Origin of the sequence: Rhodococcus sp. BH5 (assembly GCF_027583855.1) — a bacterium.
GTDB lineage: Bacteria > Actinomycetota > Actinomycetes > Mycobacteriales > Mycobacteriaceae > Rhodococcus_F > Rhodococcus_F qingshengii.
Genome location: NZ_JAJHVW010000002.1, coordinates 1 through 57282 on the forward strand (window position 1 = coordinate 1; position 57282 = coordinate 57282).

The 57282-nt window shown below is 63.6% G+C and carries 53 protein-coding genes (1 of these 53 only partly in view); 23 read left to right on the plus strand and 30 right to left on the minus strand.

Annotation, left to right across the window (positions count from 1 at the left end; all coding sequences use genetic code 11):
- Positions 1-102: 102 nt before the first annotated feature.
- Both ychF and RhoBH5_RS06285 read right to left on the minus strand, forming a co-directional pair.
- Entirely contained in the window at positions 103-1182 is a 1080-nt protein-coding gene (ychF, locus tag RhoBH5_RS06280; RefSeq protein WP_058037238.1) for a redox-regulated ATPase YchF, read from the minus strand.
- A 70-nt stretch (positions 1183-1252) separates the two neighbouring features.
- A complete protein-coding gene (locus RhoBH5_RS06285) occupies positions 1253-1756 on the minus strand; it encodes a CD225/dispanin family protein (protein WP_030536246.1) in 504 nt (167 codons plus the stop codon).
- Between the two features lie 89 nt (positions 1757-1845).
- Here RhoBH5_RS06285 and RhoBH5_RS06290 point away from each other — a divergent pair, with 89 nt between their 5' ends.
- The 3 genes from RhoBH5_RS06290 (at position 1846) to RhoBH5_RS06300 (ending at position 6030) form a co-directional block, all read left to right on the plus strand.
- Positions 1846-3423 (plus strand): FMN-binding glutamate synthase family protein, encoded by a 1578-nt coding sequence (locus RhoBH5_RS06290; protein WP_037132028.1) that lies wholly within the window; start codon positions 1846-1848, stop codon positions 3421-3423.
- Between the two features lie 112 nt (positions 3424-3535).
- On the plus strand, positions 3536-5818 hold the full coding sequence (locus tag RhoBH5_RS06295) for a carbon starvation CstA family protein (protein WP_007726338.1): 2283 nt from the start codon (positions 3536-3538) through the stop codon (positions 5816-5818).
- 2 nt (positions 5819-5820) lie between these two features.
- Complete coding sequence (locus RhoBH5_RS06300; RefSeq protein WP_003945213.1) at positions 5821-6030, plus strand: YbdD/YjiX family protein; 210 nt, start codon at positions 5821-5823, stop codon at positions 6028-6030.
- Between the two features lie 6 nt (positions 6031-6036).
- Here RhoBH5_RS06300 and RhoBH5_RS06305 read toward each other — a convergent pair whose 3' ends face one another.
- Positions 6037-6441 carry a hypothetical protein gene (locus RhoBH5_RS06305; RefSeq protein WP_003945253.1) on the minus strand — a complete coding sequence of 135 codons (405 nt, stop codon included), beginning with the start codon at positions 6439-6441 and terminating at the stop codon, positions 6037-6039.
- A gap of 152 nt (positions 6442-6593) precedes the next feature.
- Between RhoBH5_RS06305 and RhoBH5_RS06310 the strand changes: the two genes are divergently transcribed.
- Positions 6594-7787 (plus strand): AI-2E family transporter, encoded by a 1194-nt coding sequence (locus tag RhoBH5_RS06310; protein WP_003945249.1) that lies wholly within the window; start codon positions 6594-6596, stop codon positions 7785-7787.
- On the opposite strand, the gene RhoBH5_RS06315 is transcribed toward RhoBH5_RS06310, so the two are convergent.
- Both RhoBH5_RS06315 and RhoBH5_RS06320 read right to left on the minus strand, forming a co-directional pair.
- Positions 7788-10766 carry an AAA family ATPase gene (locus tag RhoBH5_RS06315; RefSeq protein WP_270008073.1) on the minus strand — a complete coding sequence of 993 codons (2979 nt, stop codon included), beginning with the start codon at positions 10764-10766 and terminating at the stop codon, positions 7788-7790.
- Positions 10763-11938, minus strand: a complete 1176-nt coding sequence (locus tag RhoBH5_RS06320; RefSeq protein WP_270008074.1) for an exonuclease SbcCD subunit D — start codon at positions 11936-11938, stop codon at positions 10763-10765. The genes RhoBH5_RS06315 and RhoBH5_RS06320 overlap by 4 nt, the downstream gene beginning before the upstream one ends.
- Positions 11939-12155: 217 nt before the next feature.
- Between RhoBH5_RS06320 and RhoBH5_RS06325 the strand changes: the two genes are divergently transcribed.
- Positions 12156-13112, plus strand: a complete 957-nt coding sequence (locus RhoBH5_RS06325; RefSeq protein ID WP_042448843.1) for a DUF6542 domain-containing protein — start codon at positions 12156-12158, stop codon at positions 13110-13112.
- A 69-nt stretch (positions 13113-13181) separates the two neighbouring features.
- Here the strand turns inward: RhoBH5_RS06325 and RhoBH5_RS06330 are convergent, their stop codons facing one another.
- Complete coding sequence (locus RhoBH5_RS06330) at positions 13182-14195, minus strand: 4-hydroxy-3-methylbut-2-enyl diphosphate reductase (RefSeq protein ID WP_003945273.1); 1014 nt, start codon at positions 14193-14195, stop codon at positions 13182-13184.
- Between the two features lie 153 nt (positions 14196-14348).
- On the opposite strand from RhoBH5_RS06330, the gene RhoBH5_RS06335 reads away from it, so the two are divergent.
- From RhoBH5_RS06335 to RhoBH5_RS06345, 3 genes are read left to right on the plus strand one after another with little or no spacing between them, the layout of a single operon-like run.
- Positions 14349-14948 carry a lipid droplet-associated protein gene (locus tag RhoBH5_RS06335; protein WP_030536251.1) on the plus strand — a complete coding sequence of 200 codons (600 nt, stop codon included), beginning with the start codon at positions 14349-14351 and terminating at the stop codon, positions 14946-14948.
- Positions 14945-16210 carry an exodeoxyribonuclease VII large subunit gene (gene xseA / locus RhoBH5_RS06340; protein WP_075833940.1) on the plus strand — a complete coding sequence of 422 codons (1266 nt, stop codon included), beginning with the start codon at positions 14945-14947 and terminating at the stop codon, positions 16208-16210. The genes RhoBH5_RS06335 and xseA overlap by 4 nt, the downstream gene beginning before the upstream one ends.
- Positions 16207-16425 (plus strand): exodeoxyribonuclease VII small subunit, encoded by a 219-nt coding sequence (locus tag RhoBH5_RS06345; RefSeq protein WP_003945276.1) that lies wholly within the window; start codon positions 16207-16209, stop codon positions 16423-16425. Before xseA ends, RhoBH5_RS06345 begins: the two co-directional genes overlap by 4 nt.
- Positions 16426-16446: 21 nt before the next feature.
- On the opposite strand, the gene RhoBH5_RS06350 is transcribed toward RhoBH5_RS06345, so the two are convergent.
- Positions 16447-17016: a DUF4245 domain-containing protein gene (locus RhoBH5_RS06350; protein ID WP_003945206.1), complete on the minus strand. Its 570-nt coding sequence runs from the start codon at positions 17014-17016 to the stop codon at positions 16447-16449.
- Positions 17017-17196: 180 nt separating this feature from the next.
- Between RhoBH5_RS06350 and glpX the strand changes: the two genes are divergently transcribed.
- Complete coding sequence (gene glpX, locus RhoBH5_RS06355; RefSeq protein WP_003945202.1) at positions 17197-18231, plus strand: class II fructose-bisphosphatase; 1035 nt, start codon at positions 17197-17199, stop codon at positions 18229-18231.
- A gap of 102 nt (positions 18232-18333) precedes the next feature.
- A complete protein-coding gene (locus RhoBH5_RS06360; protein WP_003945220.1) occupies positions 18334-19737 on the plus strand; it encodes a class II fumarate hydratase in 1404 nt (467 codons plus the stop codon).
- Positions 19738-19786: 49 nt separating this feature from the next.
- Here the strand turns inward: RhoBH5_RS06360 and RhoBH5_RS06365 are convergent, their stop codons facing one another.
- Both RhoBH5_RS06365 and RhoBH5_RS06370 read right to left on the minus strand, forming a co-directional pair.
- Entirely contained in the window at positions 19787-20506 is a 720-nt protein-coding gene (locus RhoBH5_RS06365) for an NADPH-dependent F420 reductase (RefSeq protein ID WP_080909223.1), read from the minus strand.
- A 59-nt stretch (positions 20507-20565) separates the two neighbouring features.
- The gene (locus RhoBH5_RS06370) at positions 20566-21021 is read right to left on the minus strand and encodes a nitroreductase family deazaflavin-dependent oxidoreductase (protein ID WP_042920867.1); all 456 of its coding nucleotides are present in this window, start codon (positions 21019-21021) and stop codon (positions 20566-20568) included.
- Positions 21022-21361: 340 nt separating this feature from the next.
- Between RhoBH5_RS06370 and RhoBH5_RS06375 the strand changes: the two genes are divergently transcribed.
- The 5 genes from RhoBH5_RS06375 to RhoBH5_RS06395 all read left to right on the plus strand — a co-directional run bounded on the left by RhoBH5_RS06375 (position 21362) and on the right by RhoBH5_RS06395 (position 26186).
- A complete protein-coding gene (locus RhoBH5_RS06375; RefSeq protein WP_003945239.1) occupies positions 21362-21928 on the plus strand; it encodes a TetR/AcrR family transcriptional regulator in 567 nt (188 codons plus the stop codon).
- Between the two features lie 97 nt (positions 21929-22025).
- The gene (locus RhoBH5_RS06380; RefSeq protein ID WP_047270321.1) at positions 22026-23597 is read left to right on the plus strand and encodes an MFS transporter; all 1572 of its coding nucleotides are present in this window, start codon (positions 22026-22028) and stop codon (positions 23595-23597) included.
- 97 nt (positions 23598-23694) lie between these two features.
- The gene (locus RhoBH5_RS06385; protein ID WP_270008075.1) at positions 23695-25308 is read left to right on the plus strand and encodes a serine hydrolase; all 1614 of its coding nucleotides are present in this window, start codon (positions 23695-23697) and stop codon (positions 25306-25308) included.
- A gap of 17 nt (positions 25309-25325) precedes the next feature.
- Positions 25326-25751, plus strand: a complete 426-nt coding sequence (locus tag RhoBH5_RS06390) for a limonene-1,2-epoxide hydrolase family protein (protein WP_007726363.1) — start codon at positions 25326-25328, stop codon at positions 25749-25751.
- Positions 25752-25781: 30 nt separating this feature from the next.
- Positions 25782-26186: a carboxymuconolactone decarboxylase family protein gene (locus RhoBH5_RS06395; protein WP_003945227.1), complete on the plus strand. Its 405-nt coding sequence runs from the start codon at positions 25782-25784 to the stop codon at positions 26184-26186.
- A 60-nt stretch (positions 26187-26246) separates the two neighbouring features.
- Here the strand turns inward: RhoBH5_RS06395 and RhoBH5_RS06400 are convergent, their stop codons facing one another.
- The 5 genes from RhoBH5_RS06400 to RhoBH5_RS06420 all read right to left on the minus strand — a co-directional run bounded on the left by RhoBH5_RS06400 (position 26247) and on the right by RhoBH5_RS06420 (position 32798).
- The gene (locus RhoBH5_RS06400) at positions 26247-27614 is read right to left on the minus strand and encodes a PhoH family protein (protein ID WP_007726365.1); all 1368 of its coding nucleotides are present in this window, start codon (positions 27612-27614) and stop codon (positions 26247-26249) included.
- Between the two features lie 275 nt (positions 27615-27889).
- Positions 27890-28606 carry a helix-turn-helix transcriptional regulator gene (locus tag RhoBH5_RS06405; RefSeq protein ID WP_063316812.1) on the minus strand — a complete coding sequence of 239 codons (717 nt, stop codon included), beginning with the start codon at positions 28604-28606 and terminating at the stop codon, positions 27890-27892.
- Between the two features lie 26 nt (positions 28607-28632).
- Entirely contained in the window at positions 28633-30066 is a 1434-nt protein-coding gene (locus tag RhoBH5_RS06410) for an amidase (RefSeq protein ID WP_270008076.1), read from the minus strand.
- 151 nt (positions 30067-30217) lie between these two features.
- Positions 30218-31525 carry a serine hydroxymethyltransferase gene (gene glyA, locus RhoBH5_RS06415; RefSeq protein ID WP_193595097.1) on the minus strand — a complete coding sequence of 436 codons (1308 nt, stop codon included), beginning with the start codon at positions 31523-31525 and terminating at the stop codon, positions 30218-30220.
- Between the two features lie 76 nt (positions 31526-31601).
- Positions 31602-32798, minus strand: coding sequence for a DUF885 domain-containing protein (locus RhoBH5_RS06420; protein ID WP_193595096.1), 1197 nt, complete (start codon positions 32796-32798; stop codon positions 31602-31604).
- 172 nt (positions 32799-32970) lie between these two features.
- Here RhoBH5_RS06420 and coaA point away from each other — a divergent pair, with 172 nt between their 5' ends.
- Positions 32971-33903 (plus strand): type I pantothenate kinase, encoded by a 933-nt coding sequence (gene coaA / locus RhoBH5_RS06425; RefSeq protein WP_003945270.1) that lies wholly within the window; start codon positions 32971-32973, stop codon positions 33901-33903.
- Positions 33904-33909: 6 nt separating this feature from the next.
- On the opposite strand, the gene RhoBH5_RS06430 is transcribed toward coaA, so the two are convergent.
- On the minus strand, positions 33910-34677 hold the full coding sequence (locus RhoBH5_RS06430; RefSeq protein ID WP_003945211.1) for an isoprenyl transferase: 768 nt from the start codon (positions 34675-34677) through the stop codon (positions 33910-33912).
- 172 nt (positions 34678-34849) lie between these two features.
- On the opposite strand from RhoBH5_RS06430, the gene trhA reads away from it, so the two are divergent.
- A complete protein-coding gene (gene trhA, locus RhoBH5_RS06435; protein WP_003945269.1) occupies positions 34850-35518 on the plus strand; it encodes a PAQR family membrane homeostasis protein TrhA in 669 nt (222 codons plus the stop codon).
- Here trhA and RhoBH5_RS06440 read toward each other — a convergent pair.
- Genes RhoBH5_RS06440 through mca form a run of 3 tightly spaced genes read right to left on the minus strand, consistent with a single transcriptional unit; the run spans position 35485 to position 38721 of the window.
- A complete protein-coding gene (locus tag RhoBH5_RS06440; RefSeq protein ID WP_039972674.1) occupies positions 35485-37512 on the minus strand; it encodes a thioredoxin domain-containing protein in 2028 nt (675 codons plus the stop codon). The genes trhA and RhoBH5_RS06440 overlap by 34 nt on opposite strands.
- A 19-nt stretch (positions 37513-37531) precedes the next feature.
- Positions 37532-37846, minus strand: coding sequence for a hypothetical protein (locus tag RhoBH5_RS06445; RefSeq protein WP_007726381.1), 315 nt, complete (start codon positions 37844-37846; stop codon positions 37532-37534).
- Positions 37843-38721, minus strand: a complete 879-nt coding sequence (mca, locus tag RhoBH5_RS06450; protein ID WP_007726383.1) for a mycothiol conjugate amidase Mca — start codon at positions 38719-38721, stop codon at positions 37843-37845. Before mca ends, RhoBH5_RS06445 begins: the two co-directional genes overlap by 4 nt.
- Positions 38722-39024: 303 nt before the next feature.
- On the opposite strand from mca, the gene RhoBH5_RS06455 reads away from it, so the two are divergent.
- Together RhoBH5_RS06455 and greA are read left to right on the plus strand one after the other, a co-directional pair.
- Positions 39025-39450: a DUF4307 domain-containing protein gene (locus tag RhoBH5_RS06455; RefSeq protein ID WP_007726384.1), complete on the plus strand. Its 426-nt coding sequence runs from the start codon at positions 39025-39027 to the stop codon at positions 39448-39450.
- Positions 39451-39677: 227 nt separating this feature from the next.
- Positions 39678-40172: a transcription elongation factor GreA gene (gene greA / locus RhoBH5_RS06460; RefSeq protein ID WP_007726385.1), complete on the plus strand. Its 495-nt coding sequence runs from the start codon at positions 39678-39680 to the stop codon at positions 40170-40172.
- Positions 40173-40260: 88 nt separating this feature from the next.
- On the opposite strand, the gene RhoBH5_RS06465 is transcribed toward greA, so the two are convergent.
- On the minus strand, positions 40261-41361 hold the full coding sequence (locus RhoBH5_RS06465; RefSeq protein WP_270008077.1) for a C40 family peptidase: 1101 nt from the start codon (positions 41359-41361) through the stop codon (positions 40261-40263).
- Between the two features lie 205 nt (positions 41362-41566).
- Here RhoBH5_RS06465 and RhoBH5_RS06470 point away from each other — a divergent pair, with 205 nt between their 5' ends.
- Positions 41567-41812, plus strand: a complete 246-nt coding sequence (locus RhoBH5_RS06470; RefSeq protein WP_153211881.1) for a hypothetical protein — start codon at positions 41567-41569, stop codon at positions 41810-41812.
- On the plus strand, positions 41809-42603 hold the full coding sequence (locus RhoBH5_RS06475; protein WP_003943281.1) for an FAD:protein FMN transferase: 795 nt from the start codon (positions 41809-41811) through the stop codon (positions 42601-42603). The genes RhoBH5_RS06470 and RhoBH5_RS06475 overlap by 4 nt, the downstream gene beginning before the upstream one ends.
- Positions 42604-42609: 6 nt before the next feature.
- Here the strand turns inward: RhoBH5_RS06475 and ilvA are convergent, their stop codons facing one another.
- The 3 genes from ilvA to RhoBH5_RS06490 all read right to left on the minus strand — a co-directional run bounded on the left by ilvA (position 42610) and on the right by RhoBH5_RS06490 (position 46511).
- Positions 42610-43773 carry a threonine ammonia-lyase gene (gene ilvA, locus RhoBH5_RS06480; RefSeq protein WP_228402296.1) on the minus strand — a complete coding sequence of 388 codons (1164 nt, stop codon included), beginning with the start codon at positions 43771-43773 and terminating at the stop codon, positions 42610-42612.
- A gap of 135 nt (positions 43774-43908) precedes the next feature.
- A complete protein-coding gene (locus RhoBH5_RS06485; protein WP_003943272.1) occupies positions 43909-45081 on the minus strand; it encodes a cystathionine gamma-synthase in 1173 nt (390 codons plus the stop codon).
- A 44-nt stretch (positions 45082-45125) separates the two neighbouring features.
- Positions 45126-46511 (minus strand): cystathionine beta-synthase, encoded by a 1386-nt coding sequence (locus tag RhoBH5_RS06490; RefSeq protein WP_003943292.1) that lies wholly within the window; start codon positions 46509-46511, stop codon positions 45126-45128.
- A 71-nt stretch (positions 46512-46582) separates the two neighbouring features.
- Between RhoBH5_RS06490 and RhoBH5_RS06495 the strand changes: the two genes are divergently transcribed.
- The gene (locus tag RhoBH5_RS06495; RefSeq protein ID WP_042448870.1) at positions 46583-47554 is read left to right on the plus strand and encodes an SGNH/GDSL hydrolase family protein; all 972 of its coding nucleotides are present in this window, start codon (positions 46583-46585) and stop codon (positions 47552-47554) included.
- Positions 47555-47676: 122 nt separating this feature from the next.
- Positions 47677-48894: an acetyl-CoA C-acetyltransferase gene (locus RhoBH5_RS06500; protein WP_019744600.1), complete on the plus strand. Its 1218-nt coding sequence runs from the start codon at positions 47677-47679 to the stop codon at positions 48892-48894.
- A 66-nt stretch (positions 48895-48960) separates the two neighbouring features.
- On the opposite strand, the gene RhoBH5_RS06505 is transcribed toward RhoBH5_RS06500, so the two are convergent.
- From RhoBH5_RS06505 to RhoBH5_RS06540, 8 genes are all read right to left on the minus strand, one after another.
- Positions 48961-49716: an enoyl-CoA hydratase/isomerase family protein gene (locus tag RhoBH5_RS06505; protein ID WP_007728809.1), complete on the minus strand. Its 756-nt coding sequence runs from the start codon at positions 49714-49716 to the stop codon at positions 48961-48963.
- A 120-nt stretch (positions 49717-49836) separates the two neighbouring features.
- Positions 49837-50688: a Bax inhibitor-1/YccA family protein gene (locus RhoBH5_RS06510; RefSeq protein WP_007728810.1), complete on the minus strand. Its 852-nt coding sequence runs from the start codon at positions 50686-50688 to the stop codon at positions 49837-49839.
- 194 nt (positions 50689-50882) lie between these two features.
- Positions 50883-52019 carry a class I SAM-dependent methyltransferase gene (locus RhoBH5_RS06515; protein ID WP_193595095.1) on the minus strand — a complete coding sequence of 379 codons (1137 nt, stop codon included), beginning with the start codon at positions 52017-52019 and terminating at the stop codon, positions 50883-50885.
- 73 nt (positions 52020-52092) lie between these two features.
- Positions 52093-52779: a nitroreductase gene (locus tag RhoBH5_RS06520; protein ID WP_003943290.1), complete on the minus strand. Its 687-nt coding sequence runs from the start codon at positions 52777-52779 to the stop codon at positions 52093-52095.
- A gap of 68 nt (positions 52780-52847) precedes the next feature.
- Positions 52848-53753 carry a TIGR03619 family F420-dependent LLM class oxidoreductase gene (locus tag RhoBH5_RS06525; protein WP_003943284.1) on the minus strand — a complete coding sequence of 302 codons (906 nt, stop codon included), beginning with the start codon at positions 53751-53753 and terminating at the stop codon, positions 52848-52850.
- Between the two features lie 3 nt (positions 53754-53756).
- Positions 53757-54608 (minus strand): SDR family NAD(P)-dependent oxidoreductase, encoded by an 852-nt coding sequence (locus tag RhoBH5_RS06530; protein ID WP_270008078.1) that lies wholly within the window; start codon positions 54606-54608, stop codon positions 53757-53759.
- A gap of 46 nt (positions 54609-54654) precedes the next feature.
- On the minus strand, positions 54655-57045 hold the full coding sequence (locus RhoBH5_RS06535) for a putative bifunctional diguanylate cyclase/phosphodiesterase (RefSeq protein ID WP_193595094.1): 2391 nt from the start codon (positions 57043-57045) through the stop codon (positions 54655-54657).
- Positions 57038-57282: the 3' end of a putative bifunctional diguanylate cyclase/phosphodiesterase gene (locus tag RhoBH5_RS06540; RefSeq protein WP_225320105.1), read on the minus strand. 2059 nt of this gene lie beyond the right edge of the window; the window shows 245 of its 2304 coding nt (coding positions 2060-2304); the start codon falls outside the window, past its right edge; the stop codon is at positions 57038-57040. The genes RhoBH5_RS06535 and RhoBH5_RS06540 overlap by 8 nt, the downstream gene beginning before the upstream one ends.

The window sequence follows — 57282 nt, forward strand, 5'->3', positions numbered from 1 at the left end:
CATCGAACCATCGTCTTCCTCTCCAAGCCTGCGCTCGCAGGCGAATTCTCCTGCGTACCGGCTGCGTACTTTAGGATAAGAAACCAGTGCTGACCTGCACTATTACACGTTGAAGCGGAACTCCACCACATCGCCGTCGGCCATGACGTATTCCTTGCCCTCCATGCGGACCTTGCCGGCAGCCTTGGCCGCGGCCATGGAACCGGCCTCGACGAGGTCGTCGAAGGACACGATTTCAGCCTTGATGAAGCCGCGCTCGAAGTCGGTGTGAATGACGCCGGCAGCCTGGGGCGCGGTGTCACCCTTGTGGATCGTCCAGGCGCGAGCTTCCTTCGGACCAGCCGTCAGGTAGGTCTGCAGTCCGAGGGTGTGGAAGCCGGTGCGCGCGAGAGCGTGCAGGCCCGGCTCGGTCTGACCGATCGAGTCGAGCATTTCCTGGCGGTCTTCCTCGTCCAGCTCGAGGAGTTCCTGCTCGACCTTCGCGTCGAGGAACACGGCGTCGGCCGGAGCGACGGAAGCGCGCAGGTCCGCGATCTTCGCCTCGTCGGTGAGCACCGACTCGTCGGCGTTGAAGACGTACAGGAAGGGCTTGGTGGTGAGCAGGCTCAGTTCACGCAGCAGCGAGAAGTCGAGCTTGTCCTTGACGCTGAAGAGCGTCGTGCCCTCGTTGAGGAATGCCTGAGCCTTGAGTGCCTCGTCGTGGGCCGGCTTGAGCTCCTTGTTCTTGCGAGCTTCCTTGTCCAGACGCGGGAGAGCCTTCTCCAAGGTCTGCATGTCGGCGATCACGAGCTCGGTCTCGATGACCTCGATGTCCGAGGCCGGGTCGACCTTGCCGTCGACGTGGATGACGTCGTCGTCGGCGAAGACGCGAACTACCTGGCAGATGGCGTCCGCTTCACGGATGTTGGCCAGGAACTTGTTACCCAGGCCTGCGCCCTCGGACGCTCCCTTGACGATGCCGGCGATGTCGACGAACGACACGGTCGCGGGGAGGATGCGCTCGGAGCCGAAGATCTCGGCGAGCTTCTGCAGCCGCGGATCGGGCAGCTCGACCAGACCGACGTTGGGTTCGATGGTCGCGAACGGGTAGTTCGCTGCCAACACGTCGTTGTTGGTCAGTGCATTGAAAAGGGTGGACTTGCCGACGTTGGGCAGTCCGACGATTCCGAGGGTAAGGCTCACGGTCTGTGGATTCTACGGCCTCGCGGCGACGTGACGGGTACTCGCCCCACCGTCACGTCGCGGCAGGTGATCAGTTGTAGGTATACGAATCGACGGACGACACGATCGCAACCAGGAAGATCACGTAGAACGCGATGAACAGCACCCAGCAGATGACGGCTATCAGGAGCGAAATCTGCCCGAGCTTCTTCACCCGCTCGGACGCGTACTGCGCGCCCTGGTGATCGCCCATCGCCCACTTCGGGTAGATGTCGTGGAGATGGTTGAACGCGGCGAACGCGATAGGCCAGAAGAAGATGATCGACGCGACGGCCCATCCCGCGTTGGACTTCGGCGGACCGTACTGAGGCGCCGCGTACGTGGGAGCAGCGCTGTACTGCTGGGCTGCGCTGTACTGCTGACCGGTCGGATACTGCTGTCCGGCTGAGTACTGCGGGTCGGTTGGGTACTGCTGGCCCGTCGGATATTCCTGGCCTGCTGAATACTGCTGACCGGCTGAATACTGCTGGCCTGCCGGATACTGTTGCTCCTTCGGATCCTGCGGGTCGGTCGGATATTGCGGTTCGGTCATCATTCCCCCAAAGAGTCGGATTCGGTTCTCTATCGCAGAACCTAGTGGAGACTTGCCGCTGCCGTGTCACAGTGAGCGCCTACGCTCTCGAGGTGACTCGGATGCTGATCGTGCTCTTGATATGGATAGTGGGTCTCGGCACCGCCGCGCTCGCAATTGTCGCCTCGCCCGGATGGTGGGTGATCGCTGTCGTCACACTCGCGCTGGCGGCCATGGGCACCTACGACCTCACTCAGAAGTCCCACAGCATCCTCCGTAACTATCCGGTCCTGGGGCACGCGCGATTCCTCCTCGAGAAGATTCGACCGGAGATCCAGCAGTACTTCGTCGAATCATCCACCGATGGAATGCCATTCGATCGCGAAACGCGAGATCTGGTTTACGAGCGGGCAAAGGGAACACTGGCGGAAGAGCCCTTCGGGACCGAGCGCGACGTCAATGCGATCGGCTACGAGTTCATGACGCATTCGATTCGCGCACGGACCGCCCCCGACACCGTTCCGCGAGTTCGCCTCGGCGGACGCGATTGCACGAAGCCGTACGACATCGCTCTCCTGAACGTCTCCGCGATGAGCTTTGGGTCGTTGTCCGCCAACGCAATCGAGGCCCTCAACGCCGGCGCCGCCAAAGGCGGTTTCGCTCACGACACCGGTGAAGGCGCGATCAGTCCGTATCACCGCAAACACGGCGGCGATCTGATCTGGGAAATCGCCTCGGGATACTTCGGATGCCGGACCGAGGACGGCCGATTCGATCCTGACCGTTTTGCCGAGCGCGCAGGCTCCGACCAGGTGAAGGCCATTTCGATCAAGCTCTCGCAAGGTGCGAAACCCGGGTTGGGTGGCGTGCTTCCCGGAGTCAAGGTCTCCCCCGAAATCGCCGAAACCCGCGGGGTACCCGTCGGCCAGACTGTGATTTCGCCACCCGCGCACACCGCGTTCAGCACCCCGGTCGAACTGGTCGATTTCATCGCGACCCTGCGAAAACTGTCGGGAGGCAAGCCGGTCGGGATGAAACTGTGTGTCGGCTCGCGTCGTGAATTCCTCGGAATCTGCAAGGCGATGATCGAACGCGGCATCACGCCCGACTTCATCATCGTGGACGGTTCCGAAGGCGGCACCGGCGCAGGTCCGGTGGAGTTCGAGGACCACATGGGCATGCCGTTGACCGAGGGCCTGATGCTGGTGCACAACGCTCTGGTGGGAACTGGTTTGCGCCCTCTCGTGAAAGTCGGCGCTTCCGGAAAGGTGGCGAGCGGTTCCGACATCGTCAAACGCATCATCCAGGGCGCAGACTTCACGATGGCGGCCCGCGCAATGATGTTCGCAGTGGGCTGTATTCAGGCCCAGATGTGCCACACCAACCGCTGCCCGGTCGGCGTTGCCACTCAGGATCCGGCACGCACCCGCGCACTCGACATCCCCGACAAGAGCGAGCGCGTCTACCGATTCCAGAAGGCAACCGTCGCCAGCGCGCAACAGATGATCGCGTCGATGGGCATCGATTCCTTCGACCAACTGCAACCGGGAATGCTCAACCGCCGCGTCGACGGTCTCACCACTCGCACCTATGCCGACCTGTTCGACTGGCTGATGCCGGGCGAACTGCTCGACTCCCCGCCGCAGAGCTGGCTCACCGATTGGATCGACGCCGACGCTCACCGATTCTGACGTCGGTCGACTCCCGCGTTTCAGATCGCGCGGATTCACCCTTCTGGTCCTACAGTGACAGATGGCCCGCTGTGACGGCGGCCACACGTGCACTAGTGGACGGAGTTCGACGATGAGCTTGACGACTGCGCCGGAACCAAATGTCGAGTACCTGAAAACCGATCCTGACCTGCCACCTGTCGGCGTCATCGACAAAACACCCATCTCCACGACTGCGCGCGTCGTCTTCCTTGTTCTCGGACTGGTCGGCGCGGGCGCCTGGTACATGATTGCGATCGTCCGCGGTGAACACATCAGCGCTGTGTGGTTCGTGTTGGCCGCAATCTGTACCTATCTGATCGCCTACCGCTTCTATGCGCGGTTGATCGAACGCAAGATCGTCAAGCCTCGCGACGACGTCGCCACTCCCGCCGAGATCATGGAGAACGGCGCCGACTACATGCCGACCGACCGTCGGGTGCTGTTCGGTCACCACTTCGCGGCAATTGCCGGTGCCGGCCCCCTGGTCGGACCCGTGTTGGCCGCGCAGATGGGATATCTTCCGGGAACGATCTGGATCATCGTCGGCGTCGTGTTCGCCGGGGCGGTGCAGGACTTCATGGTCCTGTGGATCTCGTCGAAGCGCCGCGGGCGCAGCCTCGGTCAGATGGCCCGCGAAGAACTCGGCCTTGTCGGCGGCGTCGCCGCACTGATCGGCGTGTTCGTCATCATGATCATCCTCATCGCGGTGCTCGGACTTGTGGTCGTCAATGCGCTCGCCGAGTCCCCGTGGGGAGTGTTCTCGATCGCGATGACCATCCCCATCGCGCTGTTCATGGGCGTGTACCTGCGGTATCTGCGGCCGGGCAAGGTTTCCGAGGTCTCCCTGATCGGCGTCGTCCTGCTTCTCCTTGCCATCGTCTCCGGCGGATGGGTTGCCGATACCGGTTGGGGCGCAGACTGGTTCACACTCTCGAAGGTCACCATCGCGTGGCTGATGATCGCGTACGGATTCGCCGCATCGGTGCTGCCAGTCTGGCTGCTCCTGGCACCGCGCGACTACCTGTCGACGTTCATGAAGGTCGGCACCATCGCGCTGCTGGCCATCGGAATTCTGGTCGCACGACCCGCTCTGAACATGCCGGCAGTGACGCCATTCGCCTCCAACGGCGAAGGCCCGGCCTTTGCCGGTTCACTGTTCCCGTTCCTGTTCATCACAATTGCCTGTGGCGCACTCTCGGGCTTCCACGCACTGATCGCGTCCGGTACGACGCCAAAGCTGCTCGAGAAGGAAAGCCAGACCAAGATGATCGGGTACGGCGGCATGCTGACCGAATCGTTTGTCGCGATCATGGCTCTGGTCACCGCCTGCATCCTCGATCAGCACCTGTACTTCGCACTCAACGCTCCCGCGGCACTGACCGGTGGAACACCGGAAACCGCAGCCGAATACGTCAACAATCTGCCCCTCGGCACTGCCCCCATCACACCGGACGTGCTGACTCAGGCAGCCGAGGCCGTCGGCGAAGAATCGATCATCTCGCGAACCGGCGGCGCCCCGACGCTCGCGTTCGGAATGTCCGAAGTGCTCAGCGACGTCTTCGGCGGCGACTCGCTGAAATCGTTCTGGTACCACTTCGCGATCATGTTCGAGGCGCTCTTCATCCTCACCACGATCGATGCCGGCACCCGCGTCGCTCGATTCATGCTCTCCGACTCGCTCGGCAACTTCGGCGGTCCGGCAAAGAAGTTCAAGGACCCGTCGTGGCGCATCGGCGCGTGGCTGTGCTCGCTGATCGTCGTCGCTGCCTGGGGCGCGATTCTGCTCATGGGTGTCACCGATCCGCTGGGCGGAATCAACACACTCTTCCCGCTCTTCGGCATCGCCAACCAGCTACTCGCCGCGATCGCGCTGACGGTGGTCATGACGATCGTCATGAAGAAGGGCCTGTTCAAATGGGCCTGGATTCCCGGCGTGCCGCTGGTGTGGGACCTGGTCGTAACCATGACCGCGTCGTACCAGAAGATCTTCTCCGACAACCCCGCGATCGGGTACTGGGCTCAGCACAACGTGTTCAAGGACGCGAAGGCTGCCGGCGAGACGGCGCACGGTTCCGCGAAGACTCCGGAGGCCATCGATGCCGTCATTCGCAACACCTTCATCCAGGGCACGTTGTCGATCATCTTCGCGTCACTGGTGATCGTCGTGGTCATCGCCGGGATCATCGTATGTGCCAAGGCAATCCGAGCAGGCGGGCTGCCGACCACCGAGTCCCCGGAAGAACCGTCGAAAATCTTCGGACCCGCCAGCTTCATTCCGACGCCAGCGGAGAAGGAAATCCAGAAAGAATGGGACGAGCTGATCAAAGCCGGGAAAGTCCGGGCGCCCGGCGCCGCACACGGAGGTGGGCACTGACCATGACGACGGCGACCATGACGGCAAAACTCACCACAGCGTTCCGCGGAACGCTGTGGTGGGTTCGCTCGGTGATGGGTGATCTCGACTATCAGCGCTACGTCGAGCACACCCGACGCCACCACGCCGACTCACCGGTAATCAGCGAACGAGAGTTCTGGCGCCGCCGTCACGCAGCAGCCGACGCCAACCCAGGCGCCCGCTGCTGCTGAATCCGGTCAGGGGCAGGTGGCCTTCGCGAGTTCGTAAATGTGGCCGGCCTGCTCGTCGGTGGGCTTGTTGCCGTTGTTCTCGGCCAGGTCGGTGATCTTGGTCTTGACCTCCGCCTCGTCCGTGCCGTTGGCGACCTCGGTACACGTGGTCGTCAAGATCTCCTCGATGTCTGCGTCGTCGCGGTTCTCCGCCAACGGTGCGTAAGCCCCACGGAACGTGGCGACGAACAGCGCCGTCTTGCCCTGATCGATGGCGTTGCCCGCTGACTGTTTCGCCGTCTCGAGCGCCTGTTGCCCGCTCGTGACTGCCTCGCTGATCTTGTTCTGCGCGTTGTCCTGATCCTCGGTGCTACACGCGGTGAGCCCGAGAACGACGATTGCTGCTGCCCCGACTGCTGCTGCGATTCTCATGACGGAAATGTTAGTCCGATCAGCATGCTTCAAAACACAGTATTGCAGCGCAACACACGAGTTATCGCATGCAGTCGTTACGATCAGCTCAGCTAGATCACCGGATTCGCACATCGGCGAGGAGATCCCTGCGCCGACGGAAAGGACGATCAGTGAGCGAGCAAGACAAGGGGACGTCCGCAGGGGTGCGCAAGCGCGACCGCGGCGAGATCATCGGGCAAGGGGGTATGTGGCTCGCAAAATGGTCGTTGGTGTTGGCGTCGATTTCGCTGGGCGCCTGGATTTTCGGCTGGCTGATCGAAAAGCTCTGGGTCATCATCCTGCCGGTGGCTCTGGCTATCGTTGTTGCGACAGTCATGTGGCCGCCGACCCGCGGCATGATCAAGCGCGGGATGCCACCGGCCGCGGCAGCCGGCATCACCCTGGTGCTCTCGATCGGAATCCTGGCCGGTGTGATCGCCGGCATCGTTCCGTCAGTGGTCAGCCAGGCCCCCGAGCTCGCGAACAAGACCACCGAGGGCATCAACCAGGTTCAGGACTGGCTCCAGGGTCCGCCGCTGAACCTGAAGGACGACCAGATCGACAACGCCGTCCATGCCGTCATCACCAAGGTGCAGGAAAGTGGAACCGCCATCGCTTCAGGCGTTTTCAGCGGCGTGAGCACAGCGAGCTCGTTGTTGGTCACGCTCGGTTTGGTCCTGATTCTCGCTTTCTTCTTCATCAAGGACGGACCGAGGTTCATCCCCTGGCTCCACGCTGTCGGCGGCGGCCGTGCCGGTCGGCATCTCGAAGAGGTCCTCACCCGCATGTGGGACACGCTCGGCGGATTCATCAGGACACAAGCACTGGTGAGTCTGATCGACGCGGTCTTCATCGGCGCCGGACTGCTGATACTCGGGGTCCCGCTGGCACCGGTGCTGGCAATTCTCACGTTCATCGGTGGCTTCATCCCGATCGTCGGTGCCTTTGTCGCCGGCGCCCTGGCCGTGTTGGTTGCGCTGGTGGCCAACGGTCTCACCACCGCCATCATCGTGTTGATCATCATCCTGGCCGTTCAGCAGATCGAAGGAAACGTCCTTCAGCCTGTGCTGCAGAGCAAGTCGATGAAACTCCACGCCGTCATCGTGCTGCTTGCCGTGGCCGCCGGTAGCTCGCTGTACGGCATCGTCGGCGCGTTCCTCGCAGTGCCCGTCGCCGCTGTGGCAGCAGTTGTCATCCGGTACATCGGCGAGCAGATCGACGAACGCGCAAGCGACAACGAGCCGATGCCCGCCGGCGATGCGTCGGACATCCTCGAGGATCAAGACGACGACGCCGAGTCAGAGGTAGAGAACAAAAAGGCCTGATCAGCCCGCGATCACCTTCACCGAGGAGCCTGCACGTCCGCGAATGACGTGCAGGCGACTCGGGATTCGCTGCCTCATCTCGTCCACGTGACTGACGATGCCCACCACTCGTCCACCGTCGCGAAGCTCGTCCAACACAGCCATCACCGAGTCGAGGGTGTCGGCGTCGAGAGTGCCGAATCCTTCGTCGATGAACATCGTGTCGAGAACGATTCCGCCGGACTCCGCCGCAACCACATCGGCAAGTCCGAGGGCCAAAGACAATGACGCCAAGAATGATTCACCGCCCGAGAGCGTCTTCGCCGAGCGAACGACACCCGTGAAGTCGTCCCGGATGTCGAGCCCCAGACCGCCGCGGCGACCCCGAGAACCTGCCTCGTCACTGTGCACGAACTCGTATCTGCCCCCGGACATCCGCTGCAGCCGAACCGATGCCGACACGGCGATCTCTTCCAACCGCGACGCGAGCACATACGCTCGCAGCGACATCTTGCGACTGTTCTGACCTTTGCCGGCGATCACGTCGGCAAGCGCCGCGAGTTCGTCGTGCAGTTCACGCTCAGGTGCAACCGCTTCGTATGCCTTCTCGAGTTGTCCGCTGAACCGTTCGAGATCCGACACACGGTTCTCGGCCAGGGAAGCAGCTGCAACAGCCGAGTTCACCACCTCGGCGCACTGAAGAGCACGCTCGCGAGGACCGTCGACGTCGACTGTCTCGACTTCGCTCACCGCAACGACCTCGGGGTCGTCGAGGACCGTCCGAGCGGCCACCTCGAGGTCGCGTGCTTTGGCGAGTTCCGTTTCGATCGCTGCGATTCGGGCCGGCGATCTCACCCCTTCGATCGCAGCCTCGACCGAATCGAATCCAGCAGCGGCCGCCGCAGCGGCCAGTTTGGTCGACAGTTCCGCCGATCGCGCCTGCGCACGAACGGCGTCGTCACGCATCTCAGACGCCGCCGAGGCAGCGGAGGCAAGCCTTTCGAACCGCGAGCGCTGAGCAGCGATGGTCGAATCTTCTCCCACCGCAGCGACGATCGCCGCTCGAATCTGCTCGACCGTGGCCGACAGAGTCGTCGTACGCTCGGTCAGTGCCGCCAATTCGGCCGTCAGAGAAGCGGATTCCTGTTGCAGCTCGCCGTCACGCTCGTTGAGATGCCCGAGCTTGTCGGCCAACCCTCCAACCTGACCGGCAGAGTGGGTCGCCTCGTCAACGGCGTTCCGAGCCGCGGCGCGGAGCCTGTCGAGTTCTGCGACGTCGCCGTCCCCGCCGCGGGCGATCACCCGGTCGATGTCACGGTCGACGGCTACCTGGTGGTCGACTACCTTGCTCAGGGCTTTCTCGGCCGCACGCTCGGCTGCGGACGCGGCTTCCAGATCGGGCTCGGTGACCGTGACGACATCAGACTGCGCCGGCGCAGGGTGTTCACGCGAACCACACACCTGGCATGGGTCACCGGGCGCGAGTGAACTCGCCAACTCCGCAGCCATGCCCTCGATACGCTTCTGCACGAGGTCGAGCCAGCGCCCGCGAGCACTCTGATGGGCGTCGCGCGCATCCAACACCTGCACACGAATCTTCTCGGCTTGCGCACGCAGAGAGACGAATTCATGAGCCGCTGCCGCAGCATCCGATGCTTTGGCCAGTGCAGCTTCGAGGCCGGGCAGAGCCGCGTGCGCGCGTTGCGCATCCTCCAGTCGTTGGCCGGCCGAGCGCACCATTTCTGGCAGTTGAGTGCGTTCAACCGCGATGGCATCGATGCGCTCGGACAGAGCGTCTCGCCGAACTCCGAGTTTCTCGATCTCGGCTTCTGCCGCATCGGCTCTGCGGGCATCCTCCGCCATTGCGTCCAGGCGAACGATCTCGTCACGCCAGGTCCGGATCCGAGCTACGACGCGTTGACGCTCGTCGTCGGTGGGTGGCCACACCTCCGGCACGAAAATCTCCGGACCGCCCGTTGCGGAGTAGGTCGACATCGCTGCGGTCATCGATTCGAGTGCGGCAGCGAGGTGCAAGCCGGCAGCGTCCACATCGCCGGCGACAGCGGCCACCGGCAGTGCGCGCTTGGCGGTCTCGAGTTCAGCGCCGATCACAGCTCTTTGGGCGGCGCCCGTATTGAATGCTGCGAGTTCAGCGGTCGCACGATTACGGCGAGCGACCAGATCTGCGGTTCGCTGCGCAACGGTGAGCACCCGATTAGCCTCGGCTGCTGCATCTTTCGCGGTCACTAGCTCCGCAAGACTTGTATCGCGGGTGTCCTGAGCCTCGGCGAGGAGTTTGCGCGACCATTCCAGTGGGTGTGCCTCGGCGCCTACCTCGAGTCCCGCAGCTGTCTCGACCTTCGCGAGCAGCAGCCGCACGGATTGCTCCCTTGCCGCGAGCGCGGTCGCACTTGCCTTTCGCTTGGCGTCGAACCATGCCTCGACGGAGACAAAACGCTTGGTGTCGAACAGACGCTCGAGCAGTTTGCCTCGCTCGTCACTCTCGGCACGCAGGAATTTGGCGAACTCACCCTGCGGCAAGAGCACCACCTGGAAGAACTGATCAGCGCTCATGCCCATGAGGCGGTTGATCTCGTCACCGATGTCAGGGATGCGCGAAAGATTCTCGCCGCGGCCGTCCAACCACGTCAGTGTGGCCTTTGCATTCTCTGTGATCGAACCTGTCCCGCGCTTCTTCGGACGCGAATACTCTGGACTACGAACAAGTTTGATTCTGCGACCACTGATGGTCGCTTCGAGTTCCACGCGCGGCACCGAACCGGCGGGCGCGTGATCGGACAACAATCGCTTGCCCTCGTTGCGCGCACCCGGCACCCGCCCGTACAGGGCAAACGCAACCGCGTCGAGGATCGTGGTCTTGCCTGCACCGGTGTCGCCGTGCAGAAGGAACAGCCCGTCTGCACCCAATCGGTCGAAGTCGACCTCGACAGTGTCGGCAAAGGGCCCGAAAGAGCTGACTTCGAGTTTGTGCAGCCTCACGCGGTTTCACTCAGTTCTACCGTGGACTCCTCGGCGCGCGCGGCAGCGCTGAGCGCTTCGGCCATCAACGTGACCTCACGCTCGGACGGGTCACTACGCACTGCCGAGACAAAGCCGCGGGCGATCTCCATGTCGGATCGACCCCGTACCGCGTCACGGTACTTGAGATCCGATTGCCCTTCCGGCCTTTGCCATTCGAGATGAACGGCAAACGGGAAACGTGCCTGAAGTTGCCTCATGGCATCGACGGGACGGACCGGGTCGGTGAGCAATGCGGAGAGGTAGCACTGCTCGGAATCGGTGTACTTCGACTCACCGAGTAGTTCCTCGAGAGTTCCCGTCACCTGGCTCAGCCCCCGAATGACCGGGAGATCCAGGCGCTGCACCGACGACAGGCCGGCTGCGTCGAGTTCTATCAGCAGCGCCGCCTTACGGTGGCTGCGTTCACCGAACGAATACGGCAACGGTGAACCCGAGTACCGCACATTCTCCGAGAGCATCTGCGGAGAATGCAGGTGTCCGAGGGCGACGTAGTCGACGCCGTCGAACTCGCCCACTGCGACGGTCTCCACTCCGCCGACCGAGATGGAGCGTTCCGATTCAGAGGCCTCACCGCCCACGACGAAGGCATGGGCGAGCAATACCGATCGAGTCGCGGGGTCGGCAGCCGTTCGTTCGGCGAGATCTCGCCGAACACGCGACATGGCCGCTCCGAGGATGTCGGAATGAGTACGAGCCCGGGGCACGTCCAACTCGACGCGCGTGATCTCCGGCTCGAGGTACGGAATCCCGTAAAAGGCGACGGGCCCGAACTGATCGCTCAGCATCACCGGAGTACCGATCTGGCCGACGCGAGTGATCAGGTGCAAGCCGCCGGCAGCGGCAAAGGATGCCCCGGCTCCGAGCCGCACCGCGGAATCGTGATTGCCGGACGTCGCGACGATGACCGCCCCCGCAGCCCGGATTGCCTCGAAGCCTCGATTGCACACGGTGACCGCGTCGGAACTGGGAATCGAGCGGTCGTAGATGTCGCCCGGCACGACCACGACGTCGACTCCGTGTTCGCGGACGGAATCTGCGATGGAACCGAGCACACTCGCCTGATCGGCCAGCAGATCGACGCCGTGAAAGGTGCGACCTATATGCCAATCGGAGGTGTGCAGAATCTTCATGAATCCGACGGTAGAGCAGCCCACCGACACCGCCGATCTCCCACGCTGACGGCTTCGGCGGTGTGCCCCAACCCACGAGAGTCCGGTGACCCTGCACACAATCCGTCCGGTTCGTTTGGCGAAGAACCCGAAACCATCGCGCCATCGCGTCGATAAATGCGCCAGCCACGACCCGCACAAACACGGCCGACAACGCAAGAACCGCTAATGTCGTTATGTGTCTGCAACCCAACGTGCTCGCTCCGGGGTACCGCTGGACAAGCGATCGCTCATCGTGACCGTCCCCGGCCTGCCCTGGTGGGGAGTGATCCTGCTTGCTGCCGGTGTGACCGCCGTCGGCGTACTGATCGATGCCACCGGAGGCGGCGGAGAGCTCACCGCGGTGTTCTCGACGTTCTACTTCCTGGGCTGTCTCTTTGCTGTGGTTGCCGCTTCGAACAAAGCACTCTTCACCGCGATGGCCCAGCCGCCGTTGCTGCTCTTCGCTGCGGTGCCGATCGGGCACACGCTCATCGGCAAGGACAACAGCACCGCGCTGCGCGATATCGCGATCAACATCGCGTACCCGTTGGTCAACCGCTTTCCGATCATGTTGGCCGCAACCGTGGTCGTGCTGATCATCGGTGGCTTCCGGTACTTCCTGCTCAATCAGCGTCCCACCGGGCCTGCCCGCTCGACCCGCTCCCGCCGCTCGGCGGCCACCACTCGTGACTCCTCTGCGGCTGCCACGCGAGAACAACCCGCACCCGAGACCGGGCGTCGACGCAGAGTCTCGGACGCGCCCGTCCCCGGGCCGCCGCGTCGCCGCGCCCCCGAGGTGGACGAGCAGCCCGCCTACCGAAGCACCCCCAGGCGCGAGCCGATCCAGGACGAGCGTCCGCTGCCGCCTCGGAGAAGCCCTCAGCCACCCAGGGTCGATCGCACGCACCAACCGCCTACGCGTCGCCCCCAGCCCGACAGTCGGCCCGTGGCAGACGACGACTACCCGTCGTACGGTCGCCGCCGGGCGCCCGAGCCCACTCCGTCGCCCAGACGTGAGGAGCGGATGGAGCCCTTCTTCGCTTCGGGTGACGACGTATCGCCGCCGCTGCCCCCTCGCCGCCGCCCACCCGGAGTCGATCTTCCCGCGTATCCGCCGCCGCGAGTTCGGTACCGCGATCGCGAAGAGCCCTGAACAGACGCGCCCGGTAGCACAAAAATGCGGGGCACCTTCCAGATGGAAGGTGCCCCGCATTTTCTTGTTTCAGGACGTGCGCGCTGCTCGCAATTCACGGGGAAGGGCGAACACCAGAGTCTCGTTGGCAGTGGTGACGGGTTGAACGTCGTTGTATCCGTGCTCGGCAAGAAGTTCGATCACGCCGCGCACGAGCACCTCGGGTACCGATGCGCCTGACGTGATGCCGACTGTCTGGACACCCTCGAGCCACGCGAGATCGACCTCACGGGCGTAGTCGACCAGGTACGACGCGGCAGCGCCCGCCCCGAGCGCGACCTCGACCAGGCGAACCGAGTTGGACGAGTTCCGCGAACCCACCACGATCACGAGATCGCACTCGGGAGCCATCGCCTTGACCGCGACCTGACGGTTCTGCGTGGCGTAGCAGATGTCGTCGGACGGCGGGTCCTGCAGATTGGGGAAGCGCTCACGCAGGCGCGCGACGGTCTGCATCGTCTCGTCGACGCTCAGCGTGGTCTGGGAAAGCCAGATGACCTTCGACTCGTCACGAACCGTGACCGCGTCGACCGAATCCGGGCCGTCGACGATGGTGACGTGATCGGGAGCCTCACCTGCGGTGCCCTCGACCTCCTCGTGGCCTTCGTGGCCGATGAGCAGAATGTCGTAGTCGTCGCGGGCGAATCGCTTCGCTTCCTGGTGCACCTTCGTGACCAGGGGGCACGTCGCGTCGATCGTGCGCAGGTTCCGCTCGGCAGCCGAGTCGTGGACGGCCGGCGACACACCGTGCGCCGAGAACACGAGCAACGATCCCTCGGGAACCTCGTCGGTTTCGTCGACGAAGATCACGCCTTGATCTTCGAGCGTCTCGACGACGTGGCGATTGTGGACGATCTCCTTACGCACGTAGATGGGTGCGCCGTGCTTCTCGAGGGCCTTCTCGACGGTCTCGACCGCGCGGTCGACGCCGGCGCAGTAGCCGCGAGGCTCGGCGAGGAGCACGCGCTTGGCGCTGCCCTTGCGGGTGGACGGCGAATCAGCCGAGTGCGCGATACCGAGATTGAGAGGAACAGCCGAAGACATGTGACCAGCCTACTGGCACCTCGAACGTGAGACACTCCGGCAAACGTGAACACCTCGGTTTCGGGCTCCGATCGAAGGTTCCGAAGTAAACGAGTACAGCCGTCACAGGCAAGTCGGCTACCGATTGTCGGAGCTTTGCGGCAAGCTGTGGGAATGATCCGACCACCGTTCGTGGCGCGCGTTGCCGCGGGACTCGCCGTCACCGCGATGGAAGAGGCAAAGAAGTTGCCCACCACCGCCGTCGCCCTGCCGATGACCGCCGTGAGCCAGATGCTGCAGACAAGCATGCGCGTGCAGCAGTCGATCACCTCGCTGGCCATCAAGGGCGATCAGGCATTTGCACTGATCAACTGGTCTTCCGAGGACGAACAGCCCGAGTGGGCGGTCTTCGACGAAGACGTCGATGCGCCTGCTGACCCGACGCCTTCCACCGGATCGACCACCGCTGACACCCCGACCAACGCCGGTCGCTTCGCGCTCTACTCGCTCGAGCCGACTGCCCCCATCGAGGAACCCGCACCCGTCGCCGAGTCCGAATCCACGGCAGCTACGACGGACGGACCTGCCGAAGAGCCCGAGATCGTCACCGAACTCGACTACCCCAACCTCACACTCGCACAGCTCCGTGCGCGCATCCGGACGCTCAGCATCGACGAGCTGACCGCAGTCCTGGACTACGAGAATGCGACGCTCGCTCGCGCACCGTTCCAGACCATGCTCACTAACCGCATCACCACAGCCAAGGCAAAGTGACTTCCGCAACGCCCCCCGCTTCATCGCAGCGATCGTCCGGCGCCAGTAGCGCTGAGCAGCCGTGGCCGGTCCGCACGGTTTCCGCCAAGGTCGCCGGCTGGATCGATCGGCTCGGCAGTATCTGGGTCGAAGGTCAGATCACCCAGATCAATGCACGACCCGGCACCCGAACGGCCTTTCTCGTCCTGCGTGATCCGTCGGCAGACATGTCGCTGTCGATCACGTGCTCACCGCAGTTGTTGCACAACTCCCCGGTGCCGTTGACCGAGGGCTCGCGAGTCGTGATGTTCGGCAAGCTCTCGTTCTACACCGGACGCGGAACGGTGTCGTTGCGTGTCACCGAGATTCGCGCCGTGGGTATCGGTGAGCTGCTTGCCCGCATCGAGAGACTGCGCGCCTTGCTCGCCGCCGAGGGCTTGTTCGATCCGCGGCTCAAACGGCCGCTTCCGTTTCTGCCCGGCACGATCGGCCTGATCACGGGCCGAGCCAGTGCGGCCGAGAAGGATGTCGTCTCAGTCGCCCATCGTCGTTGGCCAGCAGTTGCCATCGCAGTGCGTAACACCGCGGTTCAGGGTCCGACTGCTGTTCCCCAGATCATCGAAGCGCTGAAGGAACTCGACGCCAACCCGGTAGTCGACGTCATCATCCTCGCTCGCGGCGGCGGAAGCGTCGAGGATCTCCTGCCGTTTTCCGACGAAGCGCTGTGCCGCGCCATCGTGGCCTGCACGACGCCGATCGTCAGTGCCATCGGACACGAGCCGGACAGCCCGCTCAGTGACCACGTCGCCGACCTGCGCGCAGCCACACCCACGGACGCGGCCAAGCGCGTCGTACCCGACGCGGTTGCGGAAGCTGCCCTGGTTGCGGATCTGCGTGACCGCAGCGCTGCGGCACTGCGCAGCTGGGTCAAGCGTGAGTCTCATCTGATCGAACAGTTGCGCACTCGACCGGTCATGGCATCACCGCTGCTCGCGGTGGACCGTCGCGCCGAGGAGGTCGAAAGGCTCCAAGCCGACGGGCGACGCGATGTGACTCGGTTGATCGACACCGAGTCCCGAACGATCGAGCATCTGCGCGCCCGACTCACCACGCTGGGCCCCGCCGCGACGCTGGCCCGCGGGTACGCAGTCGTGCAACGTGTTGTCGCCGATGGCGATCCGGAGGTTCTGCGCTCGGTCGAGGACGCGCCACCCGGTACCCAGATTCGAGTTCGACTTGCAGACGGCGCCGTTCGCGCCGCAGTGATGGGAAGAGAAAAATGAGCAACGCCACCGACACCGACATCAACGAACTCGGCTACGAAGCAGCCCGGGACGAACTGGTGAGCGTCGTGAAGATTCTCGAACAGGGCGGTCTGGACCTCGACGCGTCACTCTCACTGTGGGAGCGAGGCGAAGCGTTGGCCAAGCGCTGTGAAGAGCACTTGGCCGGCGCGAGGGCCCGCGTCGAAAAGGCTCTGGCCGAAGCGGACGAGTAACGTCCGCTCCGACCGCAAATCCTATGGCGTGATCGGCTGCGCTGCGCCGACCTTCTCGGCAAGAATCCGGAACTCTTCCGGCGTCGCCGCGCCCGTGAGCAACAGGCGAACATCCCCGACGTCCGTGACCCAGATCGACTCGACACCTTCGCCGCCGAAGACGTTCCACGTATCGGCACCGACGGTCTCGACTCCGGTCGCGAATCGCTGTCCACCGGCAACATGTGACACCAACGGGAATTCCTCGGCGTTGCTCTGTGTCAGCTGGATGTAGCGACCACTGGTCGTGATGAATCCCACAGTGCTCGAATCTCCGCCGCCGTCGCCGGAGATGATCTTGCGACTGCCGGAGTTCGGAGTCCACCCGTCCGGAACACCGGGATTACGGATGGGAAATCCGAGTTCCTTCGCGTCGTAGTTCAGAGCTGCGTCCACGTCGACGCTCGGGATAGGCCCCTGTGTCGGGCCGCCAGGACTGAACGTGCACTGGCTGGCGATGCCCGCAATGATGATGCAGAACAGCACCAACGGTACGAGAGACCAGACCATGTCTTTGTTGTCTTCGAGAATGCGGGGTTTCTTCGATGCCACACCCCCAGTATCCAGGTACTGCGCAGTAGATACGATTCCCGGTCCCCCTCGAGCGAGACAAAACGTCTCTGCGGCGACCCGACAGCGCACGTAGCCGCTCCCATCTGGGACAATGACGCCTGAAGAAACCACTGCGTCGACACACCCCGTCGACCGCGACCGCGCCAGGAGGCACCGCACATGACGGCCAGCAGCACTCATCGTGAGACCCCGGACCGTAACCTCGCACTCGAATTGGTCCGAGTCACCGAAGCCGGTGCTATGGCTGCCGGCCGCTGGGTAGGCCGCGGCGACAAGGAAGGCGGCGACGGAGCAGCCGTCGACGCCATGCGTCAGCTCGTCTCCTCCGTCTCGATGCGCGGCATCGTCGTCATCGGTGAAGGCGAGAAGGACGAAGCGCCGATGCTGTTCAACGGCGAAGAGGTCGGAAACGGCGACGGCCCCGACTGTGACTTCGCCGTCGACCCGGTCGACGGCACCACCTTGATGTCCAAGGGCATGCCCAACGCGATCTCCGTTCTGGCTGTTGCCGAGCGCGGCGCGATGTTCGATCCGTCGGCCGTGTTCTACATGGAGAAGATCGCTGTCGGACCGGATGCTGCAGATGTCATCGACATCAGCGCACCGATCGCCGAGAACATCAAGCGCGTGGCCAAGGTCAAGAAGGCGTCGGTCTCCGACATCACGATCTGCATCCTGGACCGCCCGCGTCACAACCAGCTGATCCAGGACGTTCGCGACACCGGCGCTCGTATCCGTCTGATCTCCGACGGTGACGTTGCCGGCGCGATCGCCGCAGCGCGTCCGGAGTCCGGCACCGACATGCTCGTGGGCATCGGCGGAACGCCAGAGGGCATCATCGCCGCAGCAGCCATGCGCTGCATGGGTGGATCGTTGCAGGGCAAGCTGGCCCCCACCGACGACGAAGAGCGTCAGAAGGCCATCGACGCCGGTCACGATCTCGATCGGATCCTGTCCACCGAAGATCTCGTCTCGGGCGAGAACGTCTTCTTCTGCGCCACCGGCGTCACCGACGGTGACCTCCTGCGCGGCGTCCGCTACTACGGCGGCGGCGCCAGCACGCAGTCCATCGTGATGCGTAGCAAGTCCGGCACCGTTCGCATGATCGACGCGTACCACCGTCTCGAGAAGCTGCGCGAGTACAGCTCCGTCGACTTCGACGGCGAAGAGGGCGCGGTTCCCCCGACGTTCTGATGGGCTCCGCCCCGTGAGCGGTTAGGGAGTCCCTGCGCTCCTTAACCGCTCACGGGGGGACGTAGTCCCCTACCCGCTCTCGAAAAGTGGCAATGTGGAGCCATGACGGAGAGCAACGATCAACAGTTCCGAATCGAACACGACACCATGGGCGAAGTTCGGGTGCCCATCGACGCACTGTGGCGAGCACAGACCCAGCGTGCAGTCGAGAACTTCCCGATCAGCGGGCGCCCGCTCGAGCGCACCCAGATCCGCGCAATGGGCTTGCTGAAAGCAGCGTGTGCGCAGGTCAACAAGGACCTCGGACTCCTCGACGCGGACAAGGCCGACGCAATCATCGCCGCCGCGAACGAGATCGCCGAAGGCAAGCACGACGATCAGTTCCCCATCGACGTCTTCCAGACCGGCTCGGGAACCAGTTCGAACATGAACGCCAACGAGGTCATCGCATCCATCGCGAAGGCCGCCGGTGTGGACGTACATCCCAATGATCACGTCAACATGTCGCAGTCCTCCAACGACACCTTCCCCACCGCCACGCATGTCGCAGCTACCGAAGCAGCGGTCACCGATCTTGTTCCGGCACTGGAACATCTGCATGCTGCGCTTGCCACGAAGGCGACCGAGTGGAAGACCGTCGTCAAATCCGGACGCACCCATCTGATGGACGCTGTGCCGGTCACGCTCGGTCAGGAGTTCGGCGGCTACGCACGTCAGATCGAGGCCGGCATCGAGCGCGTCAACGCAACACTCCCCCGCCTCGGCGAGCTGCCGATCGGCGGAACAGCAGTCGGCACCGGTCTCAATGCTCCGGATGGATTCGGCCCCAAAGTTGTTGCCGAACTAGTCAAGTCGACCGGTGTCGACGCGCTGACTCCGGCGAAGAACAGCTTCGAAGCGCAGGCCGCGCGTGACGGACTGGTCGAGGCATCGGGCGCGCTGCGGACCATCGCCGTCTCACTGACGAAGATTGCCAACGACATTCGGTGGATGGGATCGGGTCCGCTGACCGGACTCGGCGAGATCGCACTCCCTGATCTGCAGCCGGGAAGCTCGATCATGCCCGGAAAGGTGAACCCGGTCCTGCCCGAGGCAACTACTCAGGTTGCGGCTCAGGTGATCGGAAACGACGCCGCCATCGCGTGGGGTGGCGCCGCCGGAGCTTTCGAACTCAACGTCTACATCCCGGTCATGGCCCGCAACCTGCTGGAGTCGTTCACCTTGCTGGCCAACGTCTCTCGACTGTTCGCCGACAAGTGCGTCAGCGGACTGGTCGCGCACGAGGAGCACCTCAAGACACTCGCCGAATCTTCGCCGTCGATCGTGACGCCCCTCAACTCGGCAATCGGTTACGAGGAAGCCGCAGCCGTCGCGAAGCAGGCGCTCAAAGAGAAGAAGACGATCCGTCAGGTCGTCATCGAGCGCGGACTCGTCCCGGACAAGCTGAGCGAGGAAGAACTCGACAAGCGTCTCGACGTTCTGGCGATGGCGAAGGTCAAGGACTGAACAAACAAAAGAGTGGCGGTTTCCACTTCGGAAACCGCCACACTTTTCCCTACACCGTAGTGGTTGCCCGCCACTCGTCGGTGCGATCGGGGCTCGCCTCGGCCAATGCTTTCAGCGTCGCTTCGCGATCGAAATCCTTGCCGTACACGGGAGTTCCCGGCTGCTGACGCCAGGAATCGTCGATCGTTCCCGCATCGACGGGATCGAAGCCCAACTGATTGATCAGATCGAAGACGACCTGCTTGTTCGCGTCGTCGTCGCCGGCGATGGGTAGCGCAATGCGCCCCTCTGCACCTTCGGGAAGCCCCTTCTCGAGGAGATGCTTCCACCAGATTCCGTTGAACGCCTTGAACACCGGTACACCCAGGTGTTCCTGCACCCATCCGCTTTCGGTCTGTCCGTCCTCGATGGCGGCGATCAGACCGTCACGCTGTTGCGGGTAGTAGTTGTTGGTCTCGATGACCGGGGCACCTGCGACCGCACCGCTGAGAATCCCCGCCGGTAGATCAACCACGTTCTTCTGCGGAATGCTCACGATGACCAGCTCGGCACCCTCGGCGGCCTCGGTGCTGCGGACTGCCTTCGCACCCGTCTCGGCTTCCAGTTCTGCAAGCGTGTCCGGTGTCCGCGAGTTCGAGACGCGCACGTCGTGACCGAGCGCAGCGAGCCTACGTGTGAGCGTGCCACCGATCTGACCGGCTCCGATGATTCCGATGCGCATGATCCTGCTCCTTCGTCGTGTGGAGTGGCGATCGCGCCACCGCTGCATTCGTCAACGACGAGAACGCACCGGGTCATTCCGCACCGGCCATTTCAACTCCCGTTGATTCAATCGGTTGACGAATCGAGTGCGAGTTTGATGCGAACACTGACCGGGTCGGTCTGCAATCCGCGAAAGGCAGAGGCCGTCAGCGCCGATCTGATCTTCCCCGACGCAAATGTCTTCACCCGCGCCGGCACGTCGTCGTCCGGCATGATCTGGGCCTGTCCGTCCACCCACTCGCCGCGGCGACGGATCCGAACCTTCGGCGTCGCAGAGATATTGGCACCCCACCCCGTGCCGGTGCCATGCTGCGCAATGACCCACGCCTCGTCACCGTCGTAGGTGATCGCAACGGGCACTCGGCGGGTCAGACCGGTTCGGCGTCCAACCGTCTCGATCTCGGTCATCAACGACGGCATCAAACCGATCCGATTCAATCCGGTGACCAGCGGATTGGCGAAATACTTCCCGACTGCGACTTCGATTCTTCGTTTTCGTGCAACTGACGTCGGTACCGGCATGCCGTTTCCTCTCCTCCGAAGCTGGTGCTCGAAGCAACAGCTCTATACCGCACGATATAACCACTGTTCGGGGAGTTTTGCCACCAAGAATCTCCATCAATACCCACCACCTGCACACAACACTTGACTGTGTCTGTCGGTTACATCTAGTCTCAGATTCGTTCCTATACCGATCGACATACTGGGAGGCAGTGATGAACACACCTCGAGACGCCTCGTTGCCATGACCGGCCCGCAGACGCGTTGTCCGATCGCCGCAGCGCGTCGCAAGTGGGGAGCACCAAGAGAATCAGCGGCACCAGATGATTCGAACAGCACTGCGATTGCATACGATGGCGGGATGGCCGACTCCGATTCCCGCACTCTGATGCTGGTCGGCGCCATCAATGCCTTCCGTGAACACGGGATCGCGACGACCTCGCTCACCGAGATCGTCGAACGCTCGGGAGCTCCCCGCGGGTCGGTATACCACTACTTTCCCGAGGGCAAAGGACAGCTGGCAGGCGAAGCAGTTGCCTACTTCGGCCGGGGCGTCAGTGCCGCCATCAGTTCGATGATCGCTCAGTCTTCCCCACCGGAGATCATCGACGCGGTTGTCACGATATTTCGAAACAGCTTGGTAGAGAGCGATTTCACCTCCTCGTGTCCGGTCGCAGCCGCGGCAGTGGAGGGCGCGTCGACGCCGGCGGCATTAACTGCTGCGGGCGAATCCTTCACCTCGTGGGAATCGCTACTCACATCGTTCTTCTGGCAGCAGGGACAGCCGTCCGAGACTGCAGCACAATGGGCAACCGTCGTGATCGCGTCAATCGAAGGCGCGACGCTGATGGCAAAAGCTCAGCACACCACGGCGCCTCTCGATCGCATCGGCGCTCACCTCAAGGCTCTGGTCTCGGCCCCGAGCTGACCAACCCTCTTTCTTCCAACCGCTGCTGCCGTCCGCGCAGGAGCAGAGATGGCGTACAAACATGTCTCACACACTTGCACCGGCGCCCTCGGCGCCCATGATGACCAAGTCCCGTCGATTCACTGCGCTGATCTTCATCTGCCTCGCCGAACTCCTTGTCGTGCTGGACAACACAGTGGTCAACGTCGCACTGCCGACGATGAGCGTCGACTTGTTCGCCAGCGTCAGCGACCTGCAATGGATCGTCGACGCGTACACGTTGACCTTCGCCGGGTTCCTACTCACTTTCGGCCACCTGGGTGACCGCTTCGGACGCCGCCGAGTGATGATCATCGGCTTGATCGGCGTCGGTGCGATGTCGCTCGTCGGCGCCTTGGCTTCCAACCTCGAACAGGTGATCATGGCGCGAGCCGCCATGGGTGTCTTTGCCGCAGCGGTCTTTCCGGCTACATTGGCCATGATCACCAACATCTTCACCGACGCCAGAGAACGAGCCATCGCCATCGCGGCCTGGACCGCAATGGCCGGCTTCGCGATTGCCATCGGCCCGACTGCGGGCGGCTGGCTTCTCGAGCACTTCTCCTGGCACTCGGTGTTCTGGATGAACGTTCCGGCAGCATTGTTGGTCATCGTGGGTGTGCTGCTGGTTGTTCCGGAATCGAAGGCGCTCCACGTCGGCCGATTCGATTTCGTCGGAACAATCTTGTCGCTACTGGGCATCGTCATTCTGGTGTGGACCATCATCGACGCACCACATCGCGGATGGGTGTCGACATTCAGCATCACGGGATACCTCTCTGCGACAGTGTTGTTGGCCGCATTCGTCGCATGGGAACTGCGCACCGACGCGCCGATCCTGAACATGAATCTCTTCCGAATCCGGCGGTTTTCTTTCCCCGCCTTGGCTATTGCTGTCAGCTACTTCAGCATGTTCGGATTCTTGTTCCTGATCACGCAGTACTTCCAGGGCGTTCGGGAGTACTCGCCGCTCGAATTCGGCATCCACTCTTTGCCTTTCGCTGCAGCTGTCGCCGTGGGCGCCCCAGTCGCCACCTTGGCGGCACAGAAACTCGGCACGACTGCAGTGATGGTGTTCGGCCTCCTCGTCCTCAGCGGCGGGATGTTCCTGGCGGGTCGGACGACCGTCGAGACGCCCTACCTCGGACCCGTCGTGATCTCGATGGTCCTCATGGGTCTGGGCCTCGCAATTGTCCAGGGACCGGCGACCGACTCCATCATGTCCTCGGTGCCCCTCGACGAAGCGGGCGCAGGTTCGGCAGTCAACGACACGACGCGTGAGCTCGGCGGGACCCTGGGCGTCGCCGTCATCGGTTCGATCGTCGCCTCGTACTACACGTCCAAGGTGGCTCCGATCGTCGACGCCATTCCCGACGCCGTGATGTCGGCGCAGGAGAAAGGCTTCGCTCGTGAGTCCGTGCTCAGCGTCATCGAGATCCGCTCCCGCGACATCAGTCCGCTCTTCGAGCAGCAGAAGGACAGTCTGATCTACACGATGAAGACCGCATGCCTGGAAGGTTTCGCCATCGCGTCGTACTTCACAGTCGGAGCAGCATTGATCACCGCTCTGCTGGTCGCGTTGTTGCTCCCTTGGAAGCCGGTCACGGAAGGCTCCATTCTCGGCAGTCTGACAACCAAGACCCCGAAGTAGCTACAAGGTTTCCCGATTTGTCCCAATATCAGCCCGCCGTTCCCCGATACTGGATTGACCGAGTGGTACCGACGACAACCCTGCTAGGGAGAATCTCGTGTCCATCACCAGTAGAAACAGCTCGCGACTGTCGGCAGCGGCGGTTCCGGTAGTACTGACGGTCGCCCTGCTCGCCGGATGCTCGTCAAATTCAGACACCACCTCGGCGCCCGGGCCGGTCGTCAGCGACGCCAGCCCGGGTCTCGACGCCGGGGTGCCGATCCCGGACGGGCAAATCGACGACGCGGTCGGGAAGCTCGACGACCTCGCGAACGATCTCATGGCAAGTTCCGGTGTTCCCGGCATGGCGGTGGCCGTGGTGCACGGAGGTAAGACTGTGTACGCAAAGGGATTCGGGGTTCGCGAGTCGGGTAAGAGCGCCACCGTCGATGCCGACACCGTGTTCCAACTGGCATCGGTGTCGAAATCGGTCGGGGCCACGGTGGTCGCCCACGAAGTCGGAATCGGGACCGTCGACTGGGACACTCCGGTGATCTCGAAACTGCCGGGGTTTGCGCTTGCCGATCCGTGGGTGACCGACCACCTCACGATCTCCGATCTCTACACGCATCGGTCGGGGTTACCGGACCACGCCGGCGACGGGCTGGAGGACCTGGGCTACAACCGGGCCCAGGTGCTCGAAAAACTTCGCCAACTACCGCTCAATCCATTCCGAATCACATACGAGTACACGAACTTCGGCGTCACAGCCGGTGCAGAGGCCGTTGCAGCCGCGGCGGGCACCGATTGGGAAACGCTGTCGCAGAACACGATCTACGGTCCGCTCGGTATGACTTCGACGTCTTCGCGGTTCGCCGATTACCAAGCCCAAGAAAATCGAACAGTCGGCCACATCCTCGAAGACGGAAAGTACAAGGTAGGGCCGGTTCGGGACGCCGACGCCCAATCCCCCGCCGGTGGAGTCAGCTCCTCGGTGAACGACATGGCCAAGTGGTTGGACATGGTGCTGTCGGGCGGTCGGTATCAGGGGCAGCAGGTCGTTCAGACGGAGGCGCTCGTGCCCGCAGTCAACCCGGAAATCGTCTCGCGCCATGCGCAGGAAATCGGGGAACGCTCCGGCTTCTACGGCTACGGGTTCAACGTTTCCGACAGCGCGGCAGGCCGTGTGACCGCCAGCCACTCCGGCGCCTTCCTGCTCGGTGCCGGGACCAATTTCGTGACGATTCCCTCCGCTGACGTCGGCATAGTCGTTCTGACCAACGGCACGCCCACCGGCGTCGCAGAGACCTTGACCGCCGAATTCGCCGATCTGGTGCAGTTCGGGAAGATCACCCGCGAGTGGCGCCCGCTGTACGAAGCGTCCTTTGCCTCACAGGCCGACCCTGAGGGCGAACTTGCCGGGAAGACGCCGCCGGCCTCCCCCGCTCCCGCGCCACCGACAGACCAATTGACCGGCGACTACGGCAATCCGTACTGGGGTCCCGCGCTCGTGACGCAGCAGAACGGTGCGCTGACCTTGACCATGGGTCCCGCGGCCGCGACGTACCCTCTGACCCACTGGGACGGAAACACCTTCACGTTCCCGCTCAGCGGCGAGAACGCACCGGCCGGGACGGTCTCGAAGGCCACCTTCGACGGAAACTCGCTAACCTTGGAGTACTTCGATCACGATCATCTCGGTACCTTCATCCGGGCAACACCGGCCGAATAATCAGCCAAGGACACCCCATGAGTAGTTCGACAGCCACGGTGAACGCAATGTTCGCGGCCCTCACCGATTTCGACGTGGACGCCGCAGCCGAATTGATGACAGACGACATCGTCTGGCAGAACGTCTCGCTCCCCACCCTGCGAGGCAAGAAGACCGTCGTGCGAGCGCTACGTCTGGTCACCAAGCCTTCACTGAAATTCGAGGCGGAGATGCACCACATCGTCGGCGACGAGTCCACGGTGCTCACCGAACGCACCGACATCCTCACCGTCGGACCGCTGCGCATCGAGTTCTGGGTATGCGGAACTTTCGAACTGCGCGACGGCAAGGTCTGCGTCTGGCGGGACTACTTCAGTCTGCGAGACGTCGCGTGGGGCGTGGTGACCGCGGTCGGCCGCGCAGTCGTCGGGACCGGGACACGAAGTAGGCTTGCTCCGGCCTGAAATCACCTGCCGAAAGCGAGCGAACCTGCCATGTCCGAAAACACCACGCCTGACTCCTTCGACGCCGGATTGGCTGTGCGCACCGAAGTCATGGGGGCCGATTTCGTCGACGCCGCCTTCGAGCGCACCCGGGGAACGGACAGCGAAGAACTGCAGAACTTCGTGACGGCCAACGTCTGGGGTTCGGTATGGACGCGTCCCGGACTCGATCGCCGCAGTCGCAGTCTGATCAATCTGGGGATGCTGATCGCGCTGCGCGCCGAGAACGAACTCAAAGGCCACGTACGTGGGGCATTGCGAAACGGCTTGACGCGCACCGAGATCGTCGAAACCGTGATCCACGCGAGCGCGTATTGCGGCGCTCCGGCCGGACTGGCGGCGATGCGTGTGGTGCAGGAAGTTCTCGACAACGAACTGGGACCGCTGCAAAACTGAACAACTTCAAACCCAGGCATCTCCCCGTGCAGACCGAAGTCCGCACGGGGAGATCACTTCTCAGGAAGTGGGGCCGAACTCCTCGAGCATGTCGGTCACCAACTCGGCGATCGGCGAACGCTCACTGCGCGTGAGTGTGATGTGCGCAAAAAGCGGGTGCCCCTTGAGCTTCTCGATGACGGCCGCAACTCCGTCGTGCCTGCCCACTCGCAGGTTGTCACGCTGCGCGACGTCGTGCGTGAGGACCACTCGCGAGCCGGTTCCCAGACGAGAAAGCACTGTCAGCAGAACATTTCGTTCGAGCGACTGCGCTTCGTCGACGATCACGAACGAATCGTGCAGCGACCGACCGCGAATATGCGTCAGCGGCAACACTTCCAGCATTCCGCGGGCGAGAACCTCCTCGAGAACCTCTGGCGAGGCCAACCCGTCGAGAGTGTCGAAAACGGCCTGAGCCCACGGGCCCATCTTCTCGCTCTCACTACCGGGAAGGTAGCCGAGTTCTTGTCCGCCAACGGCATACAACGGACGGAAGACGACAACCTTGCGCTGAGTGCGGCGCTCTAGAACCGCTTCAAGACCTGCCGTCAGAGCCAAGGCCGACTTACCGGTGCCCGCCTTACCACCGAGAGAGATGATGCCGATGCTCTCGTCCATGAGGAGATCGAGCGCAATGCGCTGCTCGGCGGAGCGGCCGTGCAACCCGAACGCCTCGCGCTCACCGCGCACCAACTGGATGCGCTTGTCGGGAGTCACCCGACCGAGGGCGCTCGACGAACCACCGAGCAGGCGAAGACCCGTGTGACACGGCAGATCTCGCGCTTCGTCGAGGTCCAGGAAACCCTCGTTGAACAGCTCGTCGATGTCCGTCGAGGCGACGTCCAGCTCAGTCATGCCCGTCCATCCGGATGGCACGACGTCGTGAGCGTGGTACTCGTCGGCAGGTAGTCCCACCGCGCCTGCCTTCACACGAAGCGGAATGTCCTTGCTGACGAGGACTACATCCTTGCCCTCCGCAGCAAGATTCAGCGCACACGCCAGAATCCTCGAATCGTTACTGTCCGTGCGGAATCCGACGGGCAGGACCGCAGGGTCGGTGTGATTGAGTTCGACCTGCAGTGTCCCGTTCTCGGTGCCGATCGGCACCGGACGGTCGAGGCGGCTGTATTCGATCCGTAGATCGTCGAGCATGCGGAGCGATTCTCGGGCGAACCATCCCAGTTCGTGGTGGTGCCGTTTGCCTTCGAGTTCACTGATCACGACCAGTGGGAGTACCACGTGGTGTTCGGCGAATCGAGTGACAGCCCATGGATCGGACAGTAGTACCGAGGTATCCAAGACGTACGTGCGAAGTGCATCTCCCGAATGATTCCCGGCTGATTGATCAGCCCGGGCCGAGTGGGCAGAGACGGAGCGTGATGCAGTCACGTTGGGCTCCTAGGTCTGCGCGGCACCCGCGCAAACTCAGCTCGCTGGGCCGGACGGCTCTGGTGTCAGGTGACGCTGTGTCAGCTGAAACAAGGGCCGGGCGCCGGCCCTCTCGTACTGAGTGTTTCAGTCACGATCAGAACCTCCCGCACAAGTAACTTCTGGTTACTCGTTACTGCCGACGGTACTGCGGATCGGACACTCGCGCCACGGAACGAGCCGCACATCTGGTGAACGCCAGGTAACAAAATGCCACTCGTGTGATTCGGCGTCACTCAGGACTCGATCAGACCCCACTTGGCGGCGCGCACCGCTGCCTGAACCCGCGAATTGGTTCCGGTCTTGACGAAGATGTTCTCGAGATGGGTGGCGACGGTGCGACGGCTGACGAACAACTCCTCGGCGATCTCGACATTGCCCGCGCCCCTGGCCACCAATTGCAGTACTTGAATCTCCCGTGGGCTCAGATGGACACGATCGAGCGCCACCTGGTCCCCCACGACGCGCGAGCAGGCTGCGCTGGACGCCGCCACCACCTCCCGTACGCGATCGACGACGCCGGAATCCGCGAAGCTCATGTGCAGCAATCCGGTCACCTCACGGCCGGAGAACCCCAATGCGACCGAGGCACCCTCGGCGTACCCGGACGGCCGCAGAACATCGGTGACCATCTCGACCTGCTCGAATCGTGGCACGTCCTGCCAGAACACGGGCACGCCCGAAGCCTCGCGAATGATGCCGAAGAGATTGCGATCGGCGACGAAGTCCTCGAGCAGGAACTCGAGCACCCTGGCGTCGTATCCGGAACACGCCAGAGCCCGATGCCTTCCGCTCGACGGGTCTCGGTACGTGACCGCCGCAGCCGAGTACGCGAGTCCACGAGCGCGGAGTTCTTCGGCGCACAGGCCGAGAATGCCGTACGCCCCGGCCGCCGGCGATCGCGGCGCGAACATGTCAGGTCCAGCGCCGCGATCAGGCAGTACAGACGTCATCACACCAATCTAGCCAATCGTGTGAGCTAGGCCACGACCAGTGAATCGGCCGGCTTCTTGTCCGCCCACGGACGTGCCGCTTCGAAGTTCGCGGCAGCCCGCAGGACCAGTGCGTCCTGGCGGTGACGTGCGGCGATCTGCAGCCCCACCGGTCGACCGTCGGCGGTGAATCCAGCGGGCACGGTGATCGCCGGATTGTTGAGCATGTTGTACGGGTAGGTGAAGAGCCAATCGAGCAACTGCTCACGCAGCGACGCACCCTCGAGCCACGACGGCGCGAACTGACCGAGCGGGAACGTGGCCGAAGCCAAGGTCGGCGAGACCAACACGTCGTAGTCGTTCATGAACGCGGTCCACGTGTCCCACATGACGCCGCGGAATGCGTCGGCCCGCCCGACGTCGACACCGGTGAGCCGCTCGGCCTCGTGCATGATCTCGATCAGGTTGTCGTCGACCTCGCCGCGCTGGTTCTCCCAGTCGAGCAAGTCGTATTCGGAAGCGAAACCGGGAACCCAGATGCCGTTCCACATCGACTCCGACGGATTTCCCCACTGCGGGGTCGCCTCGGTGATCCGGGCACCCAATTCCTCGAATGCCGACAACGCGTCGAGACACACCGCCAGCACCTCCGGATCAACATGGCCGAGACCGAGATTCGGCGACCACGCCACGTGAAGGCCCTTCACGTCGCCCTTCGAGGCTTCGACGTACGAGGTCTCGGCACGCTCGATCGAGAGCGGGTCCGCATTGTCCGGCCCGGCCATGATGTCGAGCATCAGCGCGTTGTCGGCAACAGTCCGGGTGATCGGACCGTGATACGCCCAGTTGTAGAAGCGCCCGGCCAGGATGGTCTGCGGGATGACGCCGGTGGTCGGCTTCAACCCGACGACCCCGCAGAGCGCCGACGGGATACGCACCGATCCGGCGCCGTCACTGCCCTCGGCAAGTGGCCCGAGGCCTGCAGCCACGGCAGCCGACGCACCGCCACTGGACCCGCCCGCGCTGTTGCCGAGCTTCCACGGGTTGTGCGTCGGCCCGTACAGGTGGTTGTCCGTGCCTCCGTAGTAACCACTTTCGGGAGTGTTCGTCTTTCCCAGGAACAGTCCGCCGGCGCCTCGCAGCCTGTCCACGACGACGGCATTTCCCGTCGCGATGTTGTCGGCCATCGGCTTCATCCCGAACGTGGTCGGCAGCCCGTCGACTGCCGTCAGATCTTTGATCGTGAACGGAACGCCGTGCAGCGGGCCGAGTTTCTCGCCCGCTTCCTGTTGCCGTGAGAGTTCGGCCGCATCGCGCGTCACCTGCTCGCGATCGAACTGGACTATCGCGTTGATCGACGGATTGACGGCGTCGACGCGCTGGATCATCGCTTCGGCAATCTCGTTGGGCGAGAGACTGTTCGACGCGACCGACGCCGCCATCTCGGTAGCGGAGAGCCAATGCAGATTCTGTTCGGTCATGGGGTTTCCTTCGCCGGAGGGGTGATGCTCTCAGGCTAGGAAGCACCGAACTCGGCCACCATCGGTCATGTGACCGATGCCACAATCCGCGACTGGAAAAAACCAGCGGCCCGGCCCCTCGAAAGGGACCGGGCCGTCGGTGAAGGAATTCCTAGACGTTCTTGCTGAGCAGGCCCCAGTTCTCGAGACCGTCGTACAGCGGAAGGTCGAGAGCGAGCTTGGCGACGCGCGCACGCAGCGCCGGCAGATCCGCGTTGCCGGCCAGAGCGGTACCGATGATGTCGGCGACCTCGGTGAACTCGGCATCACCGAATCCGCGAGTGGCCAACGCTGCGGTACCGATACGCAGACCGGAGGTGGTCATCGGCGGGCGGGGATCGAACGGAACAGCGTTGCGGTTGACCGTGATGCCGATTTCGTGCAGAAGGTCCTCACCCTGCTGGCCGTCGAGCTGCGAGTTACGCAGGTCCACGAGCACGAGGTGGACGTCAGTGCCGCCGGTCAGGACGCTGATGCCCTGGTCTGCGACGTCCTTGTTGCCCAGACGCTTGGCAAGGATGCGCGCACCGGAAAGGGTGCGTGCCTGACGATCCTTGAACTCTTCACCGGCAGCGATCTTGAAGGTGACTGCCTTGGCCGCGATGGCGTGCATGAGCGGTCCACCCTGCTGACCGGGGAAGACAGCGGAGTTGAGCTTCTTGGCCCACTCTTTCTTCGCCAGGATCAGGCCCGAACGCGGACCACCGAGGGTCTTGTGGACGGTCGAGGAGACGACGTCTGCGTACGGGACGGGCGACGGGTGCAGGCCTGCCGCAACCAGTCCGGCGAAGTGAGCCATGTCCACCCACAGGTACGCCCCGACCTCGTCGGCGATCGCACGGAACGCCGCGAAGTCCTGCTGACGCGGGTACGCGGACCAGCCGGCAACGATGACCTTCGGCTTCTCGGCGAGGGCGATCGAGCGCACCTCGTCCATGTCGATGCGGTGATCTTCCTTGCTGACGCCGTAGGACGCGACGTCGTACAACTTGCCGGAGAAGTTGAGCTTCATACCGTGCGTGAGGTGACCGCCGTGTGCAAGGTCGAGGCCGAGCAGCTTCTCACCCGGGTTCATCAGTGCCATCAGAACAGCAGCGTTGGCCTGTGCGCCCGAGTGCGGCTGAACGTTCGCGAACTCTGCACCGAAGAGTTCCTTCGCACGGTTGCGCGCCAGATCCTCGATGACGTCGACGTGCTCGCAACCGCCGTAGTAACGACGTCCCGGGTAGCCCTCGGCGTACTTGTTGGTCAGGACGCTGCCCTGAGCCTGCAGAACCGAGCGGGGAACGAAGTTCTCCGACGCGATCATCTCGAGCGTGTCGCGCTGACGAGCCAATTCACCAGCCATCGCCTCGGCGACTTCGGGGTCGAGTTCGGCGAGTGATGCAGAGTTGACGTCGGAGCCGGGCACAGCGGTCATCGAGGAATCTCCAAGCTGGATGCGGAAACGAATGCGTCCAGTCTACGAAGTTCGCTCCCGCCGTCTCCACCCGGCACTAGGCAGCACGCAGAGAGCTGGGGACCAGCGGCTCGTCGAGCAGCCTGCGGAAGCGTTCGGTGCGCTCCGCGCCCACCGGCACCTCGTCCAGCCATCCCCCGAGCAGCCGGTATCCCTCGACATACGTGCTGGTGTATGCCCGCCACAGCGGCGAAGACAGGAACTTGAGCGATTGGCGAGCGCGTTCCGGCGTCGACAGCGACCACCGTTCGAGGAACAGCGCCACGTCGTCGAGGCTGCGCCCCTCGTCGTGCAACATCAGCGCCGCATCCTGCCGGACACTCAGCAGTTGCCCCGACGCGGCGGAGAGCCGTTGCGCCTTTTCCCCGTCGAAAGACAAGCCGAGGTCGGCGTAGATGTCCTGCGCCCACACACCCCAGTCCGGGCCGACAATCGCTTCCAGCGCCAAATCCGCGAGGCCTTCGGCCATGATGCACTGCGGCGTGTTGACCAGGAACAGTGTCTGCTCGAGCTGGCCCGAACCGACCAGACCGGCTTCCTTACGGCAATGCTCGGTGTGATGGCCGGGGTAGGACTCGTGCGCGATCAGCCGCGGCAGGTTGGCCATGAACTGCGGCAGATCCGAATTGATCGCAACCTTGGAGCGGTAGTCACCGAGGTAGTAGTTGAAGCCGGACCACGGCTTGTCCCCCACCACTTCGTATTCGACGGTTTCCGACGCGGGAAGCCCGAACGTGCCGCGGACCAGATCGCGCAGCGCACTCGACATTGCCTCGACGCATTCGTTCAGTTTCGCCGCGGGGATCTCGTCGGCCTTGCGATGCGCCTGCACCCGCTGCGCCAGCGGTCCCGGACCGGGCAGAACTTCACCCATCAACCGGTGAGCGTCGCTGTAGGCGTCCTCGTTTCCCTTTTCGATTCGTACGTCGAAGTACGCCTCGACCTCGTCCACGAAGCCGATGTCCTCACCCGCGAACTTGCGCCCGGAGCATTCCAGGGCGCGAAGGTGTACGTCGACGAAGTGGGAGCGTTCGGCATTCAGACCACTTCCGGCCAACTCGCCCCGCAATTCACGTGCCGTGCGGGCAAGTTCACGCGGATCGGGCTTCGGGGCGCTCTCGATCTGCTTACGCAGCACCGGGTCACCGGTGAACGCGTCGACGAACCCGTCTTCGAGACGGTCGAAACCCAGTCCGAGCAGCAGGTATTGGCGAACAAGTGTGTCTGGATCCATAACCACCGAGCCTAGTCGCTCGCTCCGGAATGCCACCCGGCGAAAATCCCGGACGTGGCACCGAGCACAATCCGACTATGCACTCGGATCGTGCGCACACGCGCCTGGCTTGCTCGCATAGCTGTTTCGTCCGCCGGGCCCCGGGTTCACTACGTGCCGGTGAGCTGGGCTGATGGCGCGCACCAACGAATCGAGTCCCTACGTCGAGTTCGACCGCAAGCAGTGGCGGACACTGCGTAAGTCGACGCCACTGGTGTTGACCGAGGACGAGTTGTACGGCTTGCGTGGTCTCGGCGAGCAGATCGATCTCGAAGAAGTTGCCGAGGTTTATCTCCCCCTCGCACGTCTGATCCACCTACAGGTAGCGGCACGCCAACGACTGTTCGCGGCCACCGCGACCTTCCTCGGCGAGAAGCATCCCGACCGTCAGGTGCCCTTCGTCATCGGCGTCGCCGGTTCGGTCGCGGTCGGAAAATCCACGACTGCTCGTGTGCTGCAAGCTCTCCTGGCCCGCTGGGATCACCATCCGCGCGTCGACCTCGTCACCACGGACGGATTCCTCTATCCGACCAGGGAACTCCAGCGTCGGGGCATCATGCACCGCAAGGGTTTTCCCGAAAGCTACGATCGCCGCAAGCTGTTGCGCTTCGTCACCGAAGTCAAGTCCGGGGCGGAAGAGGTAGCGGCGCCGGTCTATTCGCATACGTCGTACGACATCATCCCGGGCCAGTACCACCTGATCCGCCAGCCCGACATCCTCATCATCGAGGGCCTCAACGTCCTGCAGACCGGCCCGCGTCTGATGGTCTCCGATCTGTTCGACTTCTCGATCTACGTCGACGCCCGCATCGAGGACATCGAAGCCTGGTACATCCAGCGGTTCCTCGCGCTACGCAACACGTCGTTCGCCGATCCGAACGCCCACTTTCACCACTACTCCGGCCTCTCCGACCGTGACGCGACCATCGCGGCGAAGGAGATCTGGAACTCGATCAACCACCCGAACCTGGTGGAGAACATTCTCCCCACCCGCCCCCGCGCAACCCTGGTGCTGCGCAAGGACGCCGATCACACGATCAACCGGCTGCGACTGCGCAAGCTCTGAGACGGCTCAGGCGCCGAACCGGCGGTGGCGCGCCGCGTAATCGCGCAAGGCTCGAAGAAAGTCGACTCGACGGAATTCGGGCCAGTACGCCTCGGTGAACCAGATCTCCGAATAGGCGCTCTGCCACAACAGGAATCCGGAGAGCCGCTGCTCGCCGGAGGTGCGGATCACCAGATCCGGATCGGGCTGTCCCGACGTGTACAGATGCCCGTCGATGCCGTCGACCGTGACGGCCTGGATCAGTTCGTCGCCGCTCAGACCCGCACCGATCTTGTCGCGCAGGAGCGATTGGACGGCGTCGGCGATCTCCTGACGCCCGCCGTATCCGATCGCGACGTTGACATGTGTCCCGGTTCGGCCGCTCGTCCCCGCCGCCGCTTCCCGCAAGCGCCTGGACTGCTCGGGAGGCAGAAGATCGAGAGCACCGACGATCTGCACACTCCAGTTCTTGCCGGGCCCGGAGATCTCTTCGACGACGTCGGTGATGATTTCGAGGAGGGTGTCGAGCTCTTCCGGCTCGCGGCGCAGGTTCTCGGTCGAGAGCAGGTAGATGGTTGCCATCTCGATTCCGGCGGCGTCGCACCACTCGAGCAATTCGGCAATTTTGAGCGCGCCCATGCGGTGCCCGTGACTGACATCGGTGAAGCCGTTCTCGCGAGCCCATCGCCGATTTCCGTCACACATCACGGCTACGTGCCGTGGGTGCGCGAGACCGTCGAGATGACTGAGGAGTCGTCGCTCGTAGATGCTGTACAGCAGTCCGCGCAGATTCACCGTGACATCACCATGGTGTCAAAGACTACGCCCGGCAGTGACAGCCACATGCGAGCGCCGTCACGCTTTTTGTACGCGTCGAAAACCCGCAGGTAGGTTATGCTACTGATGCGTAACCTACGGTACCGTAGGTTACGCGGTTCGCAACAGTACGGAACGAGAGGGGTTGCACATGACGGCATTCGGGCTCGACGAGCTTCCGGTCAAACCACGCATGCGCGGTTGGATCCATCTGTGGGCGCTCGGTGTCTCCGTCGTCGCGGGCATCGTTCTCGTCTCCGTAGCCGGCGCTCAGGTCGGCGCCAAAGCGGCTTGGGCGACCGCGATCTACAGCGTCACGATCTGCGGCCTCTTCGGCATCAGCGCGACGTATCACCGCATCCAGTGGCAGACGGTCAAGGGCCGTACGTGGATGAAGCGTGCGGACCATTCGATGATCTTTCTCTTCATCGCCGGCAGCTACACACCGTTCGCCATGCTCGGCCTCCCGACTCACACCGGCAAGATCATCCTCGCGATCGTGTGGGCAGGCGCGCTCGCCGGCGTCGCACTCAAGATGCTCTGGCCCACCGCCCCGAAATGGGTGGGCGTCCCGCTCTACCTGCTCCTCGGTTGGGCGATCGTTCCCGTGGTCGGTGAACTGACGCACCAGGTCGGTGTGGCGCCGATGGTGCTGCTGCTCGTCGGCGGAATCTTCTACAGCGTCGGCGCAATTCTGTACGCGACGAAATGGCCAAACCCGTGGCCCACGACGTTCGGGCATCACGAGTTCTTCCACGCCGCGACGGTCGTCGCAGCGATCTGCCACTACATCGCGGTATGGCTCGTCGTGTTCAACTGACTCGCCAGTTCCACCACCGTCGTCACCGGCCGATCACACACGAATCCCCGACAGATGTACGCGGCTTCACCACCGTCGACGAGGGGTCGATCTGCAAGCAGCGGTGAAGAATCCGGGGCACCCCCGACAACCACTGCACCACCCGGGGCAAGCCGTCGGGCATAGGCCAACAGCGAACCTTCCCCGACGACGGCCACCTGTATCGGACCACGCAACGACGCTTCCGCCACCGCGAGCCAGTGCCCCGCCGACCGAGGCGCACGCTCGAGCGGCAGCGTGGCCCTCGCCAACGCGTCCGCCGCGGCCTGGGCGTAACGAGACGATCGATCGGCATCGGTCAACGCCGCCGCGGTCAACAGCGCCTCCGCGACGCTCGACGCACCGGACGGCGTCGCGCCGTCCAACGGGTCTCGGGGCCGAGTCACGAGCGACTCCGCGAAATCGGCCGTGTCGAACCAGCTTCCCGGCTCGGCCGGATCAGCGAAGTGGTCGACAGTGACGTCGAGCAACTGCTGCGCCGCATCGAGCCACCGCGCCAATCCCGTTGCCTGGTATAGAGCCAGGAGGCCGGTGGCCAACATTGCGTAATCCTCGAGCACGCCCGTCGGGGCGCCGACAGCCCCGCCGAGGGAAGCGCGACGCAAGTGACCGTCCACCAGGTGAAGGTCGAGAAGAGCGCCTGCGCACTCGGCCGCCGCGGTGATCCAGTCGGGTCGGTCCAGGGCAAGTCCGGCTTCCGTCAAGGCCGTGACGGTCAACCCGTTCCAGGCCGTCACCACCTTGTCGTCGCGGCCAGGCTGTGGACGCTGAGCCCGGGCGGCACGGAGAGCGTCGGAGACCGTCTGCCAGCGCGACCAGTCGTCGGGGTCACGGAGCAACTGCAGTACCGACGCACCCTCTTCGAAGGTTCCGGTATCGGTGACCCGGAACAACTCCGACGCCCACTGCCCGTCCTCCGCGCCGAGAATCTCGACCAGCTGCGTCGGCGTCCATACGTACGTGAGGCCTTCGACGCCGTCGGTGTCGGCATCGAGAGCCGAAGCGAAGCAACCGTTCTCGGTCAGCAGATCGGAGAGCAGGAACCTTGCGGTCTCCTCGGTGACGCGAGTGGCGAGGTCCGATCCGGTGCGCCGCGCCCAGTGCGCGTAGAACCGCAGGAGCAGCGCATTGTCGTAGAGCATCTTCTCGAAGTGCGGAACCACCCACTCGGCATCGACCGAGTACCGCGAGAAACCGCCACCCAACTGGTCGTAGATCCCGCCACGTGCCATTGCTTCGGCGGTGCGCTCGATGCCGCCGAGGATCTCGCCCGAACCCGTTCGCTCGTACTGTCGGAGCAGCCCCTCCAGTAGTGCCGACGGTGGAAACTTCGGTGCCCCACCGAATCCCCCGCGCGGGACGTCCTCGTCGCCGAGGATCGACCGGCCCGCCGCGTTCAGCAGCTCGGCGTCGATGGGTGCTCCGCCGTACGGAATCCCGCCCGACGCGCGCTGAAGTTCCGTGACGATCGACTGCGCCGCGTTGTCGACCTCGTCGCGCCGATTCGTGAAGGTGTCGACTATCGCTTCGAGAAGCTGTGTGAACGAAGGCATTCCGCCGCGAGGCGTCGGCGGGTAGTACGTGCCGCAGTAGAACGGTGAACCGTCGGGAGTCAGGAAACAGGTCATGGGCCAGCCGCCCTGGCCGGTCATCGCAACTGTCGCATTCATGTAGACGGCGTCGATGTCGGGACGTTCTTCTCGGTCCACCTTCACACAGACGAAGTTCGCGTTCATGACGGCCGCGATCTCGTCGTTCTCGAACGACTCGTGCGCCATGACGTGGCACCAGTGGCACGCCGAGTATCCGATCGAGAGGAGAATCGGCACGTTGCGCTCGCGCGCCCACTCCATCGCTTCTTCGCCCCACTGTTGCCAGTGGACCGGATTGTCGGCGTGCTGACGCAGGTAAGGGCTCGAGGACCCACCCAGGTTGTTCCGCATCCGTGGGTCCATCGCCGCTACCTCGTTCGTCTCAGGATTCTTGCTTGGGCTTCTTCTCGGTAGAGACGTTGGGTTCCGCCGGGCTCGGAGCAGTGATAGCTCCCCGGTCGGTGCCTTCGTCTGCCTGCTGATCGAGTTCGGGATGATCCGGTTCGAACGTCTCCGGCAGCTTCTTGAGCTGGCGGTTCATTGACCGAACCAGGAGGATCACACCGATGAGCAGCGCAAGAATCACCAGCAGGCCGACCGGAGACGACTTTCCGAACTCCGGGCCGGATGGGTTACTGGGCGTCTGAGCAAGAAATTGTGTGGTGCCGAGAACTACCTCGGCGGACAGAGCATTCACTTCTGAGCGTCCTCTTCGAGACCTGCGAACAGGTCGGTTTCCGGAATGGACGTGGTGACCCGCGTCTTGGCGAGCTCGAATTCCTCGGTGGGCCAGATCTTCTGCTGAATGTCGAGCGGCACAGCGAAGAACGAACCGTTGGGATCGATCTGCGTCGCGTGTGCGCGCAGAGCATCGTCACGCTGGGGAAAGTAGTCGCCGCACGTGACCTGAGTGGTCACCCGGACCATCATGTCGCCGCGTTCGGTCTTCCACTTCTTGAGCCAGTCCGCCATCGGGAACGGCTCTCCGCGACGCTCGTACTCCTCCTGGAAGAGTTCGAGGCGCTTACGGATGAATCCGTGCGAGTAGTAGACCTTCTTGATTTCCCACGGCTGACCGTCCTCGGGGAAGTACTCGGGATCGGCGGCGGCTTCGTAGGCTGCCATCGTCACCTCGTGGCACCGGATGTGATCCGGGTGCGGGTATCCGCCGTTCTCGTCGTACGTCGTGACGACGTGGGGACGGAACTCGCGAATCACCTTGACCAGAGCGCGCGTCGACTCTTCGAGCGGAACGAGGGCGAAGCACCCTTCGGGCAGCGGCGGAAGAGGGTCGCCCTCGGGAAGCCCGGAATCGACGAAACCGAGCCAGCGCTGCTTCACGCCCAGGATGCGAGCGGCCTCGGCCATCTCCTCCTGGCGAACTTCGCTGATTCGATCGCGGACACCGGGAACGTCCATGGCCGGGTTGAGAATGTCGCCACGCTCACCCCCGGTGAGCGTCAGGACCATCACTTCGTGGCCTTCGGCTGCATAACGGGCGGTGGTGGCCGCACCCTTGCTCGACTCGTCGTCGGGATGGGCATGGACGGCCATGAGCCGGAATCCGCTCACGTGTTCGTTCACCTCAACTTCACCTGTAGCCGTTGCCGGCAGTTCACCTGTAGCCGTCACCGGCAGTTCACCTGTAGCCGTCACCGGCAGTCTTCGAATCACACGCTGTGCACCGCTCGGATTACTCCGGGCCGTTGCCGTCAAACGTACCGACTGCCGACAAACCTACCGACGGCGCGACGGGATACGTCCTCTATAGTTCCACCCGAGAGTTCCTGGCGCAGCCGTGACCCCTTCGGTAATCCGGCGGGACACAGTCAGTTGCTGCACGACACGCGAACTCGAGTCTTCGAGAGCAGAGTGATGAGCAAACCGCTTCCCCAAGATCGGTACCCGAGCACAACTCGCACGGGCAGTCCCCGCAAGTGGATGGTGTGGGCTCTGACCGCTCTCGTCATCGTCGTAGGCGGCGGAATCGCGTACTACGCGTACGGAAAATTTGCGGTCAAGGAAATCGAGACCGAGACCATCTCGTTCGACATCGCCAACGACTCCACGGTGAAGATCCGTTTCACCGTCACACGCGACGACTCGTCGCGTGAAGCGATGTGCATCGTGCGCGCACGCTCGAAGGACGGCTCCGAAACCGGTCGACGTGAGGTCTACGTCCCGTCGTCGGAACATCAGACCCTCGAGTTCAACACCGAGGTCAAGACGTCCCAGCCGCCAGGCATGGCCGACGTCTACGGCTGCAGCTTCGACGTTCCGGAGTACCTGACCAAGAGCTGACCTCGGAACGCACCCACCCTGCCGGACGTTTGACGCCGGACAGGGCGGGTAGTCATGCGTGATAGAATTGCCCGATACACGGTTCCGGGTGGAACCGTGTATTGCTGCATTGACGCAAGGTTTGACGGCAAGGTTGCATCCCTGGTGGTGCTTCTGTGTCGTTGTTCGCTGCTGTTGCAGCGATCGTCGAGGGAGCCCCCGGCTCCGACTACTAGGGAGTGATCGAGATGACCGAGACCCAGGTGACCTGGCTTACCCAGGAATCACATGACAGGCTCAAGAACGAACTCGACCAGCTCATCGCCAATCGCCCGGTCATCGCCGCCGAGATCAACGAGCGTCGCGAAGAGGGCGACCTGAAGGAGAACGGCGGCTACCACGCTGCCCGCGAAGAGCAGGGTCAGCAGGAAGCCCGCATTCGCCAGCTCCAGGAGCTGCTGAACAGCGCAAAGGTCGGCGAGGCCCCCACTCAGTCCGGTGTCGCACTGCCCGGATCCGTAGTCAAGGTCTACTACGACGGCGACGAGAGTGACACCGAGACGTTCCTGATCGCTACCCGCGAAGAAGGCGCACGTGACGCCAAGCTCGAGGTCTACTCGCCGAACTCACCGCTGGGCGGCGCGCTGCTCGAAGCCAAGGTCGGCGACACGCGTGAGTACAACCTGCCCAACGGCAGCACCATGAAGGTCACGCTGCTGAGCGCGGAGCCTTACCACAGCTGATCGGCTGTACCAGCTCTGAAAAGAAGCGCCACCCGACTCGGTCGGGTGGCGCTTCTTGCTCTGTCGACGCTCGCCGTTTCCTGCCCACTCACACCACGCGGCGAGCCTTCATGCCGGCGAAGATCGGGCCGACCTTCACCACGTCGCCGAACGTGGGTGCGTGAAGCATCTGACCGTTGCCGACGTAGATCGCCACGTGGCCGGGGCCGCCTGCCTGCCAGTTGCCGAACAACAGGTCACCGGGCTGCGCCTGATCCAGCGGGATCTCGACGCCGACACCCCACTGCGTCTCCGAGGTCCGGGGCAGAGTCACCCCGGTGGCCGCGTGGATCGCGTACGACGTCAGCCCCGAGCAGTCGAACCCGCCCATCGACGGCCCGTTGATGTTTCCGCCACCCCACACGTACGGCAATCCGAGAAACTTCAGACCGGCCTCGACGACGCCGCCCACCGCTGCGGCGAGGTTGTTGTAGTCGAAGGGCGCAAGCATCAGGGCGAACGAGTCCTGCAACGATTTGATCTGGGCGACGAACGGAGCGGCGACCGCCTGCTCCGCAGGAACCTCGCCCGACTTGTCTGCCGGAACGCCGCCCGCTTCGCGAACTGCGTCCGGCCCGACGTCGTAGGCAGCGAGCGCGAGGTCGACGGTATCGCCCTCGACCTCACCGGACTTCTGCCAGGACTGCGCTTGCTTCACGAGATCGCACAACCGGTATCCGGTTGTCATCACCGGATCGGCAACGCCCAGGATGTCCATCTTTCCGTCGCCGTCACCGTCCTTGCCGTATGCCGTCCACGCTGCGGTGGTGAAGCGGCCAGGCCCGCGCCCACCTTCCGGTGAGATGTCGGTATCGGGTCCGTACTTGAATCCGTTCTCGACCGAGTACAGCGAGGCGATCACCGCGGGCGTGATCTCCGAGCACAGAGCACCGGCCTTTTTGATCCACGGCGCGAACACTGCCACCGCTCCCACGGGCGCCAATGTCGCTCCCGGAAAGTTGGAGGGTACGGAAGGCACGATTCCCTCAGGTGTGTCCTGAGTTCGTGCCGGTCCGTTCCAGGCTGCAAGTGAGACTGCAGCATTCGAAGACTCGTTCTTCTCGACTTGTGCGGGCGCTGCGAGAGTTCCACTCATCACGCCCAGTGCGGTGCCGATCGACACAGCGATCGCCAGGACACCGACTGCCATCCGAACCTCCGATAAACCTCTGAAAATCCATGTACGTGGTCGTACCCGAAACTTGTCGGTGCGAACATCTACTGTTTCGAACATGCATTCGACACGGCTCAGTCTCGCGACTCCTGTAACCAATGTCTCATTTATCTCGGCGGGCGTTACGCAAATGACTACAGACGCCAAGGCTTTTCTCAGGTTCGGCGTGCAAGCTGAGTCCATGAGCGACGATCGGCCACGACCCGCCCGGGGACGCACTACGGTGTATCGACCCGTTCGCCTCGCCCTCGCAGCCACGGCTGTGGCGGGAGCACTCGCAAGCGGCGGACTTTCACTCGTTTCTTCTCCCACTGCCACGGCACTCGCGCCGGACACGTCGGCTTCTCACACCAAGAATCCCGTAGCGAAGCGGCCCGTCGTGGTCGCCGGATTCGGAACCCCGGACGCCGTCTCCAACGGTTCGTGAGTACTCCGCGCTCGGCCTCCGAGTGGCTCACGTGGGGGGTTCAGGCCCGGGTCGTCGTCACCGACCCTGAAGTCCTTCCCTCCGCGGCCAGCCTGGTTCGCGGGTACCTCACCGCTGCCGACGCCGCCACCAATCGAGATCGTGCCGACTCCGAGATTCGTACCTATGTCAGCGCCGCGAGCAACGTCGACGGCGTCGCCGTGACCCCGATGTTCGCGCACTTCCTCGAAGACGCGTTGGCTGTCGCACGACTGACCGACGGCAAACTCACGCCGACGGCCGGGTCGGCAGACCCTCACTCCTGGTGGAAGATTCGCGTCGAGAACAACCGCGTGTACAGCCCGGACGACGTCGTTCTCGATCTGTCCGCGACGGCCCGCGCCAGTTCAGCGGACCACTGTGCCGCGTCCACTGCGACTCTTCTCGGGTGTGGCGTGCTGGTCGGCCTCGGCGGGGACATCGCGGTTGCCGGCCCGGCGCCGGAAGACGGCTGGCAGATTCAGGTGCAAGACCTGCCCGGCGACCCGACCTGCCAGGTAGCACTTCCGTCCGACTGCGGGATCGCCACGGCCAGCACCGTCAAGCCACTGCACCGCGAATCGACGGCGACGCCGATGTGGCGCACGGTGTCGGTGATTGCATCCTCCTGCGCCCAGGCCGCCGCATTCAGTCGGGTTGCGGTCGGCATGGGCGGTTCGGCCATCGACTGGCTACATCAACTCGACGTACCCGCCAGGCTGGTCGACCAGGAGTACCGCGTGACGGTTCTGGGCGGCTGGCCTGACGAGTAACTCGCCTCAGTTCTGCAGTCGTACTGCGTAACCGGCGCCGTCGAAGGCCGTCAGAAGTTCCGCCTTGTTGTCCGGACCACGCGTCTCGACGGTGAGGAAGACTTCCACTTCGTCGAGCGCGAGTTCGCCACCGGTACGGGAATGGATGACATCGACCACGCTGGCGCCGTTCGCTCGAACCACTTCCAGCAACGAGACCAGTGCGCCCGGCCGATCGTCGATGGTGATGTGAACGCCGAGGAACCGTCCGGCCGCTCGCAGACCGTGCGAGATGACGTGCGTGAGAAGTAGCGGATCGATGTTGCCGCCGGAAAGCACGGCGCACACCGGCCCTGTCAGTCCCAGCTCCTCCGGAGTGCAGGTCATCAAGGCCGCGACGGCCGCGACGCCGGCCGGTTCGACGATGAGCTTGGCGCGTTCGAGGCACAGCAGGAGCGCTTTGGACAGCGCTTCCTCGCTGACCGTCACCACGGCGTCGACATGGGCGGCAACTTCGGCGAACGGAACCTCGCCCGGGCAGCCAACGGCGATACCGTCTGCCATCGTGGACATCGACGCCAAGGCGGTCGGCTTCCCGGCTGCCAACGACGCCGGCCAGGCAGCCGCGGTCTCGGCCTGCACTCCGACGATGCGGACCTGCGGGCGCACAGCTTTGACGGCTGCAGCCACTCCCGCGATCAAACCGCCGCCGCCGGTGGGAACGAGGATCGTGCCGACCTCAGGCAGTTGCTCGAGGATTTCGAGCCCCACAGTCCCCTGCCCCGCCACGACGTCCTCGTGGTCGAACGGGTGGACCAGAACTGCTCCGGTTCGGTCCGCGAATTCGCGAGCGGCCACGAGCGCTTCGTCGACAGTCGAACCGTGCAGGTGGACCTGAGCTCCATATGCCTTGGTGGCCACCAACTTCGGCAGCGGCGCACCCGTCGGCATGAAGACGGTCGACTTGATTCCCAATTCTGTTGCAGACCAGGCAACTCCCTGCGCATGGTTACCGGCACTGGCCGCCACCACGCCCGCTGCCCGTTCCTCTGCGGAAAGATTGGCAATGCGGTTGTACGCACCGCGCGGTTTGAAAGAGCCGGTGCGCTGCAGATTTTCACATTTCAAACTCACGGCGAAGCCGGTGGTTTCGGACAACACTCGCGAGGCCACGACCGGGGTGCGTCGCATGACCGGGGCGAGCAGTTGCTGTGCAGCCTTTATCTGTTCGAGATTCACGCATGCCTCCAGAAAGTGCGCCTCCACACCCTCGTGAGGTGTGAAGGCGCACTGCAGATTCGAAGTCGAATTACTGTAGAGCGAAGATCAGGACAGCGCTTGCTCGATGTCGCCGACCAGATCGGAGGCGTCTTCGATGCCGACCGACAGGCGAACCAGATCGTCGGGAACCTCGAGAGCGGAACCGGCCGTCGAGGCGTGGGTCATCGCACCGGGGAATTCGATGAGGGATTCGACTCCGCCGAGAGATTCTGCCAGCGTGAAGATCTCGGTGCGCGAGCACAGGTCGAGAGCTGCCGCCTTGCCGCCCTTGAGACGGACGGAGATCATGCCGCCGAAGCGTCGCATCTGCTTGGCCGCGACCTTGTGCGACGGATGCGAAGCCAGTCCGGGGTAGATGACGCCGGCAACCGCGGGGTGGCCGTCGAGCAATTCGACGACCTTCTCCGCGTTGTCACTGTGACGCTCCATGCGCAGCGCCAGTGTCTTGATTCCGCGCAACGTCAGGAACGCGTCGAAGGGGCCGGGAACGCCGCCGGATCCGTTCTGCAGGAAGGCAAACGCGGTGTCCAGTTCTTCGTCGTTGCAGACGAGAGCGCCACCGACCACGTCGGAGTGTCCGCCGATGTACTTGGTCGTGGAGTGCAGCGCGATGTCGGCACCGAGCTGCAGCGGCTGCTGCAGGTACGGCGAGGCGAAGGTGTTGTCCACCACGATCTTTGCGTTGCCCTCGTGGGCGACCTCGGCAAGGAGCTCGATGTCACCGATATTGAGCAGCGGGTTCGTGGGCGTCTCGACCCAGACCAGCTTGGTGTTGGACTTCATCGCCGCGCGCACCGCATCGACGTCGGACACCGGAGCCGGGGTGTACTCGATCCCCCACTGCGTGAACACCTTGTCGATGAGACGGAAGGTTCCGCCGTACGCGTCGTCGGGGATGACCAGGTGATCGCCGGGTCGAAGTACCGAACGGAGCAGGCAGTCGGTGGCCGCCATTCCCGAACTGAACGCTCGGCCGTAGGTTCCGGATTCGAGCGCGGCGAGGTTCGCCTCGAGTGGGCGACGGGTGGGGTTACCCGTTCGCGCGTACTCGAAGCCACTGCGCATTCCACCGACGCCGTCCTGGGCGAAGGTGGAACTCGCGTAGATCGGCACGTTGACCGCACCGGTCAGCGGATCGGGTTCGTAACCCGCATGCACCGCTTTCGTGGAGAAACCCTGCCAGCTGATGTTGTCGGCCTTGCTGCGTTGCTCACTCATGGTCCCCAGCCTAATGGCGCCGGTGCCGGCGCAGGAATCCGAACTCAGGAATCCGAACTCAGGAAACCCAGGAGATCGTGGCGCGTGATGACACCGACCGGCTTGCCGTCGTCGACGACCATGAGTGCGTCGGTGTCCCCGAGCGCCTTCGTGGCAGCCGAGACCGGCTCGCCGGAACCGATGAGCGGGAACGGCTTGCTCATGTGCTTCTCGACGGAATCCGCAAGGTGCGCACGGCCTTCGAAGACCGCGCTCAGCAGATCCCGCTCGGACACACTTCCGGCGACCTCGCCCGCCATGACCGGCGGTTCCGCACCCACGACGGGCATCTGGGACACGCCGTACTCGCGCAGGATCTCGATCGCATCGCGCAGGGTCTCCGACGGGTGGGTGTGAACGAGGTCCGGCAGCTCGCCCGACTTGCCACGCAGAACGTCGCCGACGGTGGGGACGTTGGTCTTGCCGTCGAGTGGGGTGCGCAGGAATCCGTACGACGCCATCCACTGATCGTTGAAGATCTTGGACAGGTAGCCGCGGCCACCGTCCGGGAGAAGGACGACGATCAGGGCGTCAGGACCCTCACGCTTGGCTACTTCGAGGGCAGCGACGACGGCCATACCGCAGGAACCGCCGACCAGCAGTCCCTCCTCGCGGGCGAGGCGACGCGTCATCTCGAAGGAATCGGCATCCGAGACGGCGATGATCTCGTCCGGGATGGACGGGTCGTATGCCGACGGCCAGAAGTCTTCGCCGACGCCTTCGACCAGATACGGACGACCGGTGCCGCCGGAGTAGACGGAGCCCTCGGGGTCTGCGCCGATGACCTTGACCTTGCCGCCCGAAACTTCCTTGAGGTAGCGGCCGGTGCCGGTGATGGTGCCGCCGGTGCCGACGCCCGCGACGAAGTGCGTGATCTTGCCGTCGGTGTCTGCCCAGATCTCGGGGCCGGTGGTCTCGTAGTGGCTCTCCGGTCCGCCCGGGTTGGAGTACTGGTTGGGCTTCCAGGCGCCGGGGATCTCACGGGTGAGGCGGTCGGAGACGCTGTAGTAGCTGTTCGGGTTGTCCGGCGCGACGGCCGTGGGGCACACGACCACCTCGGCGCCGTAGGCGCGCAGGACGTTGCGCTTGTCTTCGCTGACCTTGTCTGGGCAGACGAAAACGCACTTGTATCCACGCTTTTGCGCCACGAGCGCCAAGCCGATTCCGGTGTTGCCCGAAGTCGGCTCGACGATGGTGCCGCCCGGCTTCAGTTCACCCGAAGCCTCGGCTGCGTCGATCATCTTGACGGCGATGCGGTCCTTGGAGCTACCGCCAGGGTTGAGGTATTCGACCTTGGCTGCCACCGTGCCGAAGTTTTCGCCCGTGACGGACGTGAGCTTGACGAGTGGGGTGTTGCCGATGAGGTCGACGACGTGTTCCGCGATGCGCATTCGTCCATGTTCCCAGATGAAAGAAAACGGTGCGCGCGGACGTCGGGCGAAGGTGGTGCAATCCGGCTAGATTGGCAAGTGTGAGTCGAACCGGACTGAAAGCGTCGGTGGCCACGGTGGTGGCCGGATCGAGTGCAGGCACGCTCTCCTGGTTGGGCTACAACTATCTGATGTCGCAGGCGGGGGCGGCCCGCGGGGTGATCGGTCGCAATATCGCCAAGCCACCCGAGGCGGACGGGGTGTACGCACCCGGCGCCGACAACCCGGAACTCTGGTGGCGGGCCGTGCCCTTCGATCTCCACTTGATGATCTTCGGCGATTCGTCTGCGGCCGGCGTCGGCGCGCTGACGGCCTCGGAAGTACCGGGTGTTCAGGTCGCGAAGCTGCTTGCGAGTGAAACCGGGAAGCGAATCCGTTTGAGCACCAAGGCCATCGGGGGCGCCACCTCCCGCGGGTTGAGTGGGCAGGTCGACGCCATGTTCGTCGCCGGTCCTCCCCCGGACGCTGCGGTGATCCTGATCGGCGCCAACGACGTCACCGCCAAGAACGCGATTCACGCGTCGGCTAAACGCCTCGGCGACGCGGTTCGACGCTTACGCGAGAGCGGCGCCGTCGTTGTTGTCGGCACCTGCCCGGATCTGGGGGTGGTCACGGCGATCCCGCAACCTCTGCGCTCCGTGGTGCGTGAATGGGGCCATCGCCTCGCACTCGCCCAGGCGGCCGCGACCAGAAACGCCGGGGGTCATCCCGTTCCACTGGCCGACCTGCTGGCCAAGGAATTCCTGGCCTCGCCCGACACGATGTTCTCGGCCGACCGTTTCCATCCGTCCGCGGCCGGATACGAACTCGCGGCGAAGCAGATCGTCCCGGTTCTCGCGTCGGCTCTGGGTGAATGGCAGGGTGGCCCGCTACCCGAGCTCCCCCACGTTTCAGAGGCGGCGCAAGCCCGCACCGTCGCGGCCCGACTGACGGCGGCGGCAACCCAGTGGAAAGCCTTCGCGAGACGCACCAAACCTGCAGGTCAGCGCCCCGACGTCAACTGAGTGAGACTGCGTGACCACCATCTGGGAGCAGCAACGTAAATTGTAAGTCGAAGCTGCATTCAACTTGCCCTGCTCGACGGCGTTTCAAGCCGCCCCACGAGCAGTACACAAAAGGAGTTTTCATGCCCGAGGCAGTAATCGTCTCAGCAGTACGGTCGCCCATCGGCCGCGCAATGAAGGGTTCGCTCAAGGACATCCGCCCGGATGACCTCGCAACTCAGATGGTTGCCGCCGCGTTGGCAAAGATCCCCGAGCTCGACCCCACCGAGATCGACGACCTCATGCTCGGTTGCGGCCAGCCCGCCGGCCAGTCGGGCTTCAACATCGCCCGAGTCGTCGCCGTCCAGCTCGGCTACGACTTCCTCCCCGGTGTCACGGTCAACCGTTACTGTTCCTCCTCGCTGCAGACCACCCGCATGGCGCTGCACGCCATCCGCGCAGGCGAGGGCGACGTCTTCATCTCCGCCGGCGTCGAGTCCGTCTCCAGCTTCATCACCGGCAACGCCGACGGCCTCCCCAACACCAAGAATCCGCTCTTCGACGCAGCGCAGGCCCGGAGCGCCAAGCTCGCCGAAGGTGGAGTCGCCTGGACCGATCCTCGCGAAGAGGGCCTGATCCCCGACGTGTACCTGGGCATGGGCCAGACCGCCGAGAACGTCGCTTCGGCCACCGGCATCACCCGCGAAGACCAGGACCGCTGGGCAGTTCGCAGCCAGAACCGCGCCGAGGAAGCCATCGCGCGCGGCTTCTTCGAGCGTGAGATCACGCCCGTCACGCTCGCCGACGGCACCGTCGTCTCCAAGGACGACGGCCCCCGCGCCGGCACCACCTACGAGGGCATCAGCGGCCTCAAGCCCGTCTTCCGCCCCGATGGCACCGTCACCGCCGGCAATGCCTGCCCGCTCAACGACGGCGCAGCCGCACTGGTGATCATGTCCGACACCAAGGCAAAGGCACTCGGCCTGACCCCGCTCGCTCGCATCGTCTCCACCGGCGTCTCGGGCCTGTCCCCCGAGATCATGGGCCTCGGCCCGATCCAGGCCGTCAAGAACGCCCTGAAGATCGCCGGCAAGTCGATCTCCGACATCGACCTGTTCGAGATCAACGAGGCATTCGCAGTGCAGGTCCTCGGATCCGCTCGCGAACTGGGCATCGAAGAGGACAAGCTCAACATCTCCGGTGGCGCGATCGCGCTGGGTCACCCCTTCGGTATGACCGGTGCCCGTATCACCAACACCCTGATCAACAACCTGCAGGAGCAGGACAAGACCTTCGGCGTCGAGACCATGTGTGTCGGCGGCGGACAGGGCATGGCAATGGTGATCGAGCGCCTCAGCTGATCCCCTGAGCACGTCGAAAGCGGCCGCCCGGCTTCTGCCGGGCGGCCGCTTTCGTGTGGTCGGGTTTCAGGTAGTCGTGAACTTCCGAGCAAAACTCCCCAACTCGCGAATCAACTCTCGCGCAGCGTCGTCCTCACGCTGCACGGCAGCGCGAGCTTCGTCCGCCCATCCGTGACGGAGCAGTCGTTTGGCGGCAAGAACTGCCGGTCCGACGTTGGCGGCAATCTGCTCGGCGCTCTCCCGAGCACGGATGTGAACCTCTTCGGCCGGTACGGCCACGTTCGCCAGTCCGTAGTCGGCCGCTTCGACGCCGCTGAGCCACCGGGCCGACAGGATCAGCTCGGCGGCTCGCTGCGTTCCGATCACCTTGGGCAGCAACCAACTACTGGCAGCTTCGGGAGCGGTACCCAGCGAAGTGAACGGTGCCCGCAGACGTGCGTCCTCGGCAACGTAGACGACGTCGCAGTAAAGCAGCATGGTCAGGCCGATGCCGACGGCAGCGCCGTGTACCGCGGCGATCAATGGCTTCGGGAACTCCACCAGCGCGACGATCAGCGGCGCGAATGCGTGGCCGAAGTCGGCGTTGTCTGCGCCTGGTTCGGCGAGTGCGCGTAGGTCGACGCCACTGGAAAATGCCTTGCCTGCGCCCTCGACGATCACCACGGCCACGGCTTCGTCCGACGCCGCGTCGTCGAGCGCTTTGGTGAACGCTCGAAAACCGGCTGCATCAAATGCGTTCAGGCGACTCGGATTATTGAAGGTCAGCGTTCGCACTGCTCCGGCATCCGCGACCAGGATGGGTTCAGAGGTGTTTGTCGACATTCGCTCCCCTTCGTTCCAAACCAAGCAGTTGCTAGGTATCCAAGCACCGTAACCGTCCACAGACGACAAAAGAAGGGCCCCTCGCGGGGCCCTTCTTCGTGTTACGGATCGACTCGAGAACTAGTCGTTGTTGAAGTAGCTCAGCAGACGCAGGATCTCGACGTACAGCCAGACCAAGGTGACGGTGAGGCCGAATGCGACGCCCCAGGCTGCCTTCTCGGGCGCCTGTGCACGGATCAGCTGATCAGCGGCGTCGAAGTCGAGCAGGAAGCTGAAGGCTGCGATGCCGATGCAGACGAGGCTGAAGATGATGGCGAGCGTTCCGCCGTCACGCAATCCCAGCCCGCCGTCGACGAAGAAGCTCGCGACGAGGTTACCGAGGGCCAGAACGACAACGCCGATCAATGCGCCGATGATCATTCGCGTCAGACGCGGTGTCACCCGGATCGCACCGGTCTTGTAGACGACCAGCATGCCGAAGAACACGCCGAACGTTCCGAGGACTGCTTGCGCGATCAGTGCGGATCCGCCGACGCCACCGAATTGAATATCAGTGAACATGAACGACAGCGCACCGAGGAACAGACCCTCGGCGACGGCGTACGCCAACACGATTGCCGGGTTGTCCATCTTGCGGCCGAACGTAGCGACCAGAACCAGAACGAGGCCGACGAGACCGCCGCCGATGACCAGCGGGGCTGCGAGGTCGGCGTTGTTGTTGACCAGGAAGTACGACACCAGTGCCGAGATCGTCAGCACACCGAGCGTGATGCCCGTCTTGGTGACGACGTCGTCGATCGTCATGGCCCGCGAGGTGGGACCGGTCTGGTACGGCTCGGCCGGAGCGTACTGCGGCTGACCGAACTGCTGGGTTGCCTGCGAGGCGCCCGCCGTCGCAGATCCGAACGAGGCGTATCCGTTGCCCTCTTGCTTGGGCAGATTGCGGAACACCGGGTTGCTGGTGGTGCGCACCGTGATCATCCCTTCATCGTGGTGGCCTACGACGGGTGCGTCGCGGGTTCGCCGGACGGATCCGAGTTTCCGACACGGTCCGTGTACCTGACTAAAAGTAAAGCACTCGTAATTTACAACGTCGAAGCTTCGGTTGTAGTTCCCGGCGCATTTCCGGAAGATCAACACTCTTCGACACTCGTCCCTTTTCGATACTAGGACGGTTTGACCGACTTCATCACGATGAACTTCGCGTTCTTCGCCATCGCCTCGCTCGGACCCACCGCGGCTTTCAACGGTTCGCGATACCCCAGATGCGCGTTGTGAACAGTCCACAACTCGCCACCGGGACGCAGGACACGGCCGGCAGCTTCGAACATCTTGAGTGCTCCGCCGGTGTGGACCGCCGCGCCGACGTGGAACGGCGGGTTCAACAGAACCAGATCCGCGCTCGCACTGGGCAACGAACTCACGGCGTCGTCGCGCAGGCCGCTCACTCGATCGCCGACGCCATTTGCGGACGCGGTCGCCCGAGCCGAAGCGACGGCTGCCGAGGACTGATCCGTTGCGATCACGTGCACGTCCGGGAACTTCCGCGCGATCGCCGCCGCGAGAATGCCGCTGCCACAACCCAGATCGATCACGTCGCTCAGCGGATCGACCGCAATCTTTCCGAGGTTCTCCAGGAGCAACCGGGTGCCGATGTCCAGGCTCGCACCGGCAAACACTGCGCCGTGAGCAACGACGTCGAGGTCGAATTCGTCGAGGCGTTCGGTCACCGGGAACGTGATAGCAACATCGGGCTTCGGTTCCGAAGCCTTGAGTACGCGGGACTTCTGACGCCCACGCGAGGCGCTGACGTCGGAAAACGATTCGCCGAGAACCTTGTTCATCGCCGGGGTGATGTGCTTGTCACGCCCACCGGCGAAGACACGAACCGCCGGGTCGGCGTGAAGCGCGATCAGCTGGGCGATCTCGGCAAGTTCGGCGAGGCTACGCGGCAATTGCATAAGCACGACGCGGGCGCCGCTGAGCAACTCCTCGTCCAGTCCGTGCGAGGTGAAGGCGTCACTGAATCCGAGTTCGCGCGCATTGTTCGCGAGGGCCAGCTCTCCGGTGAGCGGATCCTGGTGAACGCGCACGGCGGCGATTCCGTGCACGAGCGCAACACCGGCAGTCAGCGCACCGTAGTGATCGCCGATCACGACGACGGTGCCCGCCGGTGCCGCGGCAAGAGCGTCGGCGGCCTCGTCGAGGATCAGACGATCAGCCGCATCGACGGCAAAGAGATTGGGTGCCTCGACATCGGGGAATCGGCGCAGACGATCGAACAGTTCGGGTGTGTCGGACATGCCACCAGTCTTTCAGGTGGAACTACGCAACACTCAATCCCCCGACCAGCAGGTGATCAGTTCGACATCCCTGTCAGTTCGACATCCACTGCACGACGTTGTCGACGGTTTCGCGTTCGGTGCGGAATCCGTTCACCGGGTGGTCGGCGTCGGGGTATCCGAACGAGATCGCGCAGACAACCTTGCGAGTGTCGTCGATACCGAAATGCTCGTGAATGAACTTGGAGCTGCCCGCGAGCGCCGCCTGCGGAATGGTGGCGACCCCCAGACTCTGGGCCGCGAGCAGGAAGCTGTTCACGTACAACCCGCAGTCGACTGCGCCGTAGGTGCCCAATGCCTCGTCGGTGGTGATGATCGCGACGTGGGGAGCGCCGAAGAGCTCGAAATTCTTCATCGTCTGTGCCGCGGATCCGGCGCGGTCACCGTGCTCGATTCCGACGCTCGAATACAGCGCCATCGCGCAGTCGAACCGACGCGACTTGTAGATGCCCTGGTACGCGCGCGGGAACTCGAAGTCCGACTCCTGGGCGTTGGCCATCACGTATTCACCGAGGCCGGCGCGGAATCGCTCGGTGCCCTCCCCTTCGGTGATCGCGACCTGCCACGGTTGCGTGTTGCACCACGACGGCGTCTTCTGCGCCAGGCGAAGGATCTCCTCGATCACCTCACGTGGCACCTGACGGTCCTCGTAGGCGCGGCAGCTGATCCGGGCGTCGAGCAACGCTTCCAGGCTCGTATCCACGACGATGCTCTCGGTCATGTGTTCTCTCCTCGATCAGGCTGCACTACAACACTTCGCACGATAGAACTACCGCCTCGACGCAATCGTCAGCGGGTCACCTTTGCGAAGGCCGCCACCAGCTCGCCGAACTCTGCCATCGCCGCATCCGGATCCGGATCTACTGCTGCCAGCGCAACCAGCACATCGGTGGCACCGGATTCGAGCAGCTGCTCGGCGCCGATCATCGTCGCCGGGAGGTCGATCGAACCGTCGGACCCGCGTACGACGGTCAGTCGCCCACGGACCTGCAATTCCGCTGGATCGCGTCCGAGATCCGCCATCGCTTTGCCGATGACGTCGATCCCTTCACGTAGGTCGTCGTCCGCGGCACCCATGATCGGAATCCACCCGTCACCCCAGGTTGCGACGCGTCGTACAACGGCCTTGGAGAGCGAACCGGACACCCAGATCGGGATTCCAGCGGCCGGACGGGGCGCGCAGTACACGTCGTCGAACTTCAGACGAGGGGTGTCGATGCTCGCCGGCGCCGAACTCCACAGGGCCCGGCACACTGCGAGAGCGTCGTCGAGCAGTGGTCCCCTTTTACCGAAGTCCATACCTGCCGCCTCGTATTCACGTTCCTGCCAACCGGTTCCGACGCCCAGGTCGAGTCGGCCCCCGGAGAGCAGATCGAGTGTCGCGGCCGTCTTGGCCAGTACCGCTCCCCCGCGCAGCGCCGCGATGACGATTCCGGTCCCCAAGCGAATTGTCTTCGTCTGTCCGGCAACAAAAGCCAAGACGGTCAGCGGCTCGAGCCAGTTGGCGTCGGGCTCGGTGGGGAACGCCGACCACGTGTACGCCGAGTTGTCCGAGCCCATCACCACGTGATCGGTGACGAGGACCCGGTCGAAGCCGGCAGCTTCCGCGTTCTGACAGACCTGCACGAGTTTCGCGTAGGAGTCCTCCGCGAGAGTGGTGCCGAAGTTGGGAACGTTCAGACTGAAAGTTGTCATGTGTCAAGCCTTTCGGGGCCGGTTGGTCCAGCCACCCTCTTCTGTGGGGAACCAGCCTCCGGCAGCGTGCGAGCCGCCGTCGACGTGGATCACGGTTCCGGTGATGTATCTCGCCAGGTCGGAAGCCAGGAACAGTGCGGGGCCGGCAATGTCGACCGGCTGGCCCGGTCCGCCCAACGGTGCCCACCCCGGCCACTTGTCCCAGTCGTCGGCAGGAACGATCGTGCGATACGGCACCTGTACCGACTCGATCAGATCCGGGGCAATGGCGTTGACGCGCACTCCGGTTCGACCGATCTCCACACCAAGGCTTCTGGTGAACTGTGTCAGCGCGGCCTTGTATGCCGAGTACATCGTGTGGCCCGGGATCGCTCGATGCGCCTCCACCGTCGTCAGGTTCACGATCGATCCACCCAAACCGCGGTCGATCATGCCGGGAAGCAGGGCATGGGTCAGACGCACGACGTGATCGAAATTGATGCTGCCGGCCTCGGACCAGAAACCTGGATCCGTACCGGTGAACTCTGTCGGCGGGTTCAGGAAATGACCCACGTTGTTCACCAGGACGTCCGGCGCGAACTCGGTCAACGCTACGGGGACTTCCCGCGTCCGCACGTCGTACTCGAGATAGTTGATCGAACCACCTGCAGCCGAGTCGAATTCGACGTCGCCAAGAGGAGCCACGTCGACAACCAGAACTGACGCGCCATGCGATGCAAATGCTCGAACAATCGCTGCGCCGATTCCCTGGGAACCGCCTGTGACCACTGCCTCCTTACCCACCAACATCGGCCCTGGGGAGTACGCCGATCCGACCACCACGAAGACACCCTTCTGCAGTTCGATGTGAAGCACTTCGGCGTACCGTCACACATCGATCGGCAAAACGGGCGCAAAGTTCTCACTCAGTGGTAGCCGCGACACCCCACCTGCTCGAACCGCCGAGTCGCCCATTCAAATAGTGCGGAATCTCGGCTGCCCGTATCGGCATTCCCTCGAGGTACCCCTGGATCACGTCACATCCGCACTCGGTCACTATCGCGCGCTGCCTCTCCGTCTCCACGCCCTCGGCGACGGTGTCCAGCCCCAGAGACTTGGCAATCGCGATGACGGCTCGCAAGACAGCGAACCTCGAATTCGAGGGATCCGCGTCCAGCGGTGCGACGAACGCCCGATCGATCTTCAACCGATCGAGCGGCAGCCGGGCCAAGCTGGCAACCGAGGAGAACCCTGTGCCGAAGTCGTCCATCGCAATGGCGATGCCGAGCGCCGAGAGCTGTACCAACACATCTCGGTCGGCGTCGTCGATGACCAACGATTCGGTCACCTCGATCTCGAGTCGGCTGGGGTGGAGGTTCACCTCGATCAGTGTCCGGCGTACCGAGTCGACGTATCGACTCGAACGCAGTTGCACCTGAGAAACGTTGACGGCAACCCGAATGTCCTCCGGCCACGTTGTCGCCGCCGTGCAGGCAGCCCTCAGAACACCTGCACCGATCGGCACGATCAAGCCGGTTTCCTCGGCGACCGAAATGAAGTCTCCCGGCGAGACGAGACCTGAAGTCGGATGGTTCCACCGCAGCAGAGCCTCGAACCCGACAACAACTCCCGTCGCGGCCGAGACCTGTGGCTGATAAACCAACTCGAACTCTTCGTCGATCAACGCACGACGAAGATCCAACAATGCCCTGGCCCTACCCGTCGCACGATCCCGCAAAGTCGCATCGAAGGCGCGAATCTGGTTCCGACCGCTCTCCTTTGCGTGGTAAAGCGCGAGGTCCGCGACAATCACCAGGTCTTCGAGGCTGTCGGCGTCGTCGGGCATCGAGCCGTACCCCAGACTGGCACGAATGCGAATCTGGTTGCCGACCAGTGAAAATGGTCGTTCGAATGAGTCGAGAATCGTTTGGAATCTCTTCTCCACCTCATCTGCACTCCCGATGTCGTCGAAGGCTACGTCGTCGAAGGCGATGGCGAACTCGTCACCCCCCAGTCGGCCACAGATCTCGTTCGATCGCAGAACGCTGTGCAGTCTGCCGGCAACATCGCGAAGCACGTCGTCTCCGATGTGGTGTCCCAACCGGTCGTTGATCGACTTGAAGTTGTCCAGATCCAGAATTGCCAGCCACACCCTGTGTCCGTCCCGAATCCGCGAAGACAGTTGAGCGTTGAAGCTGTACCGATTTCTGAGCCCGGTCAACGAATCGATCTCTGCCAATCGCAAGATGTTCTGGCGCTGGTGATACGAGTGCGTGATATCGGATCCGACACCGCGCCACCCGTAGGTCGCCCCATCGCCACTGCCCGGGTGACCTGACATCGACCACCAGCGAGTATCGCCCCGAACGACGACCTGCATGGTGAGGTCCCGAAACGCCGTCCCGGCTTGAAAATTCGCGGCGAGGAGATCAAGGGACTTCCTGCCCACATCTGTTCGGGACGCGCCGATCCCGATCAGGATCTCGTGCATTGTGCGGCCCCGAATCTGTGCTGCCGGCAAACCGACCTGCTCGGCGAATCGATACGACACGGTACTGGCGATACCGCGCGAATCGGTCTCCCAGAGCCAATCCTGTGCTCCGTCTTCGAGATCGTTGAGCAACAACTCGACGAGATCTCGTTCGTCCTCGGCTATGAGTTCGGCGCGTAGCCGTCTCTCGAAAAGTTTGGCCAACAGCAAAGTTCCGCTGTAGAGCGAACCTACAAAGACGACCAGCACCCCGATCAGCACGAAACGCGATGTGCCCGGTTCCGTCCAGAACGCCCCGGCCAACCCGACTCCCACCAGGCTGATCCAGACCACAGTGATTCCGCGAAACATCATGGTGGGAAACACGCCGACCGCGATCCCACCGATCAAGGTCGAGCTCAGTACCAACTCGTCACGAGGATCGAGCATCGGGAAGAGAACGAGAGCCAAGCACGCCAGGAGCACTCCCCAGACAATGATTTCGACTGTGAGTACCACCAGTTCGGTGGTCTGGGACTCGGAGACGCCGAGACGCGAGCGCCGGAGCCAATACACACTGAATCCAGCGCTCGACAACAGCATGACGCTCGACCAGGCGAAGGTGAACCATCCGGCATCCACCGGCAGAAGCACCACGATCGCTGACAAGGCAACCGCCGCGGTCAGAAACGACCACGGCAGTACGCGCGCGGTGAACCGCAGTCGTCGATCGAGTAGGCGACGGCGATCGTAATCCGAGAGGTGTTGTTCCGTGCCGCTGCGACCGAGTTTGCGCACCGACGTCCCGACGCGACGCCTACGGAGTACTGCCGGGTCATCCACGTCGGCCTGCTACCGCCGCTGCGACCGCGTCGACCGACATGGCTCCGCCGGCGATGTATCCCTGAACAGTCCTCACCCTCGCAGCGGCCACGGACTTCAAGTCTTCCTCACCGTCGACTCCCGAGACGACGACCTCCATTCCCAACGCGTCGACCAGATCCACGACAGCTTCGAGGATCGACCGTCCACCAGGCACTGCACCCGAAATGGAGCGTTCTATCCGGACTCGGGTGAACG

Coding starts and splice junctions, on each gene's coding strand:
- RhoBH5_RS06405 (WP_063316812.1), bottom strand. CDS start 28,606: ATGACGTCTGTACTGCCTGATCGCGGCGCTGGACCTGACATGTTCGCG.
- RhoBH5_RS06505 (WP_007728809.1), bottom strand. CDS start 49,716: ATGTCGACAAACACCTCTGAACCCATCCTGGTCGCGGATGCCGGAGCA.
- RhoBH5_RS06410 (WP_270008076.1), bottom strand. CDS start 30,066: ATGACCGAACAGAATCTGCATTGGCTCTCCGCTACCGAGATGGCGGCG.
- RhoBH5_RS06300 (WP_003945213.1), top strand. CDS start 5,821: ATGACGACGGCGACCATGACGGCAAAACTCACCACAGCGTTCCGCGGA.
- RhoBH5_RS06375 (WP_003945239.1), top strand. CDS start 21,362: ATGGCCGACTCCGATTCCCGCACTCTGATGCTGGTCGGCGCCATCAAT.
- RhoBH5_RS06420 (WP_193595096.1), bottom strand. CDS start 32,798: ATGGATCCAGACACACTTGTTCGCCAATACCTGCTGCTCGGACTGGGT.
- RhoBH5_RS06500 (WP_019744600.1), top strand. CDS start 47,677: ATGCCCGAGGCAGTAATCGTCTCAGCAGTACGGTCGCCCATCGGCCGC.
- RhoBH5_RS06440 (WP_039972674.1), bottom strand. CDS start 37,512: ATGGACCCACGGATGCGGAACAACCTGGGTGGGTCCTCGAGCCCTTAC.
- RhoBH5_RS06365 (WP_080909223.1), bottom strand. CDS start 20,506: ATGCAGCGGTGGCGCGATCGCCACTCCACACGACGAAGGAGCAGGATC.
- RhoBH5_RS06285 (WP_030536246.1), bottom strand. CDS start 1,756: ATGATGACCGAACCGCAATATCCGACCGACCCGCAGGATCCGAAGGAG.
- RhoBH5_RS06305 (WP_003945253.1), bottom strand. CDS start 6,441: ATGAGAATCGCAGCAGCAGTCGGGGCAGCAGCAATCGTCGTTCTCGGG.
- RhoBH5_RS06330 (WP_003945273.1), bottom strand. CDS start 14,195: ATGTCTTCGGCTGTTCCTCTCAATCTCGGTATCGCGCACTCGGCTGAT.
- RhoBH5_RS06470 (WP_153211881.1), top strand. CDS start 41,567: ATGAGCGACGATCGGCCACGACCCGCCCGGGGACGCACTACGGTGTAT.
- RhoBH5_RS06380 (WP_047270321.1), top strand. CDS start 22,026: ATGATGACCAAGTCCCGTCGATTCACTGCGCTGATCTTCATCTGCCTC.
- greA (WP_007726385.1), top strand. CDS start 39,678: ATGACCGAGACCCAGGTGACCTGGCTTACCCAGGAATCACATGACAGG.
- RhoBH5_RS06320 (WP_270008074.1), bottom strand. CDS start 11,938: ATGAAGATTCTGCACACCTCCGATTGGCATATAGGTCGCACCTTTCAC.
- RhoBH5_RS06520 (WP_003943290.1), bottom strand. CDS start 52,779: ATGACCGAGAGCATCGTCGTGGATACGAGCCTGGAAGCGTTGCTCGAC.
- RhoBH5_RS06485 (WP_003943272.1), bottom strand. CDS start 45,081: ATGAGTGAGCAACGCAGCAAGGCCGACAACATCAGCTGGCAGGGTTTC.
- RhoBH5_RS06395 (WP_003945227.1), top strand. CDS start 25,782: ATGTCCGAAAACACCACGCCTGACTCCTTCGACGCCGGATTGGCTGTG.
- RhoBH5_RS06295 (WP_007726338.1), top strand. CDS start 3,536: ATGAGCTTGACGACTGCGCCGGAACCAAATGTCGAGTACCTGAAAACC.
- RhoBH5_RS06390 (WP_007726363.1), top strand. CDS start 25,326: ATGAGTAGTTCGACAGCCACGGTGAACGCAATGTTCGCGGCCCTCACC.
- RhoBH5_RS06465 (WP_270008077.1), bottom strand. CDS start 41,361: ATGGCAGTCGGTGTCCTGGCGATCGCTGTGTCGATCGGCACCGCACTG.
- RhoBH5_RS06335 (WP_030536251.1), top strand. CDS start 14,349: ATGATCCGACCACCGTTCGTGGCGCGCGTTGCCGCGGGACTCGCCGTC.
- RhoBH5_RS06490 (WP_003943292.1), bottom strand. CDS start 46,511: ATGCGCATCGCGGAACACGTCGTCGACCTCATCGGCAACACCCCACTC.
- RhoBH5_RS06370 (WP_042920867.1), bottom strand. CDS start 21,021: ATGCCGGTACCGACGTCAGTTGCACGAAAACGAAGAATCGAAGTCGCA.
- glpX (WP_003945202.1), top strand. CDS start 17,197: ATGACGGCCAGCAGCACTCATCGTGAGACCCCGGACCGTAACCTCGCA.
- coaA (WP_003945270.1), top strand. CDS start 32,971: ATGGCGCGCACCAACGAATCGAGTCCCTACGTCGAGTTCGACCGCAAG.
- trhA (WP_003945269.1), top strand. CDS start 34,850: ATGACGGCATTCGGGCTCGACGAGCTTCCGGTCAAACCACGCATGCGC.
- RhoBH5_RS06515 (WP_193595095.1), bottom strand. CDS start 52,019: ATGTCCGACACACCCGAACTGTTCGATCGTCTGCGCCGATTCCCCGAT.
- ilvA (WP_228402296.1), bottom strand. CDS start 43,773: ATGCGACGCACCCCGGTCGTGGCCTCGCGAGTGTTGTCCGAAACCACC.
- RhoBH5_RS06455 (WP_007726384.1), top strand. CDS start 39,025: ATGAGCAAACCGCTTCCCCAAGATCGGTACCCGAGCACAACTCGCACG.
- RhoBH5_RS06360 (WP_003945220.1), top strand. CDS start 18,334: ATGACGGAGAGCAACGATCAACAGTTCCGAATCGAACACGACACCATG.
- glyA (WP_193595097.1), bottom strand. CDS start 31,525: ATGACCGCTGTGCCCGGCTCCGACGTCAACTCTGCATCACTCGCCGAA.
- RhoBH5_RS06525 (WP_003943284.1), bottom strand. CDS start 53,753: ATGACAACTTTCAGTCTGAACGTTCCCAACTTCGGCACCACTCTCGCG.
- RhoBH5_RS06345 (WP_003945276.1), top strand. CDS start 16,207: ATGAGCAACGCCACCGACACCGACATCAACGAACTCGGCTACGAAGCA.